The sequence below is a fragment of the Microbacterium sp. 2FI genome, assembly GCF_005502885.1.
Classification (GTDB): domain Bacteria; phylum Actinomycetota; class Actinomycetes; order Actinomycetales; family Microbacteriaceae; genus Microbacterium.
This window is the reverse complement of record NZ_SCMR01000004.1, coordinates 1-57,671: the sequence shown is the minus strand read 5'-3', so window position 1 is coordinate 57,671 and position 57,671 is coordinate 1. Positions and strand designations below refer to the sequence as shown.

The following is a 57,671-nucleotide window of genomic DNA, read 5'->3' as shown; positions in this document are numbered from 1 at the left end:
CACGGCGGCGGCGGCAACGAGACCGACTGGACCACGCAGGGCGCCGCGGGTGACATCCTCGACAACCTCATCGCCACGGGCCAGATCGAGCCGATGGTCGTCGTCATGCCCAACAACGGCGGGTACCCGTCGTCGACGTTCAACGAGGCATTCGACCGCGACCTGATCGACAACATGCTCCCCTACGTCGAGGCGAACTTCGCGGTGTCGACGGATGCCGCCGACCGCGCGTTCGCGGGCCTGTCAGCCGGCGGAATCGTGACGAACTCGTTCATGCTCAAGTACCCCGAGACGTTCCAGTACTACGGCATGATGAGCGCCGGCCTTCCTCCCGCGTTCAACACGCTCACCGAGGCTCAGGCCGTGGCGCTGCGCGACAAGTCGATCCAGATCAGCGGCGGCTGGCAGGACCCGATCCACGCGGTGGGCTTCGGACAGTCCCACACCGGGCCCGCGCGTCAGGTGACGGCGTTCACGAACGCGGGCATCGCCGTCTCGACCAACTTCATCAACGGCGGCCACGAGTGGTACGTGTGGCGGATCCTGCTGAAGGACTTCCTCACCGGCGTCGCCTTCCAGCCCCCGGCATTCGCCGACTGGGCCAACTGAGGCGCGGCGATCATGACAAGGACAGATGAGATGTCGATCCGGCGGTCGCTCATGACCCGCACGGCCAAGGCGGTGTCGGCCTCCGCCCTCACCTGCCTCCTCGTCGCGATGGGCGTGGCCGCAGCATCGCCGGCGAACTCGACCGTCGTGGCCGCTGCCCCGAAAACCACGAGCCTCGCGCCCGTGGTGAAGCACACCGGGAAGGCCCCGACGGGCTACGAAGTCACCTTCCAGCTCTACGCACCTGACGCGGAGAGCGTCCGCATCAAGGGCGAGTGGTACTTCGAGCGTCCAAGTGACCTCCCCCAACTGGCGGGAACACCGGCGAATCCGATCATCCAGACTCCGGGGCTCACGCCGCAGGAGTGGCAGCCCGGCGACGTGCCGATCGCGTTCCCCAACTCGACGAACCAGAACTTCCCGCTCGCGGACATGACCGAGCGCGGGAACAGCGGGGTGTGGACCTACACGATTCCACTGCCGTCGGGCACCTTCACATATGGGTTCTTCCTCGACTGCGCGACGGCAGACGGCACGGGGTGCACGCAGTCCCCCGACCCGGCGAACCCCGCGTGGAACGTCGTGGACGGCGTGCCGAACGGGTCGAGCGTGCCGATGAGTCAGGTCTACGTGCCGTCCGATCCGAAGTTCGACACCGTGGACTACTCGTGGCAGGCGCCGAACGACGAGCAGGGCGAGTTGGAGTTCATCCGGTACGCGTCGCCGGGGCACGTGAATCCCGTCAATGAGAACTATCTGGTCGTGTACACGCCGCCGGGCTACGACCCTGACCGCGCCCAGCCCTACCCGACGCTGTACCTCAGCCACGGCGGCGGCGAAGACGCCATGGGCTGGAGCACGCAGGGCGTGATGGCGAACATCCTCGACAACCTCATCGACACCGGCGAGGTCCAGCCGATGGTCGTCGTCATGCCGAACGGCACCGGGTTCGCGCCCTCCACTGCGAACGCGGCGTTCCGCGCCGATCTCATCGGAACGGTGTTCCCCTATATCGAGGGGAACTACAACGTCTCGACCGATGCCGCGGATCGCGCCTTCTCAGGGCTGTCGGCCGGGGGCCAGCGGACGAACCAGCTGATGCTCTTCAACACCTCCGAGTTCGGCTACTACGGAATGATGTCGGCGGGGCTCCCGCCGGGGACCGTGCTCACCGAGCAGCAGATCGCCGCACTGAAACAGGTCCAGGTCTTCGTCGGCGGCGGCTACCAGGACGTGATCCACGCAGTCGGGTTCAGCATCAACGGGAACCAGAGTCACACAGGGCCCGCGAATGAGGTGAGCCTGCTCACGGATGCCGGCATCCACGTCTCGACCTCGTTCGTCAACGGCGGCCACCAGTGGTACGTGTGGCGGATCCTGCTGAAGGACTTCCTCACCGGCGTCGCCTTCCAGCCTCCGGCATTCGCCGACTGGGCCGACTGACGACGCGAGCACCGCGAGGAGTGCGAGGCCGCTGCCGGGCTGTTCCGGCAGCGGTCTCCACCGCGCCCTCGATTCGCCGCAGACTTGTCGGGTTTCGACTGCACAACCGCGGAAGTTTGCATGATGTCACCGAGATGAGAAGTTTCTCATGCAACTTGCGAACTCAGCATCCATTCCGCTTGGCAGAAATCCTTGACCTGCCGTCGACGCACCCGATAGACAGGGCACACGCACCCACCCGTCCCGCAACCGCGGGCACCGGAACCGGTGCCGACGGAGTGACGCATCGTTTCACCCCGCATCACTTCGGTCACCGCTCGCACAACACCGTGCGCGCGTCCACGGAGGGGGATGTTTCGATGCTGTTCGCAACACGAAGAAGACTGCTCGGAGGCACCGCGGTCACCGCCGCGATTCTCGGGCTCACACTCACCGCACTCTCGCCGATCGGGCCGGCGATGGGCTCGGAAGAGCTTCCCGAACTCATGCGCAGTGCCGATGAGGAGGTCAGCGTCGTCGAGGTGACGCTGCCCGATCACACCGCGCTCGACCGACTCGTCGCCACCGGGGTCGACCTCGACCACGCCGCGCACATCAACGAAGACGGCACGCTCACCGCGCACGCGGTGGTTTCGCCGAGCGAGGTCGCCGCCCTCAAGGCCCGCGGGTTCGCCATCGGTCATTCTGTGCACGAAGAGGGCGACACCGAAGCGGTCCTCGCCGAGCGCGAGGCGACGATCGCCGAGGCGGTCGCCGCGAACACCGAGTTCGCCGCCGCGGCCGAGGCCGCCGAGGTCTCTGACGTCAAGATCATCCGCGCCGACTACTACACCTCTTACGGCGTGGGCTACCTGTCGGTCGAGGCCAAATGGGCAGACGGTCAGACCAGCAACGCCGCCCTCACCGTGCAGCGGGACAGCGGCGCGGGAACCGCGATGGGCTCGGGCGGCACGCAGAACATCAGCCGCTTCGTCGACGCCGGCGTCTACCTCTACCACCGCGGTGCAGCCACCGTGACGACGCGACCCGACACCATCCAGATCACGAGCCCCACGGGTGACGTCGCCACCGCGAAGGTGAACGACTGGCTGCCCATCGAGGGCGAGGGCGCGGGCGGCCCCAACTATCAGACCGACTTCATCACGTCGTATCTGACGCCGACCGAGCTGTACGACCGCATCCAGGCGCTCGCCGCGGAGTTCCCCGAGATCTCCGAGATCGTCGAACTGCCGAACGAGACGAACGGCTACCGCCGTCTCGCGCAGGCGGTGCTCGGCAGTGCCAACGCCAGCCGCGTCGCGATCGACTCGCGGGCATGGGGCCACGAGGGCGGCAACGACGTCACCGTCGCGCTGACCAACCCGGGTGCCCCGAACGCGCCGCTCTCGGTGTCGGTCACCGGGAACGCCGTCACCGTGTCGCTCGCGACGGATGCCGCCGGCGCCCTCACGAGCACGGCCTCGCAGGTCGTGTCCGCACTGAACGCGAGCCCGGCGGCATCCGCCCTCATCGTGGCCTACACGTACCGCGGCAGCACGGGCCTCGGCATCGTGGCTCCGGCCGCCGTGACCGCGCTCAGCGACGGACTCTCGGCACCGGACTCGGTCTCGCGCGACCCGCACCCGGTGTACGCGATCCGCATCGGCAAGACCCGTGACGGGTCGAAGCCCGGTGTGATGGCGTACGCACAGGAGCACGCACGCGAGTGGGTCCCGCCGCTGGTGGCGATCGAGGCTGCCGAGCGACTGCTGCGCAACTACGCGCAGGATGCCGACACGAAGAAGCTCGTGAACAACCTCGACATCTGGATCGCGCCGTCGATCAACCCCGACGGCGGTCACTACTCGTTCTACGACTTCGCGTCGCAGCGCAAGAACATGACCAACCACTGCCCGCTCACCGGCAGCGCCGACTTCGGGGCCCGCAACAGCTGGGGCGTCGACAACAACCGCAACTACGACGTCTACAGCCTGTTCGACGGGTACGACGGGGCCTCCGCGTCGTGCACGAGCGGGACGTACGCGGGCCCGGCCGAGCTCAGCGAGCCCGAGAGCGCGAACGTCGACTGGATCGCCGAGAACAACCCCAACATCAAGTTCTCGATGAACCTGCACAGCTCGGGCAACTACTTCATGTGGTCACCGGGCGCGTACATCGCCGACGGCCGGATCTCGGCACCGCGCCCCACCCTCGAGGAGGAGTCGTTCTTCTGGGGTGCGTCGTCGCGGATCCTCACCGAGATCAAGCGGTACCGCGGCATGTCGGTGACCCCGGCCCGCACCGGCCCGATCTCGGACGTGCTGTACTCGGCGGCCGGCAACTCCGGTGACATGCTCTGGTACAAGCACGGGATCTACGCCTGGAACTTCGAGGTCGGAACCACGTTCCAGCCGCCCTTCGAGAGCGAGAACCCGACCGGCGCGTCGGCGCACGCCGAATCGCAGGAGTTCGCCAACGGTCTGATCGAGCTCATGCAGGTCGCGCACGACTTCGACACCGATCACCAGCGCCCGACGAGCACGGTGGCAGTCGCGCCGAGCACGACGGCGGGCATGGTCGACGTCACGTTCACGACGAGCGAGACGGCGTCGGTGTTCTACACCCTCGACGGCTCGACGCCGACGTACGAGTCGACGCTCTACGGCACCGCGGGGCTGCGCGAAGGCGCCGAGACGCTGACGGTGGCCGCCGGAACCCAGATCAACTGGTTCTCGGTCGACTCCGCCGGCAACGTCGAGAAGAACTACAAGCCGGATGGGAGTGGCAAGAACTTCAACAAGACGACGGTGCGCTGAGCCCGTCGCCCGAACGGCTGCGGCCGCGGTCATCCTTCGGGATGCCGCGGCCGCGGTCGTTCCTGCCGCTACGCTCTACCTACCCGATGCCCGGGCCCGCGTCTCGAACGGAAGTCGTCCCGATGGACCCGCTGCTCTCCTCGAACCTCACGTGGGTTCTCACCGCCCTCGTCGTCCTCGCGATCAACATCACGGCGCTCATCCTGATCCCACGCGACCGCAAACCCACCGCGGCGATGGCGTGGCTGCTGCTGATCTTCGCGCTGCCGTTCATCGGCATCCTCTTCTATCTGCTGATCGGCAGCGTCCGACTCCCGAAGAAGCGGCGCGACGAGCAGGCGCGGATCGACGCGATCATCCACGAGCGGACGGCTGCGGCGGGAATCCCCCAGGCGGATGCCGCTGCCTGGCCGCGCTGGTTCGAACGCGTCGTCGAGCAGAACACCACGCTCACCCGCCTGCCGGCCGCCGACGGCAACGCCGTGGCGCTCATCGACGGCTACGAGGCGTCGATCGACGCGATGGCCGAGGCGATGGCGACCGCCACGGGCTACGTCCACGTCGAGTTCTACATCGTGTCGTGGGACGACACGACCCGCGGCTTCTTCGCCGCGATGGAGGCTGCCGTGAAGCGCGGCGTGACCGTGCGGCTCCTGGCCGACCACGTCGCCTCGCGGCGCGTCGCGAACGCCGACGAGACCTTCGCCGAGCTCGACCGGATCGGCGTGAAGTGGGCGTGGATGCTGCCCGTCATGCCCTTCAAGGGCAAGTACCAGCGCCCGGATCTGCGCAACCACCGCAAGCTCGTCGTCGTCGACGGCGCGATCGCTTTCGTCGGCTCGCAGAACCTCATCGACCGCACCTACAACGCACCCAAGAACATCAAGCGCGGACTCAAGTGGCAGGAACTCGTGGCGACGGTCACCGGCCCCGCCGTCGCGCAGGTGAACACCGTCTTCCTCTCGGACTGGCTGATCGAGACCGGCGAGCAGCTGGATGCCGAGCACGTCGCCGCCTCCGCGATCCCCGTCGTCTCCTCGTCCGACGCCGTGACGTGCCAGATCGTCCCGAGTGGGCCGGGGTACGCCACCGAGAACAACCTGCGCCTTTTCCTCTCACTGATCCACGGCGCGACCGAGCGCGTGATCCTCACGAGCCCGTACTTCGTGCCCGACGAGGCGATGGTCTACGCCATCACGACCGCGTGCCAGCGCGGGCTCGAGGTGCAGCTGTTCGTCTCCGAGATCGGCGACCAGGGCCTCGTCTACCACGCCCAGCGCTCGTACTACCAGGCGCTGCTGGAGGCAGGAGTGCGGATCTTCCTGTACCCGGCGCCGTTCATCCTGCACGCGAAGCACTTCTCGATCGACGACGACATCGCCGTCATCGGGTCGAGCAACATGGACATCCGCTCGTTCACGCTGAACATGGAGCTGTCGATGCTCGTGCGCGGCGAGTCGTTCGTGCGCGACATGCGCGCGGTCGAGCAGGACTACCGCGACAAGGGGCGCGAGCTCACCCTCGAGGAGTGGAAGCGCGAGCCCGCGAAGGCCACCTTCCTCGACGGAGTCGCGCGGCTGACCTCCGCTCTCAACTGACCCCGGGCGCCTGTCGGCAGAGGCGAGTAGCCTGCTGAGCATGTCGTCGGCACCGTCGCCTCTCGTCGCGCGCATCCGCGAGGCGGTCATCGGCGACGACCAGGTGATGTACGGCCCGTTCGGTCCGCGGCGGGTGACCTACGCCGACTACACCGCGAGCGGGCGGGCGCTGGGGTTCATCGAGGACTTCGTGCGCGACGAGGTGCTCCCCCGCTACGCGAACACCCATTCGGAGTCCAGCGGCACGGGCCTGCAGACCACCCGGCTCCGCGAGGACGCACGCGCGATCATCCATGCGGCGGTCAAGGGCACCGACGACACGGTCGTCATCTTCACCGGCAGCGGCTCGACCGCGGCGATCAACAAGATCGTCGGCATCTTGGGCCTGCGCCTCCCGGCCGATCTCGATCGCGAGCACGGCCTGTCGGCTCGCATCGCGGCATCCGATCGCCCCGTCGTCTTCATCGGGCCCTACGAGCACCACAGCAACGAGCTGCCGTGGCGCGAGTCGATCGCCGACGTCGTGACGATCCCCGAGGATGCCGACGGCCACGTCGACTGCGAAGCGCTCGCGTCAGAGCTCGAGCGCTTCGCCGAACGGCCGCTCAAGATCGGCTCGTTCAGCGCCGCGAGCAACGTGACCGGCATCCTCACCGACACCGCGCGGATCACCGACCTGCTGCACAGCCACGGCGCGCTCGCCTTCTGGGACTATGCGGCCGCAGGCCCCTACGTCGACATCGATGCGTCGAACGAAGACGCGGTGTTCCTCTCGCCGCACAAGTTCATCGGCGGTCCCGGCACCCCGGGCGTGCTCGTGGTGAACCGGCGCCTGCTCACCAACTCGGTGCCCGAGGCCGTCGGCGGCGGCACGGTCGCTTACGTCAATCCGCTCGAGCACCGCTATATCGAGGACCCCGCGCACCGGGAGGAGGCGGGAACGCCCGGCATCATCGAGTCGATCCGCGCAGGTCTCGTCTTCGCCCTCAAAGACGCGGTCGGGGTCGACACGATCCACGACCTCGAGCTCGGCTTCCTCGATCGCGCGCTCGAGACGTGGCGACGGCATCCGTCGATCCAGATCCTCGGCAGTCCCACCGCCGATCGCCTGTCGATCGTGTCGTTCGTGATCACGCGCCCCGGCGGGCGGTACTTGCACCACAACGCGGTCGTCGCGATCCTCAACGACCTCTTCGGCATCCAGTCCCGCGGCGGCTGCTCGTGCGCGGGCCCGTACGGCCACCGCCTGCTCGGCATCGACCTCGCGCGCTCGCACGAGTTCGAGCGCGAGATCACGCGCGGGTGCGAGGGAATCAAGCCCGGGTGGGTGCGGGTGAGCTTCAACTACTTCATCAGCGACGAGGTCTTCGACTACATCGTCGAGGCCGTCTCGCTCATCGCCGACCACGGCCACGAGCTGCTGCCGCAGTACCGCTTCTCGCCCGACACCGGGCTGTGGCGCCACGAATCAGGGCTCGTCGAGCCACCGCTGCGGCTCGCGCAGCTGGCGTACGACGCCGACGGTCGCCTGACGTATCCGCGACACCACGATCGTGCGCCCGAATCGATCCTGGCCGAGCACCTCGCCGAAGCGCGGGCGCTGTTCGCATCGCTCCCCGACATCGCCGCCGACGGCGATGCGCCGCACGTGGCCGACGAGCGGCTCAGCGAAGACTTCGAGCACCTGCGGTGGTTCGATCTGCCGCCGGTGTCGCTCGAGCGATGATCGGCGGTCAGGCGACGGTGTTGCCGCAGACTCCGCAGAGGCCCTTCGCCGAGACCTCGACATAGCAGTCGGGGCACATGGCGCGGATCTTCTCGGGTGCGGCGGCCGGGCGACGCGGAGCGCGGCGCTCGGGCCGGGCGGTTGCCGGCGGCTGGTCGACCGCGGGAAGGTGCACGCTGCAGTAGAAGCGCACGTAGCCGGAGTGGTTCTTGGGGTGGCGGTGCTTGACCGCCCACAGCTCGGTGCGCGGCCGCGGGTCGGAATCGGCGCGGCACACGGCGCAGATCGTGGGGTCGCCGGGGACGACCTCGGCGACACTCACGGGGGTGTCGAACGCGAGATTCTCCCGCCAATCGGCTGACTCGGCGATGCGCACGGCTGTCTCCCTCTGCCAGCGAGCTCGGCCGCCTGCTACTCCACGGTACGCGACGTTCGGCCCCCGCATAACCGGGGTGCCCGCCTGACCCCGGTTGAAACGCCGTCAAACCGCCGAATGCCGTCGTTCGAGCGAGGCCAGCAGGCCCTCCACGTGACCGATGATCTCGTCGCGCACGCTCCGCACGCCGTCGAGATCCAGCGTCGACGGGTCGGCGAGAGACCAGTCTTCGTACCGCTTTCCGGGGTAGAGCGGGCACGCGTCGCCGCAGCCCATCGTGACCACGACATCGGCCGCCTGCACGACGTCGTCGGTCAGCGGCTTCGGGTAGGCGTCCTCGAGGGGGATGCCGACCTCGGCGAGCACCGTGACGACGGCGGGGTGCAGACGGTCGGCGGGCACCGACCCGGCGGAGCGCACGTGCACGCGACCGGCGGCGAGGTGGGTGGTGATCGCGGCCGCCATCTGTGAGCGCCCGGCATTCTGCTCGCAGACGTAGAGGATTTCGGGCAGGTCGTGCGCCGCCGCTCCCGCCGCCTGGGCGACGGCGGTGAGCCGCTCGTTCACGAAGTGGGTGGTCTGCGCGAGCAGATGCGAGCGCACCTTCGCGGTGCGCAGGAGCGCCGTGTACGACTCGAGCACGTAGCGGTGCACGGTCTCTGCTCCGAACGTTCCCGCGTACTTCTCGGTCAGCTCGATCGACAGCCGCTTGAGGGACGCCTCGGGGTAGGCGAGACCCGGCAGACCCTGCGCGCCCGTCGGAATCGACACGTCAGGCCGCCGGCAGGATCTCGGCGAGCAGCGCCTCGACGCGGCCGCGGATGTCGTCGCGCACGCGGCGGACGGTCACGATGTCTTTGCCGGCGGGGTCTTCGAGCTCCCAGTCCTCGTACCGCTTGCCCGGGAAGATCGGGCACGTGTCGCCGCAGCCCATCGTGATGACGACGTCGGAGTCCTTGACCGCCTCGGTCGTGAGGATCTTCGGCACGTTGTGCGCGATGTCGATCCCCTCTTCGGCCATCGCCGCGATCGCGACGGGGTTGATCTGATCCTTCGGCGCGGAGCCGGCCGAGAGCACCTCGACGCGGCCGGCCGACAGCTCTTTCATGTAGCCGGCGGCCATCTGAGATCGGCCGGCGTTGTGGACGCAGACGAAAAGGACGGTGAGTGAATCGATCATGATGAAAGCATAGATGAGTGTCTATGCTTTCGTCCAGCGGACGCCGCCCGCTTCACCGACTGTTCAGACGAGCGTCGCCAGCAGCTCCCGCACGCGCGCGTCGATGTCGTCGCGGATCGGCCGCACCCCCGCAAGCGGGAGCCCGGCAGGGTCGGGGATCGGCCAGTCGAGGTACACCTTGCCGGGGTACACGGGGCATGCGTCCCCGCACCCCATCGTGACCACGACGTCGGCCGCGCGGACGACCTCGTCGGTCAGGGGCTTCGGGTACTCGCCGCCGAGCGAGACCCCGATCTCGTCGAGCGCGGTCACCACGGCGCCGCGCACGACCTCGGCGGGCTCCGACCCCGCCGTCCGCACGACGACGCGGTCACCGGCGAGCTGGCGCAGGATGCCCGCGGCCAACTGAGAGCGACCGGCGTTCTGCACGCACACGAACAGCACCTCGGGGCGGTGCGCGTCGCTGACCTCGACGCGGGCGAGCGCCGTGAGTCGGTCTGCGGCGAAGCTCGCCGTGCGCGAGGCGCGGCGGCGATCGACGCCCTGGGCCGCGAACAGGTCATCGGTCTCGCGCACGTACCGTTCGACGGTCTCGCGACCGAACGTGCCGGCGAATCGCTGGGTCAGATCGTCGACGACCCGGTCGAGCGCCACGGGCGATGTCTGCGGCGGCGAGACGACCAGCTCGCTCACGGCGTCGAGCCGCTCGGGCGGCACCGAGTACCAGACCCGTCGGCCCTCGGGTGCGCGCTCGAGAAGGCCCGCCTCGTGGAGAAGCTTCACGTGATGCGAGAGCGTCGGCTGCCGGAGGCCCAGCTCCACGGCGAGCTGCGTCACGGTCGCGCGGCCCGCGTCGGCCTCGATGATCAGGCGGACGATGCTGCCCCGCGTCGGATCGGCGAGCAGACGAACCTCGTCGATCGCAGCATCCATAGATGCGAGTCTATGGTCGTGCGCAAGCGGTGGGCGCGGCACCGGCCGCGCCCACCGCTGTGCGATCAGCCCTGTCGGGTGACGGTCACGTGGTAGGCGAGGTGAATGCCGTCCGCCGAGGTCACGACGATGTCGACGGGCGTTGAGGTGCCGACGGCCCCGAGCGGAACACGTTCGACGACCGTTCCGGTGGACGGCGTACGCCCCGCGATCGACACGGTGGCTGCGCCCGAGGCTGCTGTCGCCTTGAGATTCAGGCTCGAGACGCTGCCCGGGACGACGAGCGAGTAGTCCGTGACGGCCGGGTCGAACGCCGGCTGTACGACGACGCCCTTCGTGACGCCGGTCGCCTGGATCGAGTTGAGCGCGGGCAGCTCGGAGTCCTCGGCATACCTGATCTCGTTCGTCGTCGTGTCGCGCGAGAATCTGCTCATGTAGTCCCACGCGATCGGCGCGTAGTCCATGTAGTGCGTGTGATCGAGATTGCGCCCGGTCGCGATCTGCATCATCGGGACCCCTGTGTCATCGCTGAGCGTGCCGGCGGTGATCAGGAAGTCCCATCGCGTCACGTAGTCGCGCGGCTGCTCGACGGGGAAGCCGAAGATCCCGTACTGAGCGAAGTCGAACGTGGTCGGCGGAGAGATCTCGTTGAGTCGCATGTAGGTGGTGAGTGCATTCAGGTTGGACACCTTGACCTGCGGCACCGGGAAGCTCGCGTTCGGCCGCTGGACGGCATCGCGCTCGTTCTCGGCCGCCGAGAAGAACGTCGGCAGATCGATGAGGTCGTTCTTCGCCGCAAGCCCGGCATCGACGGTGGAGCCCGGTGACGACATCGGCGCGATCGCTGCGAACGTCTCGGGGTACAGCGACGAGATCGCCCACGTCGCGCGCCCGCCGGCGGAGTAGCCGGTCATGTAGATGCGCGAGGTATCGACCGGGTACTTCGCCTTGATGACCTCGAGCATGTTGACGACCGGCGTCGTGGCGGTGTCGAACGGAGCGACGACGATCACCTTCTCTTCGCCTGCCAGCTCGATCCAGCCATTGCTCTCAGCCTCGTAGATCTCATGATCGCCGCGACCGTGGAGGTCGAGCACCAGGGGATAGGTCTTACCGGAGGCGGACCGCTGGGCACGCAGCACCTCATCGGGGACCCACTCGTACCACCGTGGCTGGCCGGTCGCACCGGTCTCTTCACCCGAGACGAGGATCTGGGTGAGACCCAGGGCATCGAGGTCGGGACGCTCCATCAACGTGAAGTCTTCGGTCGTGGTTGCGTTGTCGTAGAAGACCGGAGTGCTCAGCCCCTGCCTCACCGTGCCGCTGAACAGCGACGCGTACGCGTCCTCGATCAACGACGGCTCGAAGCGCTGGCTCTTCGCGTTGCTCACGATGACTTCCTTGGCAGGGTTGTCGGCGTTGTAGAACCGGCCGCCCACACGCGCATCGACCTCGTTGGCCGACTTGTAATAGTCGATCGCCGCGGGCTGACCGCCGACGATGTATGCCGGCAACGCGGAGCCCTGGGCGACGGCAGGCATCGCGCCGCCGAACGTCGCCACGCCCGCGATGCGATTGACGTTGGGCGCCTGTGTCATGTGCTCGTTGATGAAGGTCGCCCCTGCGCCCTCGCCGATCATGTAGTCGAGGCGGAAGAAGCTCAGAGCGGGCTTGCCGCTCGCAGCGGTGTTCCCGCCCCAGATGTAGCGGAGGACGTCCTGGTAGACGGTCACGTCGCCGGGACCCCAGGCGCCGCCGACCGGCGTCTGCACGATGAGAACCGCCTTCTCGCGCTCGGCGAGGTCGACGAGCCCGAGCCCGGAGAGCGCGTCGAGCGCGGCATCCTGCGATGCATAGCCGAGGTCGCTGTAGACGAAGATCACCGGGGTCAGCATGGGCGCGGGGTTGAACTTCTCGGACGGCTGGTACAGATACGTCTGACTGCCGACCACACCGAGGTCGGCGACCGTGGTGAAACTCGCCCCCACCGGGATCGCCGCTGCTGCTGCCGAAGTGCTCGAAGCAGTACCCGGCGCGGCATGGGCGGCCCCGGCACTCACCGTCGCGCCCGACATCACCAACACACCGGTGGTGATGGCTGCGAGGATTCTCGTCCTCATTTTCATCTTCTTGTTCTCCCTTGAACCGTGATGGCGAGTCGTCGACATCCGTGCCGTCGACGAACGACTGCCTTGAGGCTAGGGTCTGAATCAATTATTGGCAATGAAAACCGAGTATCCGTCTCAGAACTCCGCCTTTACCGCCAATAGCAGTCATAAATAGGCGCGTAGACGGTGAAATGTGCCCCAAATCATCGGGAATCCGGATCAGATTCGGCCAATAACGCGTGCTGGTGGCTAGAGTCGATCCGTGAGCGACTTCCCCCCTCCGACATCGCCGCGGGATCACACGCGGTCCCGTCTGCTCGGACTCGTCCGGGCAGCCGGGACGATGACACGTGCCCAGCTCATCGAGTCGACGGGATTCTCGCGCAGCACCGTGGGTCATGCCGTCGGCCAACTGATCGACGCCGGCCTCCTCGAGGAGTCCGATCCCGTCGACAAGGGGCCAGGCTCCGGCCGAGGTCGTCCCGGATTGACCCTCCGCCCCGTTGCTTCCACAAGTCACGTCGCCGCCATCGACTTCGGCCATCAGCACGTCACCGTCGCCATCGCCGACGGGCAAGGCGCCGAGGTGGCGCGCACGGGATTCGCCGCCGATCTCGATGCGACAACGCTCTTCGATCGCGCAGCGTCATCACTCCAGGAGTTGCGGGAAGCGCACGGCATCACCCGTGTCGACGGCGTCGTCGCCGGGATCCCTCGCCCTCTCGATCGGACGACCAGACAGGTGCTGACGACGCGATCGGGGAAGGGCTGGGACGGCCTGTTTCCGGCAGCCGAGATCGCGGACCGCATCGGCGTCGAGACCCACGTCGAGAACGACGCCGTGCTGGGAGCGATCGGCGAGCGGAGCAGCGGCGCCGCTCGTGGCCTCTCGGACTTCCTGTACATCAAAGTCGCACACGGCGTCGGCGCCGCTCTCTTCCTGAACGGCGTTCCGTACTATGGCGCACGCGGGATCGTCGGCGATATCGGGCACTGCCGCATCCCCGGTCGCAGCGAACTCTGCCGGTGCGGACACCGCGGGTGCGTCGAGGCGGTCGCATCGATCGATGCCGTGCGGTCGCAGATCGCGATCACGCATCCCGGCGTGGAGCCTCAGTCCGTACTCGATGCGGGCGATGAGACGGTGGAACGGATCCTCAACGACGCCGGGCGGGCGCTCGGCAGGTTCGTCGCCCACTTCTGTAATCTGCTGAATCCGGCCGGTGTCGTCATCGGCGGATCGCTCGGGTCGAGTCACCCGCCGTTCATCGAGGGCGTCTCCTGGGCGGTCGACGAATTCGCCCGTCCGATGATCGCCACAGGCACCGTCGTCACCGCTGCCGAGCTCGGCGCGAGCGCAGAAATCGTCGGCGGCATGGTGCTGGCCGCCGAGTTGGCGACGGCTCGGCACGGCCGCTGACGTCACGAATCCGTAATGGCCCATCGCCGTTGTGACCGGACGCCCGGCGTAGCGTGATTCGTGTCGGCGGTGACCCGCACCGCGACGGGGAGACGGCCATGACGAAGACGAGAGTTCGCGCCCGGCTGATGCTCGTCGGTGTGCTGACCGCCGCGGCCATCGCACTCGCCGGCTGCGCGACCGGCGTCGAGCCGATGGCGGACAACGCGCCGACCTCGATGGAGACGCCCGCAGCGTCTGAGCCGATGGCGGAGGAATCCCCCGACGCGATGGCCGGCGAGCCGAGCGCGACCGAGACCGCCGAACCGATGGCTCCCGCCGAGGGCGCCTACGTCGACTACGAAGACGGCATCATCGCCGAGACCGCCGGCCCCAAGGCGCTGTTCTTCCACGCGACGTGGTGCCCGAAGTGCCGCGCGCTCGACGACGAGCTGCGCGCCGACGGCGCCCCCGACGGCCTGACCGTCTTCAAAGTCGACTTCGACGACCGCACCGATCTGCGCCAGCAGTACGGCGTCACCCTCCAGACCACGATCGTGTTCGTCGACGACGACGGCGAGATGATCTCGAGCGTGGTGCTGTACGACGACCCGTCGGTCGCATCGCTCGAAGCCGCGATGCCGTGACCGCCTCGCTCGCCCTGGCGGTCGCCGCGGGCGTGCTGACGGTGCTCGCGCCCTGCGTGCTGCCGCTCCTTCCCGTCATCATCGGCGGCGCGATCGTCAACGACGGCGACGAACGCCGGGCCCGGTGGCGGCCGTACGTCATCGCGGCGTCGCTCGCGGCATCCGTCGTGCTCTTCACACTCGCACTGAAGGCGACGACGGCGCTGCTCGGCGTGCCGCCGCAGGTGTGGCAGGCGATCTCTGGCGCGATCGTGATCCTGCTGGGCGTGGACATGCTCTTCCCGCGCCTGTGGGATCGCGTCTCGACCGCGCTCGGACTCCAGCGGCGGAGCGCTGAGGCGCTCGACCGGTCGGTGGGCCGGCAGAGCGTCGGCGGCGACATCCTCACCGGCGCCGCGCTCGGCCCCGTCTTCTCGAGCTGCAGCCCGACGTACGCGCTGATCGTCGCGGCGGTGCTGCCCGTCTCGTTCGCCGAGGGCGTCGCGTACGTACTGGCGTACGCGGTCGGGCTCGCCGGGATGCTGCTGCTCATCGCCCTGCTCGGGCGCGGCCTCGTGCGGCGGCTCGGCTGGGCGGCGGACCCCGACGGATGGTTCCGCCGGGTGGTCGGCGTGCTCTTCATCCTCGTCGGGATCGCCGTGATCACCGGCTTCGACAAGCAGCTGCAGACGTGGATCCTCGACGCCGGGCTGTACGATCCGATCGCACGCATCGAGGAGTGGATCGGAGGTGGGTGACACGGACGATCGGATGCTGGAAGGGCGCGTCGTCCTCATCGTCGACGACGACGCGACCGTGGTCGAGGTGTGCCGGGCGTACCTCGAAGACGCCGGCTTCCGGGTGCTCGAGGCCGCCGACGCCTTCACCGCGCTCGATGTCGTCGCGACGGCCGCGCCCGACCTGATCGTGCTGGATCGCATGCTGCCCGGCATCGACGGGGTCGAGGTGACGCGGCGGATCCGGGCGACCGGATCGGTGCCGATCGTCATGCTCACCGCCCTCGGCGCCGAAGACGATCGCATCGCCGGTCTCGAAGCCGGCGTCGACGACTACCTCTCGAAGCCGTTCTCGCCGCGCGAGCTCACCCTGCGCGTGCAGACCGTGCTGCGCCGCACTCTCGCGGTCGAAGAGGTCGCCGCGGCGGGGTCGCCGGCATCCATCGTCGACCGTGCCGGCATCCGCATCGACACGGCTGCGCGCACGGCGATGATCGAGGGCCATCGCCTCGCCCTCACGACGCGCGAGTTCGACCTGCTCGTCTTCCTCGCCCGTCGCCCCGGCACGGTCTTCTCGCGCGAAGACCTGCTGCGGGGCGTCTGGGGCTGGGAGCACGGCGACCTGTCGACGGTGACGGTGCACGTGCGGCGCCTGCGCGAGAAGATCGAGACGGATGCCGCGACCCCCCTGCGCCTCGTCACGGTGTGGGGCTACGGCTACCGCTTCGACGACTCCCCCGCCGATGCGTCGGGAGGCGGCTCGTGACGATGGCGGATGTGCTTCGGGTGGTCGCCGTCTCGGCCGGGATCGCCGTGGGCGTGGGGCTCGTGGCGTGGGTGGTGCTGCGGCGGGCGGCGCGTGCGCCGATCGCGGTGCACCTGGTGACGATCGTCGTCGCCGCGGTGGCGTCGGTGACCGGCGGCGTGCTCGTGGCGGCGCAGGCGATGTACCTGTCGGAGCACGACGCCCGCATCGCGATCACGATCGCCGTGACGAGCGGAGTGGTGGCAGTGGTGGCGGCACTGCTGGTGGGGTCGCAGATCTCGCGCTCGGCCCGCATGCTGCGTGGCGCCGCCGAAGACCTGGGCAACGGCATCCCCGTCGAAGTCCGTCCCATCGCGGTGGGCGAGTTCCGCGCCGTGCTCGAAGAGCTGGCGGCGTCGGATGCCCGCCTCACGGCGGCGCGCGAGCAGATCGCGCAGCAGGAGGTGACGAGGCGCGACCTCGTCACCCGCATCACGCACGACCTGCGGGTGCCGCTCGCCGGCATCCGCGCTCAGGCCGAGGCGCTGCAGGACGGCCTCGCGCGCGACCCCGAGCGCTACATCGCGCAGATCGTGGCGCAGACCGATCGTGTCGACGCGATGGTGTCGGACCTGTTCGCCGTCTCGCAGATCGATGCCGGAACGCTGCCCCTCCGCCGCGAGCGCGTGTCGCTGGCGGATGTGGCGAGCGACGCGGCATCCGATCTCCGCCCCCTCGCCGAGGCCGCCGGCGTCGAGCTGGATGTCGTCGCTACCGACCCCGGCACCGTCGAGGCCGATGCCGGGCAGCTCGCACGAGCCGTCGCGAATCTGCTCGCCAATGCTCTGCAGCACACGCCGGCGGGCGGCGGCATTCGCGTGGATGTCAGCCGCGACGGCGACGCCGCCCTGCTGGTCGTGGGGGACGACGGACCGGGGTTCGCCGCGGGCGAGGTCGACAGGGTGTTCGAGGCCGGCTGGCGCGGCGATACCGCGCGCTCACCCCACCGGATCGACATCACCGGCGCCGCGGGGCTCGGCCTCGCGATCGTCCGCGGCATCGCGCGCGCCCACGGCGGTGAAGCGACGGCGGGCAATGGCGACGGCGGCGGCGCGCGCGTCGCGGTGCGGCTGCCGCTCGCCGGCTGATGCGCGGGTCATCTGGGCCGCCGAGACGACGCAGATCGTCGCCTACGCGCGGGTAGCCAGCACTCTGCGTCGTCTCGGTGCTCGTTGCACCGGCCCCGCCCCTCAGTCGATGCGGTGCTCGTGCACGGCCGAGCTCAGTGACGTGCCGTTGAGCTCGAGGTAGAGCTGACGCTCGGTGATCGACAGGGTCACGGCGTTGCGGCGCTCGACGGCGTTGACGGCGGCATCCACGAAGCCCGGGTCGAAGCTGTAGAGCGGGATGTCTTCGGCGCGGTGGATCTTCTTGCCCGCCCACGGCGCCATCACCTTCGCCGGGTCGCGATGCGTGTACACGGCGGTGCGGTCGGCGAGCTTGCTGCCGTAGTGCAGGCGGGCGGCGTCAGGGGCGCCGACCTCGATCCAGGCCGTCAGGCGCCCGGTGAGATCGCGCACGAGCACCGCGGGTTCGTCGTTCGACGAGATGCCCTCGCTGAAGACGATCCCCTCCTCGTACTCGAGGAGGTACGCGAGCAGGCGAGTCACCATGAACGCATCGGTCTCGGACGGATGCCGCGCCATGCGCAGCGACAGGTCTTCGTACACGCCCCGATCGACGTCTGCCAGCTGCACCGCGAAGGTGTACATCGTCGCTCCGAGTGCCATAGCGCCTGAGCCTACGCGCTGCGCACCGCTCGTCGTCCCACGACGGCTGCACCCCGCTGCAACGGCGCCACCGATCGGTGCAGCGGATGCCGCATCCTGCCGCCGTCGTGGTGTTAGCGTGGGCGCAGCAAAGGGGGGTGGTGCACATGCTCGAGTCGATCGGCTCGCTGGTGCGCGTGCTCCTCGCCGCGCTCGGCCTCGTGGCGGTGCCCGAGCCGAGTGCCGTGGCCCTCGCCGTCGCCGCCGTCGCCGCCGTCGCGGTGCTCGCCCTCGCCGCCGCGATCCTCGAGCTGCCGGCATCGGCCGGTCGATCGGCGCCGCACCCGCGCCGGGCGATCGACGTCGGGGCGCTGCTCGGGCAGAGTCATCCGGATGCCGCGGGCCATGCGCGTCCGCGAGCACCCGGGTTCGCGGCCTCGGCCGCGTAAACCCCGGTGACCTTCTGCCCCGCCTGAGCGGGGCGATCCGTCGTGTCCCCGGTGCGTCGCGGCCATACGCCGACGCCCCGACACCCACGAACGGACACCCTCATGGACCTCTTCGCCCTCCCACCCCTCGCCGCGATCCTGGACGCTGCCTCCGGCGTGCTGATGTGGCTCGCCGCCCTGCTCGAACCCCTCACCGGATCCGCCGCGGCCGCGGCATCCGTCGTCCTCATCACCCTCGTGGTGCGTGCCGCCCTCATCCCCACCGCCATCTCGCAAGCCCGAGCCGAGCAGACGCGCAGCCGCCTGGCGCCGCGCCTCCGCGAGCTGCAACGGCGGCACCGGAACGACCGCGAGCGCCTCCAGCGCGAGACGATGAAGCTCTACGCCGACGAGAACACCTCGCCATTCGCGGGCTGCCTGCCGCTTCTCGTGCAGGCCCCGGTGCTCGGCATCCTGTACACGCTCTTCGTGCACCCGACGATCGCCGGCCACCCCGATGCGCTGCTGAGCGAAGAGCTCTTCGGCGTACCGCTCGGCACGAGCCTCGTCGGCGCGATCGCCGCCGGCACCGCCACCCCGGCTACCTTCGCCGTGTTCGGGGCGCTGATCGCCGTCATCGTGGTGGTCGCCGAGATCACGCGGCGGGCCTTCCGCGTGCCGATCGACGACAGTGCGGACGCGCCGCCGCTCGCCGGGCCCACGGCTGCGCGCATGATCGGCGTGCTGCAGTTCGCGACCGCCGTGTTCGCGATGTTCGTGCCGCTGGCCGCGACCCTCTACCTCACGACGACGGTGACGTGGTCGCTCGCGCAGCGGGTGGTGCTGCGCCGCCGCTTCCCGCTCGCGGTGCCGTAGCGTGGCGGGGCAGGGAGGTGCGCGCATGAAGACCATCGGGCTGCTGGGCGGGATGAGCTGGGAGTCGACCGCGGAGTACTACCGCATCGCGAACGAGACGGTGCGCGAGCGGCTCGGCGGCTTCCACTCGGCGCGCCTCATCGTCGACTCGGTCGACTTCGCCGACATCGAAGAGCTCCAGCGGGCAGGCCGATGGGATGACGCCGGGATGCTGCTCGCCTCCCGCGCCGCCGCGCTCGAAGCCGCGGGAGCCGAGGTGATCCTGCTGTGCACGAACACGATGCACCTCGTCGCCGCCGACATCGAGGCCGCCGTGACCGTGCCGCTGCTGCACATCGCGGATGCCACGGCGGCCGCCGTGGCGCGAGCCGGTGTGACGACGGTGGCGCTGCTGGGCACCGCGTTCACGATGCGTCGCCCCTTCCTGCGCGAGCGGCTCTCGTCCCACGGGCTCACGGTGCTCGTTCCCGACGAGCGCGACATCGATGCGGTGCACGGCGTGATCTATGCCGAGCTCGTCCACGGGGTCGTCACCGACGAGTCGCGCGCGCTCTTCCGCGGCGTGATCGACCGGCTCGTCGCCCGGGGCGCCGAGGGGATCATCCTCGGCTGCACCGAGATCGAGCTGCTCGTCGGCGCGGGCGACAGCCCCGTGCCGGTGTTCCCGACGACGCGGATCCACATCGTCGCCGCGGTGGACGCTGCGCTCGACGCGATCTGAAGCGCGCGCTCAGCCCTTGCCCTTGCCCTTGCCGGGGTGCGTCGGCGCGGGCGTCGGGGTGGGGGTCGGCTCCGGAGTCGGCTCGGGCTCGGGCGTCGGCTCGGTGACCGGCGGCGGCACCGGCTCGGTCGTCGGCGGCGGCACGGGCTCGGTGGGTGGCGGCGGCACGGGCTCGGTGGGCGGAGGGGTCGGCTCGGTCACGGGCGGCGTCGACGGCACGCTCACCGCCGCCGGGGCCGCGAACCCGTCGGTGCGGATGCGGAAGGCGTCGAAGGATGCCGTGCCCGCCGCCACGACGAGGCCGAAGCGCCCGTCGGCGAGGGCTGCGTTGTAGGCCCGCGAGCGGATGAACGCGCCGCTCACCACCAGCGATACCGACGCACCCTTGATCGTGACGAGCATCGTGTACTTCACCCCGGCGTCGAGCGCGATGCTCGCGGTCTCGTCGACGATCGTCTGGGTGCCGATCACATGGCCGAAGACGGCGGAGTCGGTCGCGAGGTCGAGCACGATGAACTTGTAGTCGGTGGCGCTGTACCAGTCGTAGACGATGCCGGCGCGGGCACCTGCCGTGAGCGTGACAGCTGCAGTGAGCTCGAGGAAGGCGTTCGCGTTGAGCGAGCCGCCGATGCCGGCGAGCGCGACGGCCGACGGGGCGCTCGCAGCCTTGGTGCCGGTGAGCGAGCCCGATGCGGCTGTCCAGGTGCCCGCGACGCCGCCGACGACGCCCGCGCCACCGGTGAACTCCTCCGTGACGTCGAGCGAGATGGTCGGGGGCAGCACCTGCACCGAGATGTTGTCGAACTTGCCGCGCGCCTGGCTCGACCCGACGCCGACCAGACCCTTGTTCAGCGCGATGGTGATGCCGTCGAGCGAGCGCGGCGCGAAGGTGTGGGTGAACGCTGCGACGCCGTCGAGGATCACCGACACGGTCGTGCCGTTGACGGCGACCAGCATCGAGTACCACTTGTTGAATTTCACACCGCCCGACACCGACGTCTGCACATCGACGATCCAGCCCGCCGCGGTGCGCCGGCCCATGACGAGTTTGTTCGTGGACTGGTCGACGCCGGCGAACTTGAAGTCGGTGGCTGAGAAGTAATCGAAGACGACGTAGGCGTTCGCCTTCCAGCCGCCGGTGGGCTTGGTGAGGTACACCTGCGCGTGGATCTCGTAGTAGATCGGCAGGTACTGGTCGATGTAATAGACCGCGGCCGCGTCGCCGCCCGTCGAGGTTGCGGTCACCGTCAGGGCGCCGCCGTCGACGGTGAACACACCCGAGTCGGCGAGGAACGCCTCGGTGCTCGTGGTGCCGAACGTCGCCGACCGCAGCACGTCGCGCTTGCCGCCCGGGACGTTCCCCGGCTGCGGGTCGCGCGGGCCGCCGGTCTGGTCCTGCCAGAACGGGTCGGCCTGGGTGACGAGCCCCAGCTCGCCGTACGGCTCGCCGTTGCGGGCGATGAACATGTCGCCCGACTCCTGTGCGATCGTGAAGTCGGCGCCCTGCGCCGCACCCAGCCGGTAGAGGAAGTCGTAGAGCGCCGGCGGCACCTGGCGGCTGACGGTGCCGAGGCCGAACGGTGCGAACGGCACGAGGTAGCTGTTGAACTCGCCGACCCAGTCGATGAGCCGGTCGCCGCCGGTGTTGGCGATGAGGACGTCGAGGCCGGCGCCGCCGAACGCGCGGTCTTCGTACGACACGTTCGTGTCGGGCTGGTTGTTGAGGCCGCCGTTGGTGGTGAGCACGTCGTCGGCGTTGAGCAGATCGTTGCCCCAGCCGCCCCACAGGGTGTCACGGCCGGTACCGCCGACGATCCAGTCGTTGCCGTGGTCGCCGAAGAGAACGTCGTCGCCGTCGGTGCGCGTCGTCGTGGCGACGGCGTCGAGGAAGCCCTCGGTGTGGCTGAAGTTGAGGAACCACTCGCCGCCGGCGAGCATGATCTTCAGCATCGGCGCGTACTCGTCGTAGCGGCCGAACTCGCCGGCGGCGTTGTCGAAGTCGAGCAGAGTGCCGTCGTTGAAGGGCCGCGCGAAGTCACTGCGCACGCCGGCGCCTGCGCCGCCGAAGCCGACCGGCAGCGCTTCGGCGCCCGAGATCGCGTCGTCGCCCGATCCGCCGTGGATGGAGTCGCCGTCCCACCCGCCGAAGAGGACGTCGTTCGCGTACTCCGCCAGGTACAGCGGGTTGAGGATGTCGCCGTCCACCGCGAACGGCGTCAGGTCGACGCGCTTGTTGAGCTTGTCCTTCGGGAACAGGAGCGCCACCTGGGCCCGCCCCGGGCTCGCGATCTCGACCTGGCCGTTCGCGGTCATCACGCCGTTGAGCGTCTCGGCCTGACCGTTGCGGCTGGTGAAGATGCGGCCGTCGTCGCCGAGGATGCCGTCGATGCCCGTGCCGCCCGAGATCCAGTCGTGGCCCCAGCCGCCGATGAGGTCGTCGTCACCGGCGTCGCCGAAGATCACGTCGCGTCCGGCCCCGGTGTAGACGGTGTCGTCGCCGCCCTCGCCGTGCACTTCGTCACCGCCGTACACGTCGCCGTCGACGCCCAGTACCGCGGGGTCGATGTCGGGGCCGCCGGGCGTGTAGTCGAGGAGCTGCACCGCCCGCGGCAGCAGCTTCACCGTCTCGCCGTAGTTGTCGTAGGTGAAGGCGAGGAAGGCGCCCCCCGTGTTCACGAGGCGCAGGATGTTGCCGTTGTCGCCCACGACGTTGTCGGAGTCGCGGCCGTGGAGCGGGGTGGTGGCGTCGTTGCGATCGACCCGCGTGCCGGCGCCGCCGAAGATGAGGTCGGCGCCGTCCGGTCGCTGCGCCTTCGTCAGCAGCGAGAACAGCTCCGAGCTGCCGCCGATGATGTCGTCGCGACCCAGGTTGCCGAAGATCACATCGTTACCCCCGCCGCCCTCGATGTAGTCGTCGCCATCGGTCGCATCTTCGACGGAGGGGTTCAGCACGAGGTCGCCGTCTTCGTTGCGACCCGCCGCGACGATCTCCTCGATCGAGCCGTCGCCCTGGATCACGTCGTTGCCCAGCTGGCCGAAGATCATGTCGTCGTGCGCGCCGCCGGCGATGTAGTCGGCGCCGAAGCGGTCTGTGGCGCCGGTCTGGGTGGCGAGGTCGTGGTCGAGGAACATGATGTCGAAGTCGCTCCACGCCGTGGAGCCTGCCGGGTTGTTGCGCGCCGCGCCGGTCACGTTGGCCTGGCCAGCGGCCGCACCCGCCGTGCTATAGATCTGGCCGTTGCTGAGCACCCGGAAACGCGGACTCGTGTGGTCGCCGAAGCGGTCGGGAAGGCCCGCGCGGTCGGTGCGGTCGAGGGTCACGTTGTCGCCGAAGATGAGGTCCTGCTCGGTGCCGCCGTCGATGCCGTCACCCCCCGCGCCGCCGATGAGGACGTCCTGACCGGCCTGGCCGCGGATCGTGTCGGCACCGCCGATGGCGTTGTCGATCACGCCGACGAACATGAGGTGCAGCGCGCCCGTCTTGACCGCGAACGTCATCCTGCCGTGGTCCCCGACCACGACGTCGGCGCCGGCGCCCACCGCGATGGTGTCACCGTCCGCCCCGCCCAGCACGAGGTCGATGCCGGAGCCCGAGCTGACGGCATCCGCGCCACCGATGAGGGGATCGGTCGTCTCGAGGACGCCCGCGGGGAGCCCCAGCGCGCCCCACAGCGGCGTCGGCGTCGCACCGTTCGTCGCGGTGAAGCGGCCGTTGTCGCCGAGCACGATGTTGCGGCCGTCCGACACCGCGATCGCGTCCGCGCCCGTGCCGCCGACGACCAGGTCGTCGCCGCGGCCGGTCGAGATCACATCTGCTCCGCCGAACCCGGGGTCGATCGACCACAGGCGGTCGATGTCGGCGAGATCCCCGTCCTGCGCCCAGTCGATGAGGCCGTGGTCGCCGAACACGAGACCGCGCCCGTCGGCCGTGCCGTTCTCGCCGCGGTTGGTGGTTATCGTGTCACCCGCTGCACCGCCGAAGACGATGTCGGCGCCGATGCCGGTCGTGATGACGTCGGCCCCGCCGATCGTCGGGTCGAACGTGAACACGAGCCCGACCGGGCGTGCGGTGCCGTCGGTGAAGTCATCCGGACCGCCGGTGCCGGACTGCGCCACGATCTGACCCGCCGCGTTGAACCACCGCACGATTCCGCGATCGCCGAAGACGATGTCGCCGCCGACACCGCCGTGGATCGTGTCGGCGCCGATGCCGCCGAAGATGATGAGCGGCAGCGTCGAGGCGTTGCCGTGCACGGTGTCGTCGTCGCTCACGTCGCCCGGCAGGATCGCGCCGGTCGCGGGCATCAGGAACTGCCGCGTGCTCGAGCGGGTCACCTCGACGACCACGTGCGCATCGCGTCCGTCGCGCTGGTCCTCGGCGTCGAATTCGAGGATGCCGGTGGCGGTGAGCGTGATCTCGGAGGCGTCGAGCAGCCGCCCGTTCACCCACACCCGGTAGCCGACGAGGCCGGTGGTCGAGCCGAGGTCGTACGTGTCGGCGGACTGCTCGGTCCACGACGTGAGGTGCAGCGCCACCCGCACGATGTCGCCGGGGAGCAGCGAGTCGAACAGGCCGATCGTGTCGAGGAGCGACGAGGTGACGTAGCGCCCCGCGTCGATCGTGGTCGTCGTGCCGCCGCGCGTGACGGTGACGGCGACCACCACATCGGGGCGGACCGGCTCGTCGCCGTCGTCGAGGATGTCGCCGAGATCGAGCACGTTGTCGTTCGGGCCCTGCGTGTTCAGGACGAAGAAGCCGTCCTCGTTCGCCTTCAGGTCGACGGTGACCGTGTCGCTGCCGAGGCCGGTGTTGAGCCACGTGGTCGTGCGCACCGAGCTGCGCGTGTGCGTTCCGTCGATGCTGATCACGTCGCGAAGACCGCTCGTCCAGATGCGGATGCCGTCCGCGAAGTCGCCGGCGGCGTCATCCGCCCGCCACGAGATGGCGCCGGTGGAGAGTCCGACGACGAAGATCTCGCCGTCGGCGTCGAGGCTGAGGCCCGGAACGTGGACGTCGGTGATGCGGACGGGCGCTGTGCTCGTGCCGTCGCCGACGCTCGCGCCCTCGTCGCTCAGCAGGAGCGTGTGGCGCCCGGTGCCGAGGTCGAGGTTGAGCGTTCCGTCGATGTCGTCGAGGTGACCGGCGAGGAACTGCGGCTTGCTGCCGTGAGCGACGTCGGCCTCGGACGAGATGTACACGCGGTCGTTGCCGCCGCCGAGCGAGACGTTGGTGACCGGGAGCGTGCCGCGGATGTTGAGGACGTCCAGGCCCGCGCCTAGAGCGAGGTTGAGGGTCTCGAGGCCGTGGTAGCGGATGCCGGCGCCGCTCGGCGCGTCGGCGGCGGCATCCGTCGCCGTCGCACCCAGCGCCGAGAGCTGGATCGCGATGGGGGAATCGGTGTCTTCGTTGACCTCGCCGCGGAAGCCGATGACGTACGTGCCGCCGACGAGCCAGACATAGACGCTCGCGGCGCACCGCGTGGCGTTCTGCTTGCCGCAGCTCATCGAGACGCCCTCGTCGGCGAGCGGCGTGGTCGGGAACAGCAGCGACTGCAGCGCCGCGCGCACCGTCTCGGCGTCGACTCCGGCGGCGAAGGTCACGGCGCCGATGCCGGTGGTCGAGGTGCCCTGCGTCTGCGACAGCACGATCGTGAACGTCGTGCCGCGCGGGGTGACGGCGTAGACGCGGTCGAGCGGCCGGCCGAGCTCGTCGTCGCCGGTGCGAGGCTCCATGTCTAGACCCGTGAGGGTGTCCTGCGTGAGCCAGCCCAGGTCGCCGGTGTTGTCCCCCGCGTCGGTCAGGTTCGCGACGTCGCTGCCGACGCCGCCCTCGAGCACGAGCAGCGCGCGGAGGAGGTTCAGCACCGCGAGCGCCGAGCCGACCTCGAACCGGTCGTTGTCGGTCGCGCCCAGCAGCGCCTCGCCGCCGACGGCGGGGCCGCCGATCACACGGGTGTGGCCGTCGATCGTGCGGATCGTGAGCACGTCGTTGCCCGGACCCGCGTTCACCGTCGTGGTGCCCGCGTGCGTGTTCTCGATCGTGAAGGTGTCGTTTCCGTAGCCGAGCAGGATCGTCAGGTCTTCGAACTGCGCGTAGCGGATGCCGCCCAGCACCGGCCGGCCGGCCAGCGAGTAGTCGTCCGCCATGCCGAGGCCGGTGATGCGGTCGCGCGTAAGGACGCCCTCGTCGTGCGCGGGGCTGTCTTCGTTGTGGATCACGAGGGTGTCGACCTGCGCGGTCTCGATCGCCTGGCCCGAGCTCGCCGTGACCGGCAGCGGGTGGCCCGACACCTCGCCCGGCAGCACGATCGGCAGGTAGTCGTCGAGTTCGAGCGCGACAGGCGGGTTCGGGTCGTCGCCGCCCGAGACGTACAGCGGACCCTGGATGAGGTGCACGCGACGCGCGGCGTCGGCGAACTCCTGCACGTCGTCGCCGTCGATCTTGTCGTCGTCGTACGCGCGGATCATGACGAGTCGCGCGGTCGCCCAGTTCGCGGCGGTGAAGGTCAGCCGCAGCTCGTACACCCAGTTCGAGCCGTCCCAGAATTGCAGCTGGCGGGCGAAGCAGCCGTTCGGGGTGCCGCAGCTGTCCGGGTCACTGTCCTGATCACTGTTGACGTCGAGGGTGAACGACGCGATCGCGTCGAGCACGATCGTGACGTCTTCACCGACCGGCGCCTGCGTGAGACGCACGCTGTAGCTCGCGGTCTCGCCGAACTCGCCGGCGCCGGCACCCTCGACGAGGCGGATATCGCCGCCGATCGGCGTGATCACGACGCCGCGGGTGTCGCCGTCGTGCACGAGCACGCTCACGCGGTCGACGATCGCGCCGACGAGTTCGGCGACGTAGACCTCGCCGCCGACGACGAGCGCGCTGCCCCACGCGTCGGTCACGGTGATGGTGTTCGCGGTGTTGGACGCGATCGTGCGATAGGTGGCGGTGCCGTTGGCGCCCACGAGGCGCAGCAGGGCTCCGGTGAGGCCGCCGTCGGAGCCGGTGCTCGGCGGCAGCGAGACGCCGTTGAGGGTGACGGTGCGGTGGTCTTCCGAGATGGCCGTCACGGTGCGCACGATCTCGTTCTGAACGACCGGCGCGGTGTAGCCGATGATGTCGAAGTCGTCACCGTTGAGAGGCACGACATCCCACTCGCCTTCGATCTCGATCATCGTGGTGGTGTTGTTCCAGATGCGCCGCACCTGGCCGGCGCCGTCGCCGCTCGTGATGCGGATCCACTGGCCCTTCAGCACACCCGCGGTGCCGCTGAAGCCGCTGAAGCCGAACTCGCTCGCGAGGCCGCCCGCACCACCCACCTCGCCGACGAGGCGGTCGGTGCTCGTGACGACCGCGGTGATCGCCTGCACGTGCTGGCCCTCGACGAACGCGTCGTCGAACGCGCGCACGTGGACGGTGCGTGTGCCGGGCGCTCCGAACACCAGATCGAGGAACTGCGCCCAGCCGGTCGTGCCGTTCGGCGAGATCTGCAGGCCCGTGGGGGCCGAGACCCGCACGATGACGGCGCCGCGCGGCACCGCCGTGATGCGAACTTCGTATAGTGCGCTCGTGCCGCCCGCGCCGGCCGGCTCGATGACTCGGATGCCGCCGTCCGGCAGCACGACGGGCACTTCGGGGGCATCGTCGTCGAGCACCCGCACGAAGGTCGTCGCGACGAGCGCACCGGCGTACGAGCCGCCCGTGACGATCGCGTCGATCGGCGCGAACCATTCGCCCTCGGCGGCGAGGTCGGCGATCGCGCGGACCTTCACCGTCCGCTGCGCGGTGCTGCCGGCGGCGAAGATGAGTGTCACCGAGGTCTGCCACGTGGCGCCGTCGTCGACCGAGAGCTCGATGTAACGGGCGCGGCTCGTCGAGGTCGGGTCGATTGCCGGAGCGACGAGGGTGACCCGCACCTCGGATGCCGACGCCTGCGTGAGCCGCACGCTCACCTGCCGCCATCCGTTGCCCTCGGTCACGGCGAGCGATCCGCCGACGGGGGCGACGACGACGGTGGGTTCGTCGTTGTCCATGATCTCGGTCGCGATGCCGTCGACCGGGATGAGCGCCCACGCGCTGTTGGCGACACTGCTCTCGACCGAGTGCCGCACGAGGCCGGTGTGGCCGAGTAGGTCGTTCGCCTGCACGGCGGGAGCCGCGCTGCCGACCTCGATCCGGTCGGAGCCGAGCCCGCCGAAGATCGACAGCTCGACCGCCGGGTTCGTCGACAGCACGTGGAAGACGTCGTTGCCCTCCATGCCGTAGATCGAGACCTTCTCGACGTTGGTGTAGCGGATGACCCGGCCCGCGCCGTAGACACCGCCCGAGGTGACGACGAAGGTGTCGTTGAATTCGGTGCCGATGATGACGACGAGGTCGTAGCCCGAGCCGCCGTCGATGTTGACGGGCGCGTTCGAGGCGTACTGGATGAAATTGCGGCCTTCGCCGGCGTTGAGCGCGGTGAGCTCGGACTCGCCCACGAACGAGCGGATGACGAAGGTGTCGTCTCCGGCATCGCCGTACAGGTTGAGGGTCGCGACGTTGCGGAACACCTCGAACACGTCGTCGCCGGTGCCGCCGTATGCGGAGGCGGTGAACGAGACGCCGCTAGTGAGCTTGCCACGGGTGGATGCGAAGAAGGCGGATGCCGGGAACTCGTTGTCGCCGGTGTACGCGGTGTACAGCTGGCCGAAGCGGAACCGGTCGTTGCCCGAGTCGCCGTTGACGGTGAGCACCGACGCGGTGTCGTCGAAGGCGAAGCTGTCGTCGCCGGCGAGTCCGTTGACGACGATGCCGCCGGTGATCTCGGCCCCGTAGGTGACCTTCTCGACCGCACCGAACTGCCCAGGGACCGTGGGGGACGGCTGCGAGAGCTGTGCGATGAGCGCGCGGTTCGCGGCGGGGCCGGTGCCGCGACGGAAGAGGAACGTGTCGTTGAGCACCGAGCCGTTGACGACCAGCACGTTCGTGCCGCCGTCGATGACGTCGAGCGTGTTGATGCGGCTGCTGCCGACGCCGAAGAGGTCGATGAGGAAGTAGTCCGAGTTCGCGCCGCCGTCGAGGTCGAGAGCGAAGGTGCCCGCCATCGGGTTGATGCCGACGGGGCCCGGCGCCGCGTTCACGACGAGCCAGTCGTCGCCGGCCTGGCCCTGGATGGTCGTGGTGCCCGAGAGCGCCTCGACGAAGACGCGGTCGTTTCCGTTCGCCGCGTGGACGATCGTCGAGCCGGTGTGCGTCGAGTCGACGTTGAGCACGTCGGAGCCCGATCCGAGCGTGAGGTCGAGCGCCTCGAACAGCGTGTAGCCGATCTGTCCGTCGGTCATCCGAACGACGCCCGTCGTGACCGATCCGCCGGGACCCGCCACGAGCGCGTGGCCGGCGACGGCGCCGAGGGTGATGAGGCGCGTGCGGCCGGCTGCGCCTGCGAGGGCTCCGGTCCAGGCGATCGTCCAGCGGCCGCCGGCCTTGGTGACCACGACGTTGCCGGCGCCGACGCGTGCTTCGAGCGCCGTCTGCACCTGCGCTGCGGTGGCGTCGAACGCGAGCTGCGCGGTGGCTGTGAAGCCGGTGACGGTGAGGGTGAAGCGGCCGTTGACGGCGCCCAGCACGGTGACGACCTGCACGAGGCTCGGAGTCGGCGCGCCGCCGGTCATGCCGAGCCCCGAGATCGTGGTGCCGGTGACGACGCCGACGCGGTCGAGCGTCGTCGCCGCGTCGTCGACGACCAGGGTGTCGTTGTCGGCGCCGCCGGCGAGCGTCAGCGGCGCTGCGATGCCGGTGACCACGCCGTCAGCGGTGTCGAGGACCTCGCTGCTCACCCGGATGGTGTCGTTGCCGGCGCCGGTGTCGACCGAGGTCGCGCCCGACACCGCGCGGATGTTCACGCGATCGCCGCCGTTGCGGGTTGTGAGAGCGGTCGTGCCGCCGTGGGTGGTGTGGATGGTGAAGGTGTCGCCGCCCGAGCCGAGATCGATCGTGAGCTGCTCGAACGTCGTGTACGTGATGCCGGCGCTCGTGCCGAGCCCGGTGATCCGGGTGGTCGTCAGCTCGCCGATGTTCCCGAGGGTGTCGCCGGTGTCGTCGATCGAGAGCAGGTCGCTCCCGGCGATCTCGCCCGGACCCGTGCCACCGTCGACGACGAGCAGCGCGCTGATCGCGTTGACGTTGCCGCCGGCGTTCGTCCACACGGTGCTGGTCGTGCCGGCGCCCGCCGCCAGCGAGCCGACGGCGACGATGTCGGTGTGCTCGCCGGTGAAGATGCGGTGCTCGACGCCGATCGCGCGCACCGCGACGCGGTCGCCGCCGGTGAGGGTGCGGATCTGCACGAGCTCGACACCCGCGTGGGTGATGGTGCCGAGAAGGGTCATCGCGCCGGTGCTGCTGAACGAGACACGCCGGATGCGGTTCGCCTCGGTGCCGGTGGGCGGCGAGCCCACGACGTCGATGATGAGGTCGTCGGGTGCCGTCGACCCCCACACCTCGAGGCGATCGGTGCCGGCGGAGTCGCTGATGTGGACGGCCATGCCGGTCGAGCGGGTCAGCTCGATGCGGACGAGGTCGTTTCCGGCGCCCGCGTCGAGGAACGCGATGCCGGTCCACGGGCTCGCGGCGCGGGTGACACCGGCGACCTGCACGGTGCCGTCGGCATCGCCGACGAGGATCGTCGTCGCGCCCGTGCCGGTCGAGCTGAGGTCGGCGACCTCGAAGATGCCCTTGAGGTCTTCGGCGATCGCACCGACGCCGAAGTCGGTGCCGACGGCGAGTCCGACGACGAACAGGTTGTCGTAGAGGCCGAAGTCGCCGGTCGTGAAGGATTCGAGCAGGGTGTCGAAGCCGCCGGCATCCTCGAACGTGTCCTGACCCAGGCCGCCCGTGACGATGTCGTCGCCGAGCCCCGAGTCGAGGATGTCGTCGAACCGCGACCCGATGAGGATGTCGTCGTCGTCACCGCCGCGGAGGGTGAGCGCGAGCTGGTCGGCGGTGACGCCGAGTGCGCTGATGAAGTCATCGCCGCCGCGCGCGTCGACCACGAGGGCGTCGCCCTGCGCGCGCACGCCGCCGCCGATGAACACGGTGTAGTCCGACAGGCGCACCACCTTGGTCCGGAGGCCGTCGGTGGAGATCGTGAAGCTGTCGTCGGCGGTGTTCGAGCCCAGGATCGTCACGCGGTCGGTGCTGCCCGAGCCGAGGTCGATCTCGATGCCGACGAGGCCCGAGCCGTTCGCGGTGATGTCGTCGAGCGTGATCTGGTCGGAGCCGCCGCCGGCCAGGATGACGAGGTTCTCGATGCCCGATGTCGTGCGGGTGACGCCCCCGAGCGTGTGGCTGAGGATGCCGGTGAGGGGGTTCGTGATCGTCAGCAGGTCGGACGCGCCACCGAGCAGCATCGTCAGCTTGTCGGTGCCGGTGCCGCCGGAGACGACCTGGAGCACTGGCGAGGTGAAGACCGCCGCGGTGACGGTGATGAGGTCATCGCCCGCACCGCCGCTGTAGAGGCGGGCAAGGCCCGACAGCGTGTCGTCGCCGTCGTCGCCGTGGAGTTCGTCGCCGATGACGTTGCCGATGAGCGTGTCGTCGTCGTCACCGCCGTTGAAGACGACGGCGCCCGAGCCGGTGTGGCGGAGCACGTCGTTGCCGGCGCCGCCGTCGACGGTCGCGGTCGCGGTGCCGGCGACCGTGATGGTGTCGGAGCCCGAGCCGCCGTTCAGGATGCTGCCGAGGCCCGAGCCCTGGAGCAGGATCGTGTCGGCATCGTCCTCGCCGTGGATCGTGACCGGAATCGCAACGCCCGGGTCGACCGTGACGTTGTCGATGCCGTTGCCGAAGAACGCGTAGATCCGCTCGACGTTCGCGTACGTGCGGGAGTGCCCGAACGCGGTGATCTTGATGGTCGCGCGGCCGTTCACGTCGAGGGCGCCGACCTGCTCGATGTACACGGTCTCGTTCGTGACCCCCGTCGAGACCATGCGCGAGGTGCGCCGCTCCTGGCTGCCGACGTTCAGATAGAGGTTTCGGTCGTTCTCGGTCCATTGCTTGCGGTGCAGGAACGGGTCGGACTGGTCGGAGCGGTTGTTGCTGGCGAGATACGGCACGACCGGGAAGGTGACGGTGCCGAGCTGGATCGTGGCGCTGCGCGAGTACCAGGTGCCGAGCACCTTGAAGCGCACCGTGACCCGGAAGTCGAGCGGGGCGCGACCCTGGTCGTCGACGTTCTTCGAGTTCGCCGAGACCGAGAGATCGAGGCCGATGCCGAGGCTGATCTCGAACAGCTTGAAGTCGAAGTACACCTCGACGCTCGCCGAGCCGCCGATGAACAGCTCGTACCAGACGATGCCGTCCTCTTCATGGGTCAGGAACGCGACGCGGAGCGAGAAGTCGCCGCGGATGCCCATGAAGCTGCCGCCGAGGCGCATCTTGCCCGACAGGATCAGCTCGAAGTCGCCGTTGGAGCTGAGGAAGATCTTGCCCGAGAGGTCGAAGCCGAAGAACGACAGCCCCGCGTACGCGTCGAGGTACCAGTCGCCGGCCGCGTACGTGGTGTCGGTCGCGCTGGTCTTGCCGACCTCGATCGTGAACCCGGCGTTGAAGCTGAAGAGCTTGAGGAGGGTCACCGACCCCGTCAGCTGCAGCTTGAAGCCGGGGTCCACGCCGTTGCGGGCGACGCCGAGGGTGTTGATCCGCAGCATCCCGCTCGCGCTCAGGCTGAAGACGAACGCGTCGGCCGAGGCGCTCACGGCGACCGACATGACGAACCCGTTGCTGTAGATGCCCGCGACGCCGTTGGCGTTGAATTTGAGCCCCGCGAGGTCGAACGCCACCCCGAACGCCATCTCGAATGCGCCGGCGGCGATGCGGATCTCGGCGAAGCCCGAGCCGCGCGCGAAGCCGAGGAAGTTGATCGAGCCGTCGAGGCGGAGCAGGAAACCGGGTGCGACGCTGGTCGAGCCGATCATCTTCGCGGAGCCGGTGGTGTTGAGCTGGATGAGCGCACTGGCGGAGAAGCCGAGATCGATCGCCGAGCCGAACCCGACATCCAGCGCGATCGCGAACCGCGCGACGACTCCCTGCCCGTTGATGATGAAGCCGGAGTCGACGATGGTGAGCTCACCGAACGGCGCGAGCGCCGCGCGGCCGTTGACAAGCAGCGAGACCTCGCTCGCGCTGATGGTCAGCACCACGTGTCCGGTGATGTCGAGCACATCCATGACCTTCAGCGACCCGTACATCTCGAGCCGGAAGCCCGCCACGACGCCGAGCGTCTGCGACTGGGTCATCAGCTTGCCGTTGCCGTCGCGGCGGAACCCGCCGAAGACCGGCTGCCCGTTGACGGTCTCGGTGTCGACGGCGAACGTGGTGATCGTCTGCTGGGTGCTGAAGGTGTTGATCTCGAGCAGGAACTGCCCGTTGAGCGAGAGGCCGGGGATCACGTTCGACCCCCGCGTGAGCTGGATGCGACCGACGACGCCGGTGCGCTCGCCGACGAACACCTGCAGGTTGATCGCACCCGTCATCGCGCCGAGGAGCGGGACCGTCACTCCCACCATGCCGTCGAGCTGCAGGTAGGCACCCTGCGGACCCGCGGCTGCCGTGATGCTGATGAACCCGCTGAAGGTCAGGAGTCCCGCGATGGTGAGCTCTGCCTGGATGCTGGCGACGATGTAGACGGACGCTGCCACGTTCGGGTTGGGGAGACCGTCGATGCCCGGCGGTCCCTTCGGGATGAAGAACGACGGCGACTGGCCGGGAAGCAGCAGCGGCAGGAAGGCGTCGGGAACCACGAAGGTCTGGTCGGCGAAGGTGGTGTTGAAGATGATGTTGACCGACCCGGTGGCCGAGAACAGCGAGCCGATGTTGGGCAGGCCGATGCCGACGCCGGTGGAGACGCGGATGCTGCCGGCGACGCCCGGGATCTCGCCGGTGGCGGAGTTGAAGCGCGTCGAGATCATCAGCACGCCCGTCACCGAGCCGTACTCGAGCTGAGCCGATCCCGAGCCGAACGAGAGTCGGCCGGTGAGGAAGAGCTCCATCGAGGGCGTCGGCGGGTTGGCCGAGATGTTGAGGTAGATGCCGCCCTGGATGCGCATCAGCTCGGTGCCGCCGGGGGCGACGATGAGCTGGCCGAGGATCTGGAAGCCGAAGCTGAAGGGCTGCAGGACGAAGGTCTGGGTCAGGTCGGTGCCGCCGGGACCGACCCCGAGGAGAGTGAGTGTCTCTGTCTTGACCTCGTTGGTGAGGTTGATGCGCAGCTGGGCCGAGCCGGTGAGGTGGATGCCGAACTCTTCCAGCGCCTCGAAGTTCGTCTCGATCGAGGCGACGCCCCAGAACTGCGGCGTCGGGTGCATCGGGTTGGTCGACTCGTCGCCGATCTTCAGCACGAACCGGCCGGCGGTGGCACCGAGGGTGCCGAGGCCGTAGACCGAGATCTGACCGGCGAAGGTGAGGATGAACACCAGCCGCGCCGTGTCGATCTCGAGGATGACCTCGGCCCGGATGTGCAGCAGCGGCTCGGGGAGGAAGTCGCCCGCCTGCAGCATGATGCCGCCGGAGAGCTCGATGAAGAACGAGGTTCCCTGCTCGATGAGGCGGAAGGTCGAGGTGCCGCCCGCCGACGAGTTGCCGGCGGTGTCACGCCACCCGCCGGCGGCGAAGGTCACGGTCACGAGACCGGCCGTGAGGGTCGAGGTGAGCGTGTACGCGTACCGTGCGATGCCGTCGGCGTATAGGACGCCGACGAACGACAGGGCCTGCGTCCCGCCGCCACTGAAGCTCAGATCGTCGGCGCCGAGGGTCGAGACGTCGACCTGCGATCCGACGGTCGGGGTGAGCCGAACGCCCACCCACGTGCGAGGCAGGATCGTCGCTGCGCTGACGTCGCCTTCTGCGACGGCCGCTGCGCCGTGCGTGGCTGCCACGAACGGCGTGCCCTCGACGTTCTGCCAGCTGCCGTCGACGTAGGTGATCGCCAGGGCGCCGGCGGTGTGGCCCGAGAAGAAGTAGCGGTAGGTCGTGCCGCTGACCAGCATCGCCGCACCGATGACCTCGAGTTCGACCCCGTTCGCGGTGATCGTGACCTCGGCGTCGGCATCCGTGATCGAAGCGCCGTCGACCGCCTTGCCCGCCAGCAGACCGAACGTGATGTCGACCCAGCCGCGGCTGGCGAGCTCGACGCGGTCGAGCACCGAGCCCGGAGTCGGATCGATCAGGGCTGCGACGGGAGCCGTGAGGGTGAGGTTCTCGGTCTCGGCGGAGTTGAGGCGGCCACCGAGATCGGCGAAGCGTCCGGCCAGGAACGAGATCGTGTAGGCGCCTGCGGCGAGGGTGGCGGTGAAGACGTAGCGGTAGACGTCGCTCGTGCCGACCCGCACGGGGGCTGCGAGGGCGACGAGGTTGCCCGCCGCGTCGCGGAACTCGATCTCGTCGCCGTTGATCGTGGTGTGGTCGATGCCGAAGCCGTCCGAGCCGCGGAAGCGGATCTCGAGGTACTTGAGGCGGTTCAGCAGGTCACGGCCGATGGAGGCGCCCGCGAGGGGGTTGGTCGCGGTCTCATCGACATCCGGCGTGACCGGGTCGTCGTCTACGACGTGCACCACGTCACCAGTGGCGCCCACGACGAAGAACGACTGGGTGAGGGTGGTGCCGGCGGGCGGAGGGCCGCGGTCCCAGTCGGCGGCGAACTTGGTCAGGTCGAAGACGACGTCGACGCGCCCGGCCGAGAACGCCCCGTTGAGGAGATACCGCCACGTGTTGCCGCCGAGGTGCACGACGCCGACGATGTTCACGCCGCCCGAACCGGGGCCGGTCAGGCTGAACTCGTCGCCGGTGATGGTGCCCGGGAGGATCGGGAAGTCGGTGTCGCCGATGGATGCCGGCGGGATGAACGTGACGTCGAGGTAGGTCATCCCGACAGCCGACACGGTGAAGGCGCCGGGCGCCGCCGGTCCTTCCACGGTTCCGCCGGTCGGCGCCGGCCCCGTGTAGTCCGTGGTGCCGTCGGGCTGCGTGAAGGTCCAGGCCCCCGCCGCGGCGAAGGTGACGGTGACGATGTCGCCCGGCAGCAGCGCCTCGCTCAGCGTGTACCGAGCCCACGTGACGCCGTCGATCGTCGCGAGGATCACGGTGCCCGTGATGGTGACGGGCACCGGCGAATCGTCGCGCGTCACGAGAAGGGTGAACTCCGCGCCGCCGTCGAGGACCGAGTCGAGGTCGATCAGCAGGCCCGTCGGCGCGATGAACGGCACGTCGATGTAGCTGCGGCCGGGGGCTGTGAAGGTGTTGCCGCCGACGGCGGTGACGACGCCGGTGCCCGAGCCGATCTCGTCGAGCAGGGGGACCTGTGCCGCTCCCAGGCTGATCGTCGAGGTCTGCGGGGTGGCCGTGCTGTCGCGGAAGATGTCGACCGGGATCACGAACTGGTTCGCCGTCGCACCCTGGGTGATCGACCGCGACCGGTCTGCCACGACGATCCACCCGGCCGCCGACGACGTGAACGTGAGCGTCGCGAGGAACGCCGGCGACAGCATCCGTGCCGCGTCGAAGACGAAGCCCGCGGGGGCCGCCGGGAAGGTGAGGGTGAGCGTCGTGCTGTGGTCGAGGACGGTGCCGGCCGAGAAGCTCGCGGTCACCGTGCCGGCCGTCACGGGCGCCAGGTACGACCAGCTGCGCGCGATCGGGGTGAGGGTGACCGAGTAGCCGGCGTCGAACTGTCCGTTGAGCCAGTACCGGAACCGCAGCTTTCCGGCGGGCACGCCCGAGGTGAGCTGCACCGGGGCCCGCAGCGCATCGAGGACGATGCTGCCGATGCCCTCTCCGAACAGCTCGAACTCGGCGGCGAGGTCGAGGATCGAGGCGATGTCGAGCGTCGCGCCGCTCGCGGGCTGCGTGAAGTCGACGTCGATGAACGCCGACGGGGTGATCGTCACCGTCTGGCCGGCCTGCGAGCCGCCGGTCAGGGTTCCCCGGTAGCCGAGCACCGTCGACGGGAGCGTGGCGGTGAGCTGGCCGGTGCCGACGGTCGTCACCCGCACCGGGATGCGGAACTCGCCCGGGGTCTCGGTCGCGGTGATCGGCGCGGTGGTGTCGAGGGTGAGCGCCCAACCCGTGCCGCCGAAGGTCATCGCGGTGATGCGGCTGATGACCGAGGCCGGGTCGACGGTGAAGCCGGCGGGGATGCCGAACTGCCCGCTGGTCGGGAAGGTCACGCCGATGCTGCCGGCGCCGGTCGCGGTGGGGGTGTCTGTGACGGTGAGCGGGCCGCTGACGGTGAAGCGGTACGACCAGCTGCCGGTGAGGAAGGTCAGGTTGATGCTCGAGGTGCTCGCGAACCGGCCGGTCAGCCAGTAGCGGTAGGTGGCGCTCGTCGCGGTGGTCGTGACCAGCTGCGGCGCCTGCGTGCCGTCGATCTTGATGCTGCCGAGGCCGGCTCCCGACAGCTGGAACTCGGGGGCGAGGTCGGTGATCGACGCCGGGTCGATCGTGAACAGCGTCGGCTTGTGGAAGGTGACCTGGATCCACGCGCGGCCGTTGATGACGTTGATGTCGACGGAGGCCGACGGCGTCGGATTGGTGATGGTGGCCGAGGCCCCGACGACCGTGAACGACAGCGTGGTCACGGCGCTTCCGGCGCCGGTCGTCGTGCCCGACTCGGTCGTGAGGTCTGCGTTCTTGGCCGCGCCCGCCGCGAAGCGGACTTCCCAGCGCCCCATGCCGAGTTCGGCGGTGCCGATCGCGTAGCGGAATCGCGTGGTGCCGGCGATGCGCACGGCCGCCTCGAGAAGCGTCGCGGCGGGGCCGTCGTGGTCGGCGAGCAGCAGCACGTCCACGCGGTCGGCGCATTCGTTCTGGTTCGGCGCCGGGCGGTAGGCCAGGCAGTAGTACGCGCCGGTGCCGTCGGTGAGGAGTTCGGCGAACACCATGCCGCCGGCGGTCGTGACCGCGACGATCGGCACGGGCTTGCCGGTGATCGTGGTGCGCGGAACCGCATTCGATCCGGTGCCGTACCAGAGGGTGAACTCCTGGCCGTCGTCGAGGATGTGCGCGATGTCGAGGCTCGCGCCCGCCGGCGGCGTGTACGAGATGTCGATGTGCTTGACCGATCCCGCCGAACCGTTGACGACGCCGACGTCGACGGTGCCGCCGTTCGTCGTCGGCGCGCCGATGCCGACGACGGGCGCGGTGCCGGTCGCGACGGGGTCGAGGCCCGGGGCGACGGCGAAGCTGACCTCGTTGCCGGACGAGTTGCGGAAGCCCATCTTGAGCTTGCCGTAGAGGGTCAGCAGGCGCACCTGGTCAGGGAAGTCGGCGAGGAAGAGGATCACGACGGTGCCGGTGGAGACCTTCGACAGGTCGGCGTACAGCCGCCCGCTGATCGAGATGTTGTCGGCGGCGAAGTTGAGCTTGCCGATGATGAGGATCTTGCCGTCGGTGGAGATCTTGATGATGACCTGGCCGTTGAAGACCGCCTGCGACGTGTAGATCGAGTAGATCTTCGCCGAGCCGGTGATCACCATGGGCGAGGTGAAGGCCGCCGCGAAGCCGCTCTGGCCGGGGTTCTGCGAGATCGTCTTGGCCTGGAGCGCGACCTGCTGCTGCAGGCCCAGCAGCCACTGGTCGGCGGTGAGGACGGTCGGCAGCTGGAACGCCGACGAGCGCAGCGCGAACGGATCCTCGATCGAGGGCAGCGTCTTGAAGAACTCCACTCCGCCGGCGAAGTCGTTGATCGTGAGGCCCGTGGTGGGCTCGAGCAGGATGCCGCCCGGCACGTTCACGCTGAGGTAGACCTGCAGCGGCCCGAGCTCGGACAGACCGATGCGGATGCCGAAGCCGGCGAGTCCGGCGATGGAGATCGTGCCCTCGAGGCCGAGGTAGAAGACGCGCTGGGCGACGGGTGTCGTGGTGTCGAAGACGCCGATCACGTTGTACGCCGAGTCGAGCTTCAGGATGCCGCCGACCAGGCCCGCCGAGACGTCGCCGCCGAACATCTTGCCCTTGACGGTCACGCCGATCGAGTCGATGCCGATGATCGGGAACTTGCCCTCGAGCAGCAGCGACGGCTGGATGCGGATGCCCTGCACGGCGCCGGTGATCTGCAGTCCCGCGAGCCCCTGGATGCCGGTGACACTCGCCGAGAGGATCAGGACGAAGTCTTCGGGCGCGTTCTCGACGTCATCCCATTGGATGCCGATGGCGTCGATGCGCACGGGCAGGAACGCCGGCCACTTGAACGAGTCGCCGGTGGCCGAGCCGATCGAGAGGAACACGCCGAAGCCCTGCAGCGCCTTGAAGGAGCCGTCGCCCGTGATGGCGAAGTTGCGGCCCTCACCGGCGAGCACCAGGGACCCGATCGTGACCTTCGCGCCGACGGCCTGGAACTGCACCATGATCTCGGATCCGGTCGCGCCGGTGTCGAGGCGGAAGTCGCGCGCGGTCAGGGTGACGAAGGTGCCGAGGCGGATCTCGAGCGTGTCGACGGTGAGCTGGAACGCGTCGACCTTGCCGTCCGCGAAGGTCAGCGCTATGCGGAACGCCTCGTCGTCGGGCAGTCCGTCGGGTCGTTTGTCGTCGGCCGTCAGTCGGTCGGTGAGAGTCGCCCCGAAGGCCTTCCCCGGGAAGAGCTTCGCACCGCCGGTGGCGATGTAGATGACGCCGGTGAAGCCGGCCCGGTCGGTCAGGGGGGCACCGACGGCCGGGAAGCGGACGTCGAGGCCGGAGATGCCGATGCGGATGTCGTCGAGTTCGAGGATGCCGCCGAAGGTGATCTTCTTGTCGGGCGCGGACGGCGTGAGCGCGTTCGCCGGATCGGGCGTGCCGGTGGTCGGCGGCAGCCCGTAGGCGAGCTCGGCGGTTCCGAGGCGGAAGCCGTTGCCGAAGACGGTGAGGCCCGGGATCACGCCCACACCGAGCGCCTCGTCGTTGTTCTTCGTGATGTTCGACGACGCCGCCGGATCGTAGGGCCGCAGCGAACCGGTGATCCCGAACGAGGGGAACGTGATCGTCGCCGTGTTGATCTTCACGATCTCCTGATCGGCGGTGCCCTTCGGGTCGTAGGTGACCTTGATGCCGGTGGCCTGGAGCCGCGCGACGTTCGGGATCTGGGCGTCGAGCGCGGTGACCTGCAGGCCCCACTTGCCCGTGAGGCGGATGTCGACGTTGCCGCCGAGAAGCCCGAAGACATCGACGGCGAGCTCGAACGATCCCATGAGGCCGATGAGGTCGACCGTGATGCCCGAGTTCGTCTGCGCCGCCGAGGTCGCACCCGTCGTCGGGTTGCCGCCGAACGCGAGCGAAGCCCGCTGCACCCCGAGGATCACCGAGACGAGCACCTTGCCGTCGGCGAACCCGAAGCCGCCGAGCCCGACGGTCGGCCCCTGCAGCGTGAGCGGGCCGAGCGCGATCGGTCCGCCCTCGGTCATCTCCCCCGCGGTTCCCGCCGTGACGGTGAGCGTCACGGTCTGCGCGGCGTTGGAAGCCAGTGATCCCGGCGTACCGCTCTGGACCGTGCCGGCGATCATGTTGATCGAGATCGCACCCGCGCCGCTGAAGAGTCCGAGGGCGTTGTTCGGGTTCTTGTCCTTCAGGAAGTACCGGTAGGTGACCGAGGTCGCCGTCGCCGCGGCCCCCGAGATGAGCAGCGGTGCGCCGCCGACGATGATCGGCGTCGAGCCGTTCATCGCGAGGTCGCCGATCGGACCCTGGATCGTGAAGGGCGCCGTCTGGGCGTTCTCGATGCCGGGCTTGTGGATCGGCGCCGCGACGGGAGCGGGCAGACCGTCATCGGGATCGAGGTCGGGCTCCGGAAGCGAGGTGTAGGTGACGTCGATGTACCCCTGCGCGTTGAGCTGCGTCTGGCTCACGCTCGGCTGCACGAGCGACGCGACCGGGCCGGGCTTCTGGCCGGTGAAGGACGGCACGAAGACGAAGAAGCGCTCCTCGTCCGCGACGAGCGGCGAGGTGAGGCTGCCGCCGTAGGTGGCCGTGACGCTGCCGGCGATGAACCGCACGGTGACGATCGCCGTGCCCGACAGCGCCGTGGTGCCGGTGACCGCGTACCGCCACGTGTTCGCCTGTCCGTCGACCTTGACCGGGATCGGATCGACGGTCCAGGTGCCCGTGATGCCCGCGACCGTCACCTGGAGCTCGGCTCCGGACGGCCCGCCGTCGGTGACCGTCAGCGGGTTGATCGCGCCGTCGGTGGTCGAGAAGGTGACGGTGACGAAGAACGTGGGGCTCGCGGTGCCGGTGATGACCGCGCCGCGCAGCGGGCTCGCGAGATCGGCCGAGACGACGACCGGCAGGTCTTCGGGGGTGGGAGCGGTGGGCGGGTCGGTCGGGAAGAGCGCGAAGTCGGTCACGCGGAAGCTGCCGAGCTGGAAGCCGGTCAGCGGCGAGATCGAGAAGGTCGCGAAGCCCGCGAGGCTCACGATGTTGGTGCCGCCGCTCTTGACGAGCGCGGTGGCGTTCCACAGCGAGATGTCGAGCGTGCCGTTCGGCTGCTTCGTCAGGCGGAGCGAACCGCCGAGGCGCACGACGTCGCCCGCGGTGATCACGACGTTGACAGCGGTGAAGGAGAAGAGCCCCGGAGCGATGTCTCCGCTCAGACCGCCGAGCGTCGGGAGCGTGAAGGTCATGGAGTCGGACGTGTTCACCTGGAATGCGACGGTGCCGGTGATGCCGAGGCCGTCGAGCCCGAGCAGGGCGAGCGTGCCGACGACGCGGATCGCCCAGCCGTCGGCCGGGGTGAGGCCCTTGCGGAACTCGATGGCCGCGTTCGTGATGAGCACGCCGATGGCCTTCGGGTTGATGCCCCCGCCCGCGAGCTTGGAGGGGCCGGAGCCGATGAAGATCTCCATCCCGGTTCCGGAGAAGCTGTTGCCGGTGATGACGAACTGGCCCGCGCGGATCTCGAGCACGTCGCCGAAGTTGAAGTCGAGGTTCTGGATGATGAACCCGAACGGCGGCGGATCGGCGGGAAGATCGAGCGTGAGCGTCTCGCCGCCGATCACGATCGTCTGCTTGACGACCCGGCCCGTGGTGTTGATCGTGAATCCGACCGACGCCCCGATGGCGAACCCGCCGGCTGCCGCCGCGGCTTCGCCGGTGATCATGCCGGCCATGCCGCCGGTGACCGTCTTGATCTCCGGCGGGCCGGCAGAGGTCACGGCCTGCGGCGAGAAGACGACGAAGAAGCCGGATCCGTTGACGATGCCCGGGTTGGAGTCGGGGGCGCCGCCGGTGTCCTCGTCGGCGTCGAGGGTGACGTTCGCGAGCGCGATTTTGGTGATCTGGCTGCCGACCGGGCCGATCCGCTCGAACACGAAGTCGGCGTGGATGGTCACGCCGCTGATCTCGATGTCGATGCTCTCGGCGGCGACCCGCAGGAACGGGCCCTTCGGGAGTGCGAGCACCCGGACGTTCGGCTGCAGGATCGGCTGGTTGCCGTTCGCGGTCCACGTGACCTCGTAGACGTTTCCGGCCTTGGTCACGGTGACCCGGTTGCCCGGCACGGCTGCGAGGATGCCCTCGATCGCGGTGTCGACCTGGGCGGCGGTGGCTCCGACGGCGAGCGGGTCGCTGATCTCGTTCGCCTCGAGGATGCCGTCGCGGTCTGCGTCGATCGCGAGGGTGAAGGTGCCGGTGGGGACGCCGACGATGACCTCTTGCACCTCGGCCCGCGCGGCCGTGCCGTCGGTGGTCGTCCGCACCGAGACCCCGGCGAACTGGAACACCTCGTTGACGACGACGCCCTGCCCGCCCACGAGCAGCGAGTTCAGCTGCAGGGTGAGTTCGGCGTCGATCGAGATCGGAAGGCCGAGCAGGGCGACGCCGCCCGACACCTCGCCGGCCATGCCGGTGGGTGTGATGATGAACGCGCCGCGACCGTTCGTGAGCCGGAGGCCGACATCGTCGACGCGCGCGCCCGACGGGTCGACGACGGCGTTCGCGCCGATGTCGCCGAGGAACAGGTCGACGTCCGAGAACGCGAGGCGGACGATCTTGGCGCCGGTCGCCGTCTTCTTCTGCTCGAAGAGCGCGATGCCCTTGAGCGTCTGTCCGAGGATCGAGATCGCGGCGGCCTTGCCGATGCGCCCGACCTGAACGATGAGCGTGTTCTTGGGGATCATGATCGCGACCGTCGCCCCGCCCACGACGACGTCACGGCTGATGTCCTCGGTGGTGTTGTTGATCTGGACGATGACGTCGACGTCGAGCGTGAACGTGCCGGCGGGAAGGATCGCGGGGTTCACCTGGATGCCGGCCGCCACCGCGCCGGCGATGCCGCTGCGGGTGACGAGGATGACGCCCGATGCGATCGTCGCGGTGACGTAGGTCTGCGTGCCGTCGCCGAGGGCGAGCGTGACGTTGTGCAGCGCCAGGGTGATCGCGCCGGTGGTCGAGTTCTTCGCGAACGCGAAGTCGCCGGTGAGGCGCTGGCCCATGACCTCGAGCACGATGTCGAGGCCGGCGACCGCGATGCCCGACTCGATCTCGACGCCGTCGACGGTGTACTCCGCCGCGAGCGTGTTGATCTGCACTTCGAGGGTGCCGGAGAACGTCACGCCCGGGATGAGCAGCTCGACGGTCGCCTCGATGCGGCCCGCGACGCCGCCGGCGGTCGTGCCGCTCTTGCCGATGATGTCGAACGCGCCCGAGCCGTTGCGGACGATCACGATGTCGCGGTCGGGGGTGCCCAGCCGCAGCCCCACGTTCGCGAAGCGGATCTTCTGCGTGGTGACATCGCCCGGATCGAGCGCGCCGTTCGCGCCGAGGGCGGTGGACTTCTCGTACGAAACGTCGGCCGTCAGCTGCTGCCCGCCGATCGTGAGCGCGAGGCCCGTGACCGCGACCTTGAGGTACGGGCCCGCCGGAAGCGTGAGGGTCAGCGTCTGGCCGCCCACCACGAACTCCTCGTCGACGGCGACCGGGATGATCTTGCCGCTGACGGTGCGACGCATGTTGCTGATCTCGACGCGGACGGTGGCCGATGCCGTGAGCCCGGCCCCGAGACGGATCGACGCGGTCGCCGAGATCGTGCCGCCGAACCCTTCGCTCGTGAGCAGGAGCAGCGCGGTGCCGCCCGAGAGCCGCATCCCGATGTCGTCGTTGAAGTCTTCCGGGTCGGTGCCGGCGTCACCGACGAAAAGGGCGACGTTCGTCGCTGCGATGCGCAGCACCTTCACGTCGTCCACGGTGCCGACGCGCCCGTCGGCGCCCGAAGACAGCACCTGCTCGAACATGAACGTGCCCGAGATCGACTGCCCGAAGAGCGTCAGGCCGCCGATGACCTCGATCCGCAGGAACCGTCCAGCAGGAAGGACGAGCGGGAGCCCCGCGACCGTGGTGTTGACCGCCGTCGGCGCGGTGTTGATCTGCAGCGAGACGGTGAGCGGGTCGCCGAACTCGATGGGGAGGTCGTCGAGGCCCTCGCCGAGGGTGATGGACGCCGTGAGGTCGACCGCGATGCCCGCCGAGGTGAGGAGGAACACACCGGATGCGGTGATATGGACGCCCATGTCGTCGGCGAGGCCCGCACCCTTGGGGTCGCCGAGGAAGATCGCGACGTCGGTCGCGGTGACCTTCACGACGCGGGCAGCGCCGATGCCGGTCTGCTCGAACGTGAAGTCGCCGGTGAGCAGCTGCCCCGCGATGTCGAGCGCGAGGTCGTCGACCGAGATCGCGAACAGCGAGGTCGCGGTATTGATCTCGAGCTCCATCGTCGCCGAGGCCGTGACCCCGGGGACGCTGAGCGCGACGGTGCCCGAGACGAAGCCGTCCATGCCCGCCGGTGAGATCTCGAACTCTCCGGCGCCGCCCGTGAGCGTGAGGATGTCGGCGCCGCCGTCGCCGATGCGCAGCGACACGTTCGCCAGCACGATGGTGGTGATGAGTCCGCTGCGCTGGAACGCGAAGTCGCCGACGAGCGACTGACCCGCGATCGCGAGGGTGACGCCGGTGCCGCTCACGCGGATGGCGAGGTTCGCGTCGAGGTCGAGTGCGACGGTGGCGCCGCCGACCGTCACCGACTCGGTGACGCGGCCGGTCGACTGGTTCATCGCGACGGCGAACGAGCCCGAGATCGTGACGCCGTCGGGCAGCAGGGCGTCGAGGTCGAGCGTGCCGCCGATCTTCATCGCCATGCCGGCCGGGGTGAGGACGATGAGGCCCTCGACGCCGGTGAGGATCGAGGCGTCCTCGCCGAGGCGCACCTCGCCGCCGGCGACGGCGATCACGGTGCGGACGGTGCCGTTTGAGTTCGTCACCTGCTGGAACAGCAGCGACGCGGTGATCGTGACCTCGCCGACCTCGATCTCGATGCCTTCGCCGGCGAGCCGCAGATAGGGGCCGGCCTCGAGCCGTGTGGCGTCGTCGTCGGAGAGCACGACGGCCTGCGTCGAGCGGTTGATCTCGAGGCGCAGTTCGGCGACGCCGATGGTCACACCGCCGCCGAGCGAGATCTCGGTGCCGACGATCGAGAGGATGCCGGCGAGCCCGCCCGGCCCGATCTGCAGGGCGCCCAGGAACGAGATCGTGCCGATCGGGGCGCCGAAGGAGGCGACGGCCTCGACCGCGATGTCGACGATCTTCACGCCGCCGGTCGTCGTGCGCTGCGAGAAGGTGATCTCACCCTCGGTGAGGAGGAACCCGCCGATGTCGAGGGTGATGCCGGTACCGGTGATGAGGAGCGACGGCTCGACCCCGGTGACGAGGGCGACCGCGAAGTCTCCGGTCACCAGGATCCCGGGAAGCGACACGGTGACTTTGCCCTCGACGCTGCCGACGATCTCGGTGCCGTTGAGGATGAACTCACCCGAGCCGCCGGTGAGCGCGACGAACTCGGTCGTGCCGTCGCCGAAGGCCGCGCGCGCGTTCGCGATCGTGATCTTGGTGGTGGCGGCGGTGCCCGCGCCGATCTGCGTGAACGAGAAGTCTCCCGAGAGGCGCTGCCCGGCGACGACGATCGCGACCCCCGTGCCCGCGACCCGCAGGTAGGGACCGAGCGGCAGCACGAGCACGACCGTCGTGCCGTCGAGCTCGAGGTTCTCGTTCACCGCGGCGCCGGAGTTGACCTCGATGGTGAAGCTTCCGCTGAACTGCACGGCGTCGGTCGGGAGCACGAACGTCACGGTGCCGCCGACGCGTCCCGCGACTCCGGCTTCCGTCATGACGAAGACGGCCTCGCCGTCGGTGAGCCGCACCCCCGCCGTCAGCACGTCACCGGCATCCCTCGTTCCGATCTCGAGGGTGAGCGCCGTGGCGATCAGCACCGTCGTGCTCGGGGCGGTCGTGCCGGCCGGAGCCTCCGGAGCGACGGGGCCGGTCACCTGCGAGAAGACGAACACCCCGCGCAGCGTCTGGCCGGCGACGACGAGGCTCGCCGGCGTCGCGATCGTGCCGATCTGCACCCGCACCGACGTCGGCGGCAGCACCACGCCGGCGATCGAGCGGGCGGTGGCCGAGGTGTTCAGCTGCAGGCGGATCGATCCGTCGAGGTCGAAGGCGTCGCCGGCGTTGAGCACCAGTTCGGCTTCGAGGACCGTCGCAAGGCCGGCCGGGGTGAGCTCGAGCTCGCCGCTCGCCACCGTGGCCACGGCGACGCCGTCGCCGAGGTTCAGAGTGAGGGGAGTGCCGCCGTCGCGAGCGGACGAGCCGAACTTCACCCGCAGTCCGCCACCGGGGAGGGTTTCGATGGCGAACGTGCCGGTGAGCTGCTGACCGGCGACGCCGAGGGCGAGGTCGCCGATCACGAGGATGTGCGGAGCGCCGGGCGCGCCCTCTGCCACCGTGACCGCGTCGTCGCCGGTGCCGAGCACCCGCTCCGAGGTGGTCTCGTTGTAGAAGATCGTCGCGCTGCCGCTGAGGGTCACGCCCGGGATGCCGACGAGTTCGACGTCGCCCGAGATCGCGATGACGCGGTTCGCGCCCGAGCCCGTGATGAAGCCGTGGACGTTCGTGAGGAACAGCCCGGTCGCGAACGGGTTGCGCACGTCGTCGTCGAGGAATCCGGGACCGTTGCCGACGAAGACGGTGAGTCCGGTGACCGAGACGTCGCCGCCGGTGAATTCGATCTCGCCGATGATCTCGATGAAGTCGCCGATCTTCAGTGCTCCCGAGACGCTCACCGCGATGAAGGGGCCGCCGGCCACGGTGGCGACCTCGCCGTCGCCGAAGACGAGCGCCACCTCGACGCCGCCGACAGTGATGATCCGGTCGTACTCGTTCGGGGTCGCGTTGAAGCGCACCGCGATGGTGGCGTCGGCGTTCGCCGCGCCCGCGTCGACGGCGACAGCGCCCGAGAAGGTGCCGACGATCCCGTCTGCGGTGAGCAGGAACGCCCCGACGCCATCGGTGATGCCGACCGGGCTGGCTTCGCCCTCGGGCGTCAGCGACACCGTGACCTGGCTGAACGCGATCGTCGTGATCGGCGTCGTACCGGTCGTGCGGCTCAGCAGGAAGCTGCCCGAGAACGAGGGACCGCCGTCGACGCCGAGAACGCCGTTCGTGATCGACACGTGCAGGAACGGCCCACCCGGAACATCGATGATGACGGGGCCGAGGTCCGTGCGGCGAACCGCGGCGGGACCGGTGTTGATCGCGAACGCGACGTCGCCGGCGAGGGTCAGCCCCGGCAGGTCGAAGATGCCGGTGATGCTGCCCGAGAACGTCGCGGCGATGCCGCCCGGGGTGACCACGAGCGCACCCGACCAGTTGTTCGCGGCGGTGATCTCGACGACGTCGCCCAGCGCCAGCGTGAACTGGGTGACGGCGAAGGCGACTTCGCCGCTCGGCGTGCGGCTGATGAGGATGCGGCTGGCGCCGAGAGACTGGCCGGCGACGATCAGCGTCGCGCCGGTCACCTCGACCTTGAGACCCGGCTGCACGGTCACCTCGTCGACGGTGCCGGCGTTCAGCACCACCGCGGCGGTGCCGGAGTTGACCTGCACGGCGACGTCGCCCGAGACCTCAAGGCCCGGAACCGTCACATCGAGCGTCGCCGACACCGACCCCGCCATGCCCGTCGCCGTGAGGCGGAAGGTGCCGGCGATCTCGGTGACGCGCACGAGCGGCGACGTCGCTGTGCCGAAGCTGATCACGCCGTCGGCGATCGTGAGGGTGAGGTCGGTGCCCGCCTTCACGACCTCGATGTCGCCCGAGAGCGTCTGCCCGGCGACGGTGATCGCGATGCCCGTGCCCGCGATCCGCAGGTAGCCGCCGGATCCGCCCGCGGGGAGGTCGATCGCGACCGTTCCCGCCCCGACGCGCACGGTCTCCTTCACCCGCACGGCGGTGGTGTTGATCTCGACCGCGAGCGTGCCGGCGAGGCTGACGCCGGGCACCCCCGTGAGGGCGACGGTGCCGGAGACCCGGCCGGCCATGCCGCCGCCGGCGCGGATGACGAACAGCGCCTCGCCGCCGGTGAGCGAGATCCTCGCAGCACCGGCGCTGAGCGAGATCTCGACGTTCGCGAGCGCGACACGGGTCACGGTGGAGTCATCGGTGCCACCGGCGACGCCGTCCGCGCCGAGCGAAGTCGCCTGCTCGAACGCGACGTCGGCGCGGATGGTCTGGCTGAGGACGGTGAGGGTGACGCCGGTGCCGGCGATGCGCAGGAACGGACCCGCGGGCACGTCGAGGGTCACGGTGCCGGCCCCGACCCGCAGGGTCTCCGAGACCTCGGTGCCGGTCGTGTTGACCTGCAGTTCGAGCTGCCCGGCGAACGCGAAGCCGGCGCCGCCGTCGACGGTGATGCCGACCGTGAGCGACCCGGCCATCCCCGCCGAGGTCACCACGAACAGCCCGGTGCCGTTCGAGGCGTTGAGCGGGCCGAGCGAGAGTTCGACCTCGGCGATGCCGATGCGCACCACGGTGTCGCCGGCGGTGGTGGTCAGCTGCTCGAAGGTGATCGCGCCCGTCAGGGACTGGCCGAGCACGGTGATCGTGAGGTCCTGGCCGCCGACGCGCAGCAGCCCTGCCGGCAGGGCGTCATCCCAGCCGTCGACGCTCTGCGGGCCCGCGGTGGTGTTGAAGGCGATCGTGACGGTTCCGGTCACGGCGATGCCGGGGAGAGCCACCGTGACCTCGACGGCGATGGCGCCGTACGAGCCCAGCGGCGATAGCACGATGGTCGCCGTGGAGCCCTCGTCCTCTTCGTCGACCGGCTGCGTGAGGGTGACCAGCGCCGCGTCGCCGCCGAGCACCAGGCGGGTGTTGCGGAGTGTGATCTCGGTCACCCCGCCGCTCTGCTCGACCTCGATGTCGGCGGTGAGCGACTGGCCCGCGATCATGACGGTGACGCCGATGCCGGCGACGCGCAGGTACTGGCCCTCGGGCAGCACGAGCTCGAACGTCTCGCCCGCGACCTCGAACGCCTCGTCCACGGCGGTCGCGGCCGTGTTGATCTCGACGGCGAGCGCGCCGCTGAGCGACACCTGCGGGACGGCGAGTGCGATCGTGCCCGTGATGCGCCCGGCGATCCCGGCGTCGCTGAGGAGCAGCAGCGCCGTGCCGTTCGAGAGCGTGACGACGCCGCCCGCGAGGTTCAGCCGCACGGCGGTCGCGGCGATGCGCAGCACAGAACGCGTCGGATCGGGTGCGCCGGTCACCGCGTGGAGCGCCGTCACCTGCTCGATCACGATGTTCGCGCTGAGCTCCTGCTCGAGCACCGTCAGGGTGAGACCCGTGCCTTCGAAGCGCAGATAGGGTCCGGCGGCGACGTCGAGCGACTGCGTGGCGGTTCCTACGAGGACGGATGCCGTCACCCGCGCTGCGGTCGTGTTGAGGATCAGCGAGAGGTCCCCGTCGAGCTCGGCATCGTCCCCGAGACGCACCGAGATCGACCCGGAGATGCGGCCCGCGAGTCCAGCGGCGGTGACGACGAGGATGCCCGAGCCGCCCGTGAGGCGCACGCCGATGTCGTCAGCGACGTCGGCGGTATCGGTGCCCGGAGTGCCGCCGTCGTCGCCGAGGAAGAGGCCGACGTTCGCGAGCCCGATGATCGTGGTGGCGACGCCGCCGGTGGTCACCCGCTCGACCGCGATGTCGGCCTCGATCTGCTGCCCGAGCACGTCGAGTTCGACGCCCGTGAGCGAGACGCGCACGTACGGGCCGGCGGGAAGCTCGTCCGTGCCGACGGTCACGGCTGCGGGTGCCGTGTTGACGGCGACTTCGGCGGTGACGTTCGTCACGCCGAGGGCGGCGATCGTGACGGAGGCGCTGAGCGCGCCTGCGATGCCGGTCTGGCCGATGACGAGGTCGCCCGTGATCTCGCCCAGCTGCACCGCGTCGCCGAAGACGACCGCGCCGTCGTCGACGCCGATCGTCACCGTGGTGCCGTCGCGGTCGAAGCTGAAGGTTCCCGAGATCGACTGACCCCCGAACGCGAGAGTGGCATCGCTCACGACGAACTCGGTGACGCCGGCGGCCTCGGCGGCGCTGAACGAGACGACGTCTCCGGGTGCTGTGCTCCCCGGAATCTCGATGGTCTGGCTGACGGCCTGGCCGGTGGAGTTCACGCGGACGCTCGTGGTGCCGGTGATCGTGACGCCCGCGACCCCGATGAGGCTCACCGTGCCGGTGGCGACGAGCGCGTGCCCCGTGCCCATCTCGATGAGGCCGATCGTGGCACCGGTGAGAAGCACGCCCACCGCGAGGGGGTTGAGGGCTCCCGACTCGAGGAACGCCGGCCCGCGGCCGAGGAAGATCGTGAGGCCGGTCGCTGCGACCACGCGCACCGCGACCCCGCCGATGACCGTGTCGCTGAAGGTGAGGTTGCCCTCGATCGTGACGAAGTCGCCGATGGTGAGCGTGAGGTCGGAGATCGAGACGCGGAAGATGGTGCCGCCCGCCAGCGGCGCGGGCAGCTTGAACGGGATGCTGACTCCCCCGACGGTCAGCACCGTGTCGATCTCGTCGGGCGTGGTGTTGACCTCGAGGAGCACCGAGCCCTCGGCCGAGACGCCTGCGCCGCCGACGCTGCCCGAGCCGGAGACGAAGCCGGCCACGCCGTCGTCGCGGATGATCAGGACGCCCGTGCCGTCCTCGAGCGCCGGGTCGGCATCCGTCTCGTTGATGTAGGCGTCGACGTCGCTCATCGCGACGACGATCTCGACGGTCCCGTCGGCGTGCACGGCGCGCGTGAACGAGAAGTCGCCCGAGAGCAGGCCGCCGGCGATCTCGGCCTCGAGGTTCTGCACCTCGACCCGCAGGTACGGACCGGCCGGAAGCTGGTCGGCTCCGACGGTGACCGGGCTGGGCGTGGTGTTGACGAGAACGGTCACGCCGGTGGTGAGTGCCAGAAGACTCGGAACGGCGAACTCGGCGCTTGCGCTGATGCTTCCGGCGACTCCCGCCGGGCCGATGACGAAGGTGCCGGTGATGCCGGTGACCTCGACGAACGGCGTCGCGGCCGGGCCGAACTTCGCTTCGCCGCCGCTGACGTCGATGCGGTACGAGACGACGCCGCTCGTGACGACGCGCGTGAACCACACGGTGCCGGTGATCGCGACACCCGCCACCGTGACGACGAGGCTCGTCGCGCCGATGCGGAACGTCGACGCCGCGATCGTGGCGTGGGCGGCGGTCGCGTCGGTGTTGATCTGGATCTGGAGGGACGCGGCCGAGATCGTCACACCGGGGAGTGCGAGCGCCGGAGTGCCGGTGAAGGAGCCCCAGACTCCACCGGCACCGACCCCGAACGCGGCGGTGATGTTCGTGAGCGTCGCGATGCCGCCCCCGAAGACGAGCGAGCCGTTCGCCACTGCGACGGTCACGACGCCCGCGGCGCTCGTCACGGTGACGGTGCCGGTGAGGCGCTGACCGGCGATCACGAGCACGACGTCGGCGCCGGTCAGCTGCAGGTAGTCGCCGCCGCCCGGCAGGACCAGCGCGATGTCGGTGCCACCGACCGCGACCGTGGTGTCGACGACGGCGCCGGTGGTGTTGAGGCGCAGCGTGAGAGCGCCGGTGACCGAGACCTGCGGCAGCGTGACGGCGAGGGTGCCCGTGAGCGTCGCCGCGACTCCGGCGGCTGTCACGATCAGCGCGCCCGACGCTGCGGTGAGCGAGATCACCGTCGTACCCGAGACCGCGAAGATGAGTGAGCCGTTCGCGAGCCCGGCGCGGACGACCGTGTTCCCGCTCGCATCGACGCCGCGCTCGAAGGTCACGTCGGCGGTGAGCGACTGGCCGCCGACTCCGCCGACCGTGACGGTCGTGCCGATGGCCTCGATGCGCAGATACGGCCCGGCGGGCAGGTCGCCCACCGCGGCGGCGCCGGTGTTGACGGCGATGCCGACGGTCGACGCGAACGCGAACTCGCTGAGCGTGCTCGTGATCGTCGCCTCGAGCCTGCCTGCCACGCCCGCCGAGGTGATCGTGAATCCGCCACTGATCGCCGAGAGCGACAGCAGGGTCGTCGACGCACCGGTGATGATGTCGAACGACCCGCCCGACACGCTGATCCGGGTCTGCGTGACACCGGCCGCGACCTCGCGCGCTACGGCGAACTGCGCGAAGGTGATCGACTGGCCGGCGAGCGTGAGGGCGACCGTGGTTCCCGAGACCCGCAGGTAGCGGTCGCCGGCGACGGTGCTGACGCCGAGGGTGAGCGTGCCGTCGAAGGCGACGCCGGGCACCGTGATCTGCAGGCGACCGGTGAGAGCCGCGGTGACCGCGCCGTCGTCGAGCGTCAGCGTTCCCTCGTCGAGGCCGGTGATCGTGAACCGGGCGACGGTGGAGACGCCGTCGCCGAACTGCAGCGTGAGGTTGCTGACGGTGACGGTGAATCCGTCGGCCGTGCTCACGAACGCGAAGTCGGCGACGAGCGACTGACCGAGCACGGTGAGGGTGAGGCCGGTGCCGCTGAGCGAGCCTGCTTCGCCCGCTGCGAAGGCCACGGTGACATCGCCCGACCCGTCGGCCAGCGCGATCGTCTCGGTGATCTCGTCGGTGAACCCGTTGATGCGAACCCGGAAGGTTCCGCTCAGCGTGACATCCGACCACCCGGTGAGTGAGACGGCGCCCGAAGCGTCGAGGGCGATGTCGGTGCCGGCGCTCGTCGCGCGCACGATGAGTCCGACGACGGCGCCCGTGACGGCGAGACCGTCGCCGAGGTCGAGGCTGAGGTTGCGCGCGGCGACGGCGACCGTCGTGACCCCGGTGTCGGTGTCGATGTCGACGCGTCCGGCGAGCGTCGCCGTGACGACTCCGGTGGCGACCACCGTGGCGGTGAGCGAGCCGGTGACTCCGGCGCCGCCGAGGACCAGGGTTCCCGAGCCGTCCGTCAGCACGACCGTCTGCTCGGTGCCGTCCGCGAGCGTGGCCTGCAGTCCGCTCACCGCGAGCGTCGTGACGCCGCCGGTGTGCGTGACGCGGACCGCGCCGGAGAGCTCGGTGCCGGCGATGTCGATCGCGAGATCCGCGGTGAGCGCGAGTCCGTCGGTGCCGTTGTAGGTGAGCGTCGCCTCGGTCAGGGTCACGGCCGCATCACCGACGTCGACGGTGCCGTCTGTGAGGGAGAACTCGATGTCGCCGGTGTCGTCGCGGGAGATGAGCGACAGATCGCCGCCGGTGATCTCGACCTGCCCGCCGAAGGATGCCGAGACGGTGCTCGCCATGATCGTGAGGTCGGAGCCCGATTGGCTGAGGATCGCCGACGCGGCCGTCAGCGTCGCGATCTCGGTGCCGCCCGCCGTGATCGCGATCTCGAACGAGGTGTCTCCCGAGAGCGGTCCGAGCGAGATGGCGAGCGTCCCCGCGTCGAGGGTGGCGGCATCCGTCAGCGTGTACGAGGCCGTGACCGCGGCACTCGCGGTGATCGCGAGCGACCCGACCGTGAGGGCGATCTCGAGGCCGGCGGTGAACGTGATCGCGCCGCCATAGGGCGCGGTGGGCGAGAGCGACGTGATCGTGAGCGTGATGTCGGTGAGCGTGAGCCCGCTGCCGAGGCTCTGCGAGCCGAGGTTCTGCTCGTAGGTCTGGTTCGTGAGGTAGGCCTGCAGCTGCGCGACGATGAGCCCGACGAGACCGGCGAGCGGCGAGCCGGCGACGTAGTCCGAGAAGTGCGGGAGCGCCGCGGTGATCGTGCCGGTGAGCGGGTCGACCTGCGTCGTGATCGCCTGCACCGAGCCGTCGGGGGCGACGTACCAGATGCGCGATGTCGACGCGGCGCTGCCGACCGTGATGGTGAGCACCGGGTCGATCCGGAAGCTCGTGATCTCGGTGCCGGTGCGGGCGTCGTAGGCGCGGAGGTCGTACACGTCGCTGGTCGCGAGAAGGCCGCGGACCGTGTCGTCGCGAGCGGAGATGACGACCCACGCGTCGGCGGGAAGCGCCCCGGCGGCGAAGGTCAGGGTGGCCCCGCCGCGCGAGAGCGTGCCGCCGGTGGAGGCGAGGATGAGAACCGCTCCGGCAGGTGGCGTGAAGGCCGGCGTCTGCGGGGGGCTCGAGATCGTGAGCGTCGCGGTCGGGTGGAGGAGCGCGATCGCGGCGTCGAGGTGGACGGTGGCGGATGGGATGGCGGTGGATCCGGATGCCGGAGGCCCGCGGCCCGCCTGCACGACGACGTCGCCGCCGGCGAAGACCGGGCTGTTCACGTCGACGACGCTGATGAGCCGGACGAGCGGAACGACGTGCACCGGGTCGACGGCGAGGTCGAGGCCGCGGGTGCCGGCCGAGCCCGAACCGGTCGCGATCGCAGTGATGTCGACGGGGCCGCCCGAGCGCAGCGGCGAGCCGCCGAGGGCGAGGTCGTTGCCGAGGGCTGTCGTCGCGGTGGCGAGGACGACCGCGACGGCGGCCGCACGCACCGGGATCGCGGCGACGGCGGCGGCGTTCGCGGTGACGGACGAGGCCGAGACGCCGCCGAGGGCTGCGAGCAGCGGAAGGGCCGCGGCCAGCGCGCTGACCGGGACCGCGGACGGCGCCGCCGAGGCGGACGAATGCGAACGGCCGGTCGAGGCGAGCGAGACCGAACCCGCGACGGTCGCTGCGCGATCGAGCAGCACGTCGACATCGTGGACGCCGAGCACGAGGGCGGCGCCGGTGCCGGTGGCGCGGGCGGTCGCATCCTGCGTGGCGGTGAGGGCGAGATCGCCGGCGAGCGCGAGCGGGGCGCCGCGCTCGGTCGTCGCCGAGGTGGCGGCGCTCGACGACACGAGCGCCCATCCAGTGCCTCCGTCGGCGAGAGCGGAATGCTTCGTCGACGAGCGCAGCGCGAGGCCTGCGGCGCCGGTGATCGTCGCGCCCTGCGCGAGTGCGGTGGCGGCGACGTCCCGCACGACCAGCGCCGCAAGCCCGCCGTCGGCGGTGACGGAGGTGTCGACCGACGAGTCGGCCTGCACCGTGACGTCGGAGGCCGAGACGGTCAGATGCGCCGCGGGCGCGAGCCGGGCGATGGTTTCGAGGAACGCGCGGCCCACGGCGATCGAGTCGGCGCGCGGTGCGGCCGCGAGGGCCAGCCCGGTGAGGGTCGAGGAGCCGGATGCCGCACCGGCGGAACCGGCGGCGCTCACCCGCAGGCTTCCGGCCGAGGTCGCCAGCAGGAAGAGTTCCGTTGCGGCGATGCGCTGCTCGCCGTCGATCACCGCGTGCGTAAGGCGGGTGAGGTCGACCTCGGCGAGCGAGGCGCCCGAGGCGTTCGTCGACGTCGCGGTGCCCGAGGCGGAGTTCCTCGCCTCGATGCGGACCGAGCCTGCGCTCGTGATCGCGGACTCGCCGGTCACGCGGGTGACCGCGGCCGACGACCCCTTCGCGAACGCGGCGGGACCTGCGGCCGAGAGGTCGGCGGTCGAGTCGCTGCGCAGCGTCACGTCGCCGCTCGCGTCGATCGTCGAGTCGCGGAGGGTCACGGTAGCGGCAGAGGTCGCCCGCGCGCTCGTGCGGTTCGCCGATTCGGCGACGAGGGTCACAGTGCCTCCGGCGAGGTGCGATCCGGTCACGGTGACCGATGCCGCGGCATCCGTCGTTCCCGTTCGCACGTCGCTCGCCATGAGCGTGATCGCGCCGTCGCGGTCATCTCCGCGCGTGTCGAGCGTGGTGCCGGTCTCGACGGTGACGGTCCGGCCGCGGACGGTGAGGTCGGCGCCGGCGAGCGAGAGGGTTCCCGAGACGGAGATCGAGCCCGTGCTCTCGAGGAGTGCTGCCAGGCGCGGGGCGAGGAACGACAGGCTTGCGACGAGCGAGTCGAGGCGCAGCCGACCGGCATCGCCGCTGAACACCGCGGCTCCGCTGAGGCCGGTGACGCGCAGCGAGTTCAGCGCTCCGACGATCGCGAGCGCGAGGCCGGCGATGCCGGTGAGGTCGACCGTGAACTCCGCCGAGCCGTCGGCACCGCGCACGACGATCTCGGTGAGTCCCTGCGCATCGACGGCGAGCGCCGCGCGCGACGAGGACGAGAACACGATGCGGCCGCCTTCGAGGCGGAGCGATCCGGTGGCGGCGTCGGTGGGAGCGAGCGTCAGTGTGGCGGTCGTGCCCTCGACGACCCAGCCGACGGCGGCTGCGGGTGCGGGGCTTGCGGTGGTGGTCGGTGCATCCGCTGCGGGGCCGGCGGTCGTTGCCGGGGCTGCGGCCGGGGTGTCGGCGGCGGGCGCCGCGGTCGGAGACTCGTCGGCCGGCTCGCTTGCCGGTTCCGCGGTGGCCGCAGGTGCCGGCTCGGGCGCGGGCTCCGCGGCGGGCTCGGGCTCAGGCGCGGGTGCCGGCTCGGGGGCGGGTGCGGGTTCCGGAGCGGGCTCGGGTGCCGGCGCCGGGATCGCGGAGACGTCGACGCCCCACGTCTCGCCCGGTGCCAGCGTCTCGTCCATGAGTCCCGAGCCGTGACCGGCGCCGAGCGCGTGTCCGATCTCGTGTCGGACGACCGTGAGCAGGTCCATGCGCGACCAGCCCCACCCGGCCGCGTCATCGTCGATCACGATCGACGCGCCGGAAGCCGTGCCGAGCGTCGCGTCGGCGAACGCGCCGATCGAAGCCGAGATCCCCGAGACATCCGCACCGAGCGCTCCCCACTCGGCGCTCGCCTGCGCGACGGCCGCCTGCAGGTCTCCTTCGGTGAGCGCCTGGTCGGCTGCCACCGGGTCGCTCGAAAGGCTCTCGGCGGTCATCGCCTCGGTGTCGTCGTCACCCGCCGGCGGCGGGGTCGGCGTCGGCGTCGGCGTGGGAGTGGGGGTGGTGACGCCGACGTTGTCGCCGTCGATCGTCGCATCGCCGTCGTCCATGGGGCACGAGATGGAAGCCGGCTGCCCGTTGGTGCCGCCGACCGTGGTGCACTGGCTGGTGGAGAGCGCCTTCGCGAGAGCGGCGAGCGCATCCTGCAGCTGCTTGTTGGCCTGGGCCTGCGCCTCGGCGGCCTTCTGCGCCGCGGTCTGCGTGACCTGCGTCTGCTGCACCCGTGTGACGTACTCGACCTGGGCTCGGCGCTGGGCCGCCTGCTGATCGGCGATCGCCTGCAGGCGCCGCTGCTCGGCGGCGAAGAGGGCGTCGATGCTCGCTCGCGCCTCGTCGCGCGGCAGCACCTGGACGACCAGCACCTCGGCGTCACGCAAGCGGATCACGACGGGCTGTGCGGGCGCCGGGCGCGGGGCGGGTGCCGCCGCGGGCTGGCGGGTCGGCTCGGTGGCGGAGGG

At 70.0% G+C, this 57,671-nt stretch carries 20 protein-coding genes (1 of these 20 running past the window's edge); 13 read left to right on the top strand and 7 right to left on the bottom strand.

The features are described from left to right. The 5 genes from FFS15_RS05590 to FFS15_RS05570 form a co-directional block, all read left to right on the top strand. Nucleotides 1–609, top strand: the end of a protein-coding gene (locus tag FFS15_RS05590; RefSeq protein WP_137844024.1) for an alpha/beta hydrolase-fold protein. Its footprint begins 792 nt before the window's first position; the window shows 609 of its 1,401 coding nt (coding positions 793–1,401); its start codon lies beyond the left edge, outside the window; it ends in the stop codon at nucleotides 607–609. 30 nt (nucleotides 610–639) lie between these two features. After that, nucleotides 640–2,052: an alpha/beta hydrolase-fold protein gene (locus FFS15_RS05585; protein ID WP_212743115.1), complete on the top strand. Its 1,413-nt coding sequence runs from the start codon at nucleotides 640–642 to the stop codon at nucleotides 2,050–2,052. 359 nt (nucleotides 2,053–2,411) lie between these two features. Further along, a complete protein-coding gene (locus FFS15_RS05580) occupies nucleotides 2,412–4,847 on the top strand; it encodes a M14 family metallopeptidase (RefSeq protein ID WP_212743114.1) in 2,436 nt (811 codons plus the stop codon). 122 nt (nucleotides 4,848–4,969) lie between these two features. Then, complete coding sequence (cls, locus tag FFS15_RS05575) at nucleotides 4,970–6,445, top strand: cardiolipin synthase (protein ID WP_137844022.1); 1,476 nt, start codon at nucleotides 4,970–4,972, stop codon at nucleotides 6,443–6,445. 40 nt (nucleotides 6,446–6,485) lie between these two features. Further along, entirely contained in the window at nucleotides 6,486–8,171 is a 1,686-nt protein-coding gene (locus tag FFS15_RS05570; protein ID WP_137844021.1) for an aminotransferase class V-fold PLP-dependent enzyme, read from the top strand. A gap of 7 nt (nucleotides 8,172–8,178) precedes the next feature. Here the strand turns inward: FFS15_RS05570 and FFS15_RS05565 are convergent, their stop codons facing one another. The 5 genes from FFS15_RS05565 to FFS15_RS05545 all read right to left on the bottom strand — a co-directional run bounded on the left by FFS15_RS05565 (nucleotide 8,179) and on the right by FFS15_RS05545 (nucleotide 12,780). Continuing rightward, the gene (locus tag FFS15_RS05565; RefSeq protein WP_137844020.1) at nucleotides 8,179–8,547 is read right to left on the bottom strand and encodes a glucose-6-phosphate dehydrogenase; all 369 of its coding nucleotides are present in this window, start codon (nucleotides 8,545–8,547) and stop codon (nucleotides 8,179–8,181) included. A 105-nt stretch (nucleotides 8,548–8,652) separates the two neighbouring features. After that, nucleotides 8,653–9,318 (bottom strand): arsenate reductase ArsC, encoded by a 666-nt coding sequence (locus tag FFS15_RS05560; protein ID WP_349290451.1) that lies wholly within the window; start codon nucleotides 9,316–9,318, stop codon nucleotides 8,653–8,655. 1 nt (nucleotide 9,319) lies between these two features. Further along, a complete protein-coding gene (locus FFS15_RS05555) occupies nucleotides 9,320–9,727 on the bottom strand; it encodes an arsenate reductase ArsC (protein ID WP_137844019.1) in 408 nt (135 codons plus the stop codon). Nucleotides 9,728–9,790: 63 nt separating this feature from the next. Then, on the bottom strand, nucleotides 9,791–10,660 hold the full coding sequence (locus tag FFS15_RS05550; protein ID WP_137844018.1) for a metalloregulator ArsR/SmtB family transcription factor: 870 nt from the start codon (nucleotides 10,658–10,660) through the stop codon (nucleotides 9,791–9,793). A 65-nt stretch (nucleotides 10,661–10,725) separates the two neighbouring features. Further along, a complete protein-coding gene (locus FFS15_RS05545) occupies nucleotides 10,726–12,780 on the bottom strand; it encodes a cadherin-like beta sandwich domain-containing protein (protein WP_137844017.1) in 2,055 nt (684 codons plus the stop codon). 250 nt (nucleotides 12,781–13,030) lie between these two features. Here FFS15_RS05545 and FFS15_RS05540 point away from each other — a divergent pair, with 250 nt between their 5' ends. The 5 genes from FFS15_RS05540 to FFS15_RS05520 all read left to right on the top strand — a co-directional run bounded on the left by FFS15_RS05540 (nucleotide 13,031) and on the right by FFS15_RS05520 (nucleotide 17,423). Further along, nucleotides 13,031–14,188, top strand: a complete 1,158-nt coding sequence (locus FFS15_RS05540; RefSeq protein ID WP_137844016.1) for an ROK family transcriptional regulator — start codon at nucleotides 13,031–13,033, stop codon at nucleotides 14,186–14,188. A gap of 98 nt (nucleotides 14,189–14,286) precedes the next feature. After that, nucleotides 14,287–14,814 carry a thioredoxin family protein gene (locus tag FFS15_RS05535; protein ID WP_137844015.1) on the top strand — a complete coding sequence of 176 codons (528 nt, stop codon included), beginning with the start codon at nucleotides 14,287–14,289 and terminating at the stop codon, nucleotides 14,812–14,814. Further along, nucleotides 14,811–15,551, top strand: a complete 741-nt coding sequence (locus FFS15_RS05530) for a cytochrome c biogenesis protein CcdA (RefSeq protein ID WP_137844014.1) — start codon at nucleotides 14,811–14,813, stop codon at nucleotides 15,549–15,551. The genes FFS15_RS05535 and FFS15_RS05530 overlap by 4 nt, the downstream gene beginning before the upstream one ends. A gap of 13 nt (nucleotides 15,552–15,564) precedes the next feature. Further along, a complete protein-coding gene (locus tag FFS15_RS05525; protein ID WP_137844137.1) occupies nucleotides 15,565–16,296 on the top strand; it encodes a response regulator transcription factor in 732 nt (243 codons plus the stop codon). 2 nt (nucleotides 16,297–16,298) lie between these two features. Beyond that, nucleotides 16,299–17,423 (top strand): HAMP domain-containing sensor histidine kinase, encoded by a 1,125-nt coding sequence (locus tag FFS15_RS05520; RefSeq protein ID WP_249353783.1) that lies wholly within the window; start codon nucleotides 16,299–16,301, stop codon nucleotides 17,421–17,423. Between the two features lie 102 nt (nucleotides 17,424–17,525). Here the strand turns inward: FFS15_RS05520 and FFS15_RS05515 are convergent, their stop codons facing one another. Further along, on the bottom strand, nucleotides 17,526–18,065 hold the full coding sequence (locus tag FFS15_RS05515) for a YaeQ family protein (protein ID WP_137844012.1): 540 nt from the start codon (nucleotides 18,063–18,065) through the stop codon (nucleotides 17,526–17,528). 86 nt (nucleotides 18,066–18,151) lie between these two features. Here FFS15_RS05515 and FFS15_RS05510 point away from each other — a divergent pair, with 86 nt between their 5' ends. From FFS15_RS05510 to FFS15_RS05500, 3 genes are all read left to right on the top strand, one after another. After that, nucleotides 18,152–18,493 (top strand): DUF6412 domain-containing protein, encoded by a 342-nt coding sequence (locus tag FFS15_RS05510; protein ID WP_249353759.1) that lies wholly within the window; start codon nucleotides 18,152–18,154, stop codon nucleotides 18,491–18,493. 102 nt (nucleotides 18,494–18,595) lie between these two features. Continuing rightward, nucleotides 18,596–19,348, top strand: coding sequence for a membrane protein insertase YidC (yidC, locus tag FFS15_RS05505; RefSeq protein ID WP_137844011.1), 753 nt, complete (start codon nucleotides 18,596–18,598; stop codon nucleotides 19,346–19,348). A gap of 25 nt (nucleotides 19,349–19,373) precedes the next feature. Continuing rightward, nucleotides 19,374–20,069, top strand: coding sequence for an aspartate/glutamate racemase family protein (locus FFS15_RS05500; RefSeq protein WP_137844010.1), 696 nt, complete (start codon nucleotides 19,374–19,376; stop codon nucleotides 20,067–20,069). A 9-nt stretch (nucleotides 20,070–20,078) separates the two neighbouring features. Here FFS15_RS05500 and FFS15_RS18590 read toward each other — a convergent pair whose 3' ends face one another. Further along, nucleotides 20,079–57,599: a hypothetical protein gene (locus tag FFS15_RS18590; protein WP_212743113.1), complete on the bottom strand. Its 37,521-nt coding sequence runs from the start codon at nucleotides 57,597–57,599 to the stop codon at nucleotides 20,079–20,081. Between the last annotated feature and the right edge of the window lie 72 nt (nucleotides 57,600–57,671).

What these genes read in the sequence shown, in the direction of transcription:
- FFS15_RS05515 (WP_137844012.1), bottom strand. Translation starts at nt 18,065, where the DNA reads ATGGCACTCGGAGCGACGATGTACACCTTCGCGGTGCAGCTGGCAGAC.
- FFS15_RS05570 (WP_137844021.1), top strand. Translation starts at nt 6,486, where the DNA reads ATGTCGTCGGCACCGTCGCCTCTCGTCGCGCGCATCCGCGAGGCGGTC.
- yidC (WP_137844011.1), top strand. Translation starts at nt 18,596, where the DNA reads ATGGACCTCTTCGCCCTCCCACCCCTCGCCGCGATCCTGGACGCTGCC.
- cls (WP_137844022.1), top strand. Translation starts at nt 4,970, where the DNA reads ATGGACCCGCTGCTCTCCTCGAACCTCACGTGGGTTCTCACCGCCCTC.
- FFS15_RS05580 (WP_212743114.1), top strand. Translation starts at nt 2,412, where the DNA reads ATGCTGTTCGCAACACGAAGAAGACTGCTCGGAGGCACCGCGGTCACC.
- FFS15_RS05525 (WP_137844137.1), top strand. Translation starts at nt 15,565, where the DNA reads ATGCTGGAAGGGCGCGTCGTCCTCATCGTCGACGACGACGCGACCGTG.
- FFS15_RS05550 (WP_137844018.1), bottom strand. Translation starts at nt 10,660, where the DNA reads ATGGATGCTGCGATCGACGAGGTTCGTCTGCTCGCCGATCCGACGCGG.
- FFS15_RS05555 (WP_137844019.1), bottom strand. Translation starts at nt 9,727, where the DNA reads ATGATCGATTCACTCACCGTCCTTTTCGTCTGCGTCCACAACGCCGGC.
- FFS15_RS05545 (WP_137844017.1), bottom strand. Translation starts at nt 12,780, where the DNA reads ATGAGGACGAGAATCCTCGCAGCCATCACCACCGGTGTGTTGGTGATG.
- FFS15_RS05510 (WP_249353759.1), top strand. Translation starts at nt 18,152, where the DNA reads ATGCCGCATCCTGCCGCCGTCGTGGTGTTAGCGTGGGCGCAGCAAAGG.
- FFS15_RS05520 (WP_249353783.1), top strand. Translation starts at nt 16,299, where the DNA reads ATGGCGGATGTGCTTCGGGTGGTCGCCGTCTCGGCCGGGATCGCCGTG.
- FFS15_RS05585 (WP_212743115.1), top strand. Translation starts at nt 640, where the DNA reads ATGTCGATCCGGCGGTCGCTCATGACCCGCACGGCCAAGGCGGTGTCG.
- FFS15_RS05535 (WP_137844015.1), top strand. Translation starts at nt 14,287, where the DNA reads ATGACGAAGACGAGAGTTCGCGCCCGGCTGATGCTCGTCGGTGTGCTG.
- FFS15_RS05500 (WP_137844010.1), top strand. Translation starts at nt 19,374, where the DNA reads ATGAAGACCATCGGGCTGCTGGGCGGGATGAGCTGGGAGTCGACCGCG.